The following is a 56,631-nucleotide window of genomic DNA, read 5'->3' on the forward strand; positions in this document are numbered from 1 at the left end:
GTAATGCGATAACCATACCAATACTTGCTGTTTGCGTGTTCATGATATATTTTTAGAACTAATAAACTTGCTAATAAATTTAGAACCCGGATTCATTCTCATTCACCTTCAATGCCGCTTTCCTGCCGAACTTGTAGAACAAGGCCGGGGTTAAGAAAAGCGAAATAATAGTCGACGAAACCAAACCACCAAAGATAACAACTGCAAGCGGGTGGAGCATCTCCTTGCCCGGCTCGCCACCGCCGACGATGAGCGGTATCAGTGCGAGCGCCGTCACCAAGGACGTCATAAGCACCGGTACAACACGATCGAGCGTGGCCCTTACTATTGTCTCCGGAGTAAACGGTAATCCCTCTTTCTGCACCAGTGTAAGCGCTCTGCCGATAAGCATGATGCCATTTCGGGACACAATACCAGCAAGCGAGATAAAGCCGACCATATGGGCCAGATTGACCGACCCGCCCGTGAGCCAAATACCAGCCATTCCGCCGATAAGCACAGTCGGAATGTTGGTCATAACGAGCAAGGTAATCGGCACCGAGCGAAAGGCATGGAATAGTACGCCGAAGATCATAATGACCCCCAGTACGAACACTATCGCAAGTCTCTCTGAACTTTCCTTCTGACTTTTATAATTACCTTCGAAGGAAAGTGTGACGCCGAGCGGAAGCTTCTTGGACTCCACTGCCGACTTCGCTGCACCGACGGCACCCACCACATCGCTCCCCTGATAATTAGCCGAGACGATAAGCACGCGCTTACCAGCCTCGTGGTCTAGACTATTACGGCCACCCTCAATCCTTATGTCGCCGATATCACCGACGGACTCGACACCCATAAACGGGAGCGAGAGGTCGCGGAGAGACGCCATTGCGCCCTTAGACTCCGGGTCGAAATAGGCAACGACATTTACCGATGCGGGGCCGAGGCGGACTTGGCCGAGCTTATCGCCCATGAGACCCATCTCGAGATCGTTCGCTACTTTACCGGATGAGAGACCATAATCAGCGAGCCGATTGCGATCGACATAAATGCGGAACTCCGGCACAACTGCGTTCTGTTGGATACGTGCGTTGGAGATACCTTTCTGCTTCTTGAGCTCCGACACGACTCGATTGGCCGCTTGCTCCATAAGAGCTGGATCATCACCGAATACTTTAACTACGATAGGCGCGCGGACACCGGAGAGAAGCATTTCCACACGGTGTGTAATCGGCTGACCAAGACTGAAGTCCGCTCCGGCAAGCCTATCGAGCACGGCTTGGATTTGCCGGAATATTCGTTCATGCTCGCCCTCGTAGCCGGGCTTAATGGCTATCTGCACCTCGCTCGTGTTGGCACTGCCGCCGTGTGGATCGGCCGGCGCACGGCCGGCGATATTGCTTACCTGCCTGATACCTTTGATTTGCAATATTTTCGACTCAAGCCTCGTGACGTATTCATTGGTCGTAGAGAGCGCCGTGCCGGGCGGGAGATAGACCATCGCGACCATCGAACCCTCGTTGAATGGAGGGATACCCTCCTTACCTGCCAGCGCATACAGCCCGACCGTCAGCACAAGTGCAACGAGTGTAGCATTGCCGATGATTTTGACATTCGTGACGCACCAGTGTATCCACGGCGTTATCTTCGCTTTAATTTTCTGCACGATCTTCGTTTCTTGTTCATGACCCTTGAGCGATTTGTCGTTCAAGAGAAGTGCCGACAGAACCGGCGTTACTGTTAAGGAAACAGCCATCGAGGCAAAAAGCGAAACGAGATAGGCTGAACCAAGCGCAATAATCAATTTGCCTTCTATCCCCGGCAAAAAGAATATCGGTAGGAATACTACAGCAACAAGCACGGTTGCGTACACAATGGAATTACGCACCTCCTTTGATGCCGACAATACGATACTTTCTCGCAATTCCTTTTTGTCGCCCTTCATCCAATCGCGCAGACGATGGTAGATATTTTCGATGTCGACGATAGCATCGTCAACGAGTTCGCCCACCGCAACCGCAATACCGCCCAGAGTCATCACGTTCACGGATAGCCCGAACGATTTAAAGACGATTGCCGTCGCAAGGATCGAGAGCGGGATTGCTGTGAGCGTAATAAGCGTCGTGCGTACATTCATCAGAAAGATTATCAGAATAATGATAACGAGTATCGTACCATCGCGCAGGGCATCTTCTACATTCTGCAATCCGGCACGAATAAAGTTCTCTTGTCTGAAGAGATTGGGGTGTAATTCTATACCGGCCGGCAAGCTTGGCTTGAGCGAGGCGAATGTGGAATTAATGGCGTCCGTAACGGTAATTGTTTGCGCATCCGGCTGGCGAATAATGCGAAGTATCACGCCCGCTTTGCCATCGATAGCACCGCTCCCGCGGATAGGGCTTGCCCCTTCGACAATCGAAGCGATGTCGCCGAGACGCACCGCGGCTCCATTCATACCGCTCTTGCCGATTGCGATTTCTTGCAAATCGGCAACGACTGACGGTGCGGTCAGAATTCTGATAGCGTATTCTTTTTCATCCTCAATAATCACACCGCCGCTTCGATTGACGAGCATCGTCGACACGTTATCGCGAATTGCATCGAACATAAGGCCGTAGCGACGCATGCGTTCGGCGTTTACATTGATTTGCCATTCGCGCACTTCTCCGCCCATCACCAATACGTTCGCGACTCCGGGCGTTTTGAGTAGTGCCGGCCTTATTGTCCAATCGGCCAAGGTACGGAGTTCCATCGGAGATATTTTCTCATCCGGCGAACTCACACCTACCCACATTATTTCTCCTAGGAGCGATGTCGATGGTCCAAGTGTCGGCTTCACGTTAACCGGTAGAAGTGCTTGCGCCAAGCGCTCTTGTACCACCTGCCTGTTGCGTAGAGTGTCGCTCCCCCACGCAAACTCGATGTTTACCGTGGCTTGCGAATATGAGGCGTTACCCGTCAGGCGCTCCACGCCTGGCGTACCGGTAAGCACGGATTCTATCGGATTCAGGATACTGCGCTCCACTTCTTCTGCCGCCATCCCCGTACTCTCGGCGAATATCGTTACCGTCGGCTTATTGATATCGGGCAAAATATCAACCTTCATCGTGGCAATGCTGTAGACACCGGCAAGCGTCATCGTTCCGGCCAGCACGAGTACGGTTATCTTATTGTTGAGCGACCAGGAAATAATTTTATTGAACATAATTTTGAGTTTTAAGGTTCAACCTTTACCAGTTACATTCCTGGCATATTGTCATGCTCGCCCGACTTCGGCTGAGCAGTCTCACCTTCAGCGCTCGGCATACCGGCCGGCGCAATTTCTTCAAGCAACATATCCTCGCGTATCTCCGGTGTTGGCTTCAATATATATCGGTCGCCTATCGCGAGTCCGTCATACACCTCAATCTGTGCACCGAGCGTGCGGCCGATTGTTATTTTCCTCGCGAATATTCTGCCAGCTTCAGAAACAGCCCAGACTTGTGGCTCACCGGTGGAATTCCACCAAACGGATGATGCTTTTATTATAATTCCGGTCGAATTATCCGGTGCAATAATTCTGACAGAGGCGTCTATCGGCCAAGCTATTTGCTCTGTAAATGAAGCGTCAGCCATATACATTCCACCGGAGTCAAGTGATGCGCCGACACCCGTGACTCGGACTTCCTTAACGTCTCGCGAGAATCCCGGGCGTACAACCTTCAACACCTCGCCGACTTTTGGCGTACGAATATTGCCCGGAATTCTGAATCGCACGAACGGTTGCGTTGATCCATTCGCCGACGTGATGCGCGCAATAGGCATACCCGGTCCGACGAACTCGCCGGCATTCTTATCGATGGTGGAAACAGTGCCCGACAAAGGCGCCTTTATATAGAGTCCGCCGCGAGAACCATTTTCAACAGCCGCATATGAAGCCTCTGCCGCCTTAGCCTCGGCCTCCGACATCGCTAGCATTTTTTCATTCTCGGCAATTTTCTCTTCGATCATTTTACGATCATTTACCAACATCCGCTTCTGTTCAAGGTTCATATTTTCGTATTCGGTTGCTTGCATACTGACGTCTGCCTCTGCGTCTTTGTATTTCGCTACCATAGCAAGAAACTCTGCTTGATCTTCTTTCATCATTGGGCGAATATCTTCGACACCTTCGCCAAAGACGCTGCTGTGTGCCATGCGCACGGCCGATGCCAGATACTGCGTGGCCTCATCGAGAGGAAGCGACTGCGTGTCTTTTAGTGCGGTGATTAACCGAAAAAGATTGGTGTCTGCTGTATTCCGTGTCTCTTGGTCGAGCATGCCGTACGCAGCGTAAATACTGCCCCCACGATAGAGTGATGCAATGTGCGTATTGGTAATCGTGTTTACGTGCTCACTAACCATCTGATCGAGAAACGAGCGAATTTCACCACGCATCGCTCGCACGGTATCCTTCGCCAGTTCTATCGAGTTATTTCCGGAGAGTAACGTATTTGAATCTACCCTCGATCGTTCGAGTGACGCAAGTTGCGTTTTGAGCTGTGCATTATTTTTCTCGACAAATTGCTTTGTCGTCTCCAACTGTGCACGCTTTTCTGTCAACATTTTCGCTTCTGTCGCAAGCATCGCCACGAGCTCCGGCATCGCCGGGGGTTCCGAGAGCTTGGCAATCGGCTGGCCGGCATACACACTGTCTCCAATTTTTACCATCCACGAGACAATACTCCCATCGCGCGTCGGCTGTACCGGCACGGTTCCTAGGGACAATATTGTCCCTGACCAAGAATTCTGCGAAGAATTACCGCCCACGCCGGCATCATCGCCGACTGTGGCCACGATAGATTCGAAAGAAGGGGCGTCAGCCACGGTAGAATCCGCCTCCGCAACAGAAGCGCTCATATTACTGCCAACTTTAGCCAATCCTATTCCGACAATACCGGCACCGAGAAACGTGATGACAATCCAAAAACCGATAAATTTTATTTTCATACATACTAGCTAGCTGATAAAAGCGTCTAGTATTGTATGTGGGGCGTTATCTTGGAATTGATTATTCCGTCGCTGAATAATATAGAATACAAAAGTTGGAGCTCGGAAATTTTCTTAGATTGCCAACGTCTTATCTTGTGCGCGAGCAGAACGGTAAATCCTGCGGATAATTTGCGTATTGCTAAATAAAAAATATTTACAGCAACGAAGAATAAAAATATTTGAGTAGCATTAAAAAAAATACCGCGCCAAGCGTCCAGATGAGCGAACAGGCTTATTGGACATTCCGGGTTAACTGCGCCTATCGGGCATTCAGTGGACATCGTTGCGTTATCATTATGAAGCATAAAGAAGAATCCGAAAACGCCAAAGGCGACAAGCGCGCTTATTGCTAAAATAGCTATAATTCTCCTGCTTAATTCCGACATGTTGTCATTATACCACATTTGCAGATATTTTGTTAGCGCATCCCGCGTTCGTAGTTATATCCGCCCTCCGTTTTCGTAAATATGTTATCGCTATACTCGTAGACAAGCGGGGCGGCAAATGGCAGGTCTAGCAATGGGATTTTCTCATCGCTTATATTGTCGAGATGTTTTATCAGCGCTCGCATCGTATTGCCGTGGCTTACAACGAGTATCGTCTGACCGCGCTTAAGCCTAGGCAGTATTGAACTTGTAAAATACTCCATTACTCTTGTGTGCACATCCCTAAGGCTCTCGCCTTTTGGCGGAGTGGCTTCATAACCTCGACGCCAGTCTCGCACCTGCTCTACACCATACATTTTCTCCGCCTCGTTTTTATTAATGCCTTGCAGGGCGCCATAGGCTCGCTCGTTCAATGCGCGATTTGTATATATCGGTAGCAATTGCTTCTTATTCATCGCGAGCGGGCCGGTACGCACCATGCTGTACCAAGGATTCTTACCATGCTCGAATATTCCAAGCTTCCTTTGGCACGATAAGATTATAAGTAAAGTCTCGTGCGCTCTCTCGAGATGAGAGCTGAACGCAGAGTCGAATTCGAATTTTTTGCAAATCTCGGCAACTTCCTGCCCCTCTCTTATTCCATCGGCAGTTAAGGGTACATCAAGCCAACCTGTAAAGACGTTGAGTTTATTAAATGACGACTCGCCGTGTCTGACGAGCACTAACGTTCCTTTTTTACTCATGCTTTTATTGTATCATAGTCGTCAAGCTTTACGGAGAGGACGCGCGAGATTGCATCGTTGCCTAAGGTTATACCATACAGAATGCCGGCATGAGCCATCGTCTCGCGATTATGCGTGATAATGATGAGCTGAGTCTGTGAAGAGAGCGCTTCAAGCATATCGCCATATTTTTTGGAATTAGACTCGTCGAGCGCGGCGTCTGTCTCGTCTAATACTAAAAATGGCGGCGGATTTACCTGCGTAACAGCGAACAAGAGTGCTATCGAGACCAATGTTCTTTCGCCACCGGACAAGAGATCCAACGAGCGAATTTTCTTGCGTGGGAGAGAGACGTCTATCTCGAGACCGAGCTCGGGTTTATCAGGTATTACAGGGGCTAATTCTTGTGTAAGTTCATCCGCAACTTTTACTCGTTTGATTTTTTCCGCAACTTTGAGTGAAGCCGTTCCTCCGCCGAAAAGTAATTCAAAATACTTCGCGAACTCTGCATTTATTTTCTCTATCCCGGACTCGAATTGTGTCTCAAGCTTTTTCTCCAGCTCTGTCTTGACCTGCTCCAATGCTAACCGACTTTTCTCCAGATCTGCGACTTCTGTCATTAAGAATGTATCGCGCTCTTTGGTCGCGTCGTACTCCTTGAGTACATCGGTGTTGACTCCGCCAAATTCCTCGATACGCGCTCGCATACGCTCAATCTTACGCCAGAGTGTCTCGAGCTCGTCTTTGGACTTTAGTGTTATCCCACCCTCTCCTTCGGGGAGGGTCAGGGAGGGGCTAAGCAAGTTCTTTTGTATCACATACGATATATCAGACAATGCCTGCTTCAGATTCTTCTCGCGTTCATCCACTTGCGCCACAAGTAAAGTCAGACTGTCAATACGCGCAGTCAAACGCTCCAGCGTTATCTCCTCCTCGTGCGAACGCTTCTCGGCCTCGATTGACTCCTGCGCCAGTAAATCTCGTGACACGCGCAGGCGGGCAGTTTGCTCACGCATTACCTTCTCCTTCGTCTCACGTTCGGCAATCTCGTGCCGTTGCATCTCGAGGTCGAAGGTGAGGGCTGATATCTCGTTGCCAAGTTCTTGCCGACGCGTCTCGTTCTCATCTCCCGCATTTGCATCGTCGCCCCTATGATATAAACCTTGAATATCTTTTATAAGCTCGCGAACCTTAGCCTTCAAAAAATTAATGTCAGCCAAACTCTCAAGCTCATGCACCAGTGCGCTCGCGCGATGTACGAGTGACGAGAGATGTGTTTCTGATATTTTAACAAAACTCTCGCTAGTGCTGTTCGCCGGTGAGGCGAGCGTCGTCAGTGTTCGCTGCTTTTCTCCCAAAGCACCCTCCATCTTGCCAACTTCACGCGATAATTCTAGCCGTTCATAGGTAATCTTACTGATTTCCGCCTCTGACTCTCTGATATTTTTATCAAGCTCTTGGGTAGCGCGATTCTCGGCGTGCTTGCCTTGTTGTGCACGCTCGCGGCGCGTCACATCGAGCTTGTCGCGCTCAAGTTTATATCGCTCCAGTTCTATCACATGCGCCTGCCGTTCTTCATCCAGCCGGCCAAAGGTGTGAGTAAAGTAGTCGCGCGCCAACGCCTCAAGCTCGATACGCACCGCTTCGGTTTTGCGAATTTGCTCTACTTGTTTCTCTAAATATTTAAGATGAGGTGCCAATTCTTTTCGCAGGAGTTCGACCTGCTTCAAGTTCTCTTCTGTCTTCGCCAGCTTTCTCTCACTCTCGTCTTTCTTATATTCTATTAAAGACAAGCCGAGTGCGTCATCGATCATCTCGCGTCGCTCTGTGCTCGAGGCATAGAGAAGTCTATCCGCCTCGCCTTGGCTGATAATATGATGCTGTGAGGTGCCGAGGCCGGCGCCCGCAAGTAGTTCTACAATATCTTTTAATCTAACTTTAGAATTGTTTAAATAGTATTCATTAACGCCGTCACGATACACATGCCGTGATATAGTAACTTCATCGAAGTCTATGTTAAGAAATCTGGAGACGTTATTTAACGTGACAGCGACAGACGCATGCTGTAAACGTTGTGCAGTTTGTGAGCCATGAAAGATAAAATCCTCGCCTTTCTTGGCGCGCATGCCTTTAGCTGATTGATCGCCCAAGACCCATCTGAATGCCTCCACAACATTACTCTTGCCGGAGCCATTAGGCCCCACCACGGCCGTAACCGGTGAGCTGAATTCGAATTTGGTCTTCTTGGCAAAAGATTTAAAACCGGCTATCTCTAGCGACTTGAGGTACATAGACATATAATATCATAGCGAAGGTTTTACAGTAGTGGACAATGTGCTATATTCACAATATATGAAAAAGAAAACAGGGGGCAAGATCAGAGTTGGGGTGCTGTTCGGCGGGAAGTCGGCAGAGCATGAGGTTTCTTTACAGTCGGCGCAAAATATCATTAAGGCTTTAGACAGGACGAAGTATGACGTGGTGCCTATTGGCATTGACAAGCATGGCAAGTGGCTTTTGCACGACCCGTTGAACTACCTTCTAAATGCAGCCGATCCTAAGTTAATCAAACTGAACTCCTCAAGTAGAAGTGTAGCACTTGCTCCAGAAAGCGCCGGGAAGATTACTGCGCTTTCTACACAGGAGCCGATGGGTAGTATCGATGTGGTGTTCCCTGTCTTGCACGGACCATTTGGTGAGGACGGCAGTATTCAGGGCTTACTTAAAGTTGCCAACGTGCCATTCGTCGGCGCAGGCGTGCTCGGTTCGGCCGTCGGGATGGACAAGGATGTGATGAAGCGATTACTCCGCGACGCCGGCATACCGATTGGTAAATTTATCACCGTGGCCGGTTATGAAAAAATTACATTTGCGCAAGCTAAGAAGAAATTAGGTACCCCACTATTCATAAAGCCGGCCAACATGGGCTCATCGGTTGGCGTGAGCAAGGTAAAGAATGAGAAAGAATTTAAATCAGCGCTAGCAGAAGCATTTAAATACGATACAAAAGTTTTGATAGAAGAGATGATAGTAGGCAGAGAGATAGAATGTTCCGTCCTCGGCAATGAGCATCCGATGGCATCGGTGCCGGGCGAAGTCATCCCGCATCAAGACTTCTACTCCTATGATGCGAAGTATATTGACCCGGACGGAGCGGGCTTAGAAGTGCCGGCAAAATTGCCAAAAAATATTGTAAAGAAAGTGCAAGACGTAGCGATAAAGACATTCAAGGCACTGAACTGTGAGGGACTCGGTAGAGTTGATATGTTCCTCAAGAAGAACGGTCAGATTTTCGTGAATGAAATCAACACTATCCCTGGCTTTACCAAAATCAGCATGTACCCCAAGCTGTGGGAAGCCTCCGGCATGCCGCAACCAAAACTACTTGATAATCTCATCAAATTGGGAATCGAACGCTTCGAACGAGATCAGAAATTGCAGACAGAGAAGTAGATTCGATAAGTTGAAGTTCGCAACGAATTGTGTTAGTTATGTACACGGAAGTGCTGAAAGGAGTTCTATGAAAATAAAGGTTCTTGGTTATGGGCCTGCGGACCTGCTTGAGCAAATCTTAAAGCAGGAATGGTCACCGTGTAATGATGGTGGTCAAAATTTCACGTCCATCACTGTCAAGAGCGGAGAGCTCAAGGCCTGCTTCTCAGTGCCTCGAGGCAAGGAGGAATTCATTCACACTGCTCTGTTCTTGGTACGCGTGGGACGCAAGAGAGGCGTGTCCGTTCGTAACGCATTCGTCACGCTTACATTCTTCGACTTGCTGTGCAAGAGCGGGAGAAGGGCTCTCTTGCTCAATGGCAACCGCCTAGTGGAGAGACCTTCTGGGAAGAAACCTGTGCGCTACTGCGCCACCTTTACCTTCGAAAACACGTAGCTCCTGCCAAGCTGCCGGAAAGTTGCTGTAACCGCACTTCCCGGCAGCTTTTCGTTTTATAAGCTAGCACACAAGACTACCTTGTGTGCTACCAGCCAAGTTTATCGAGGGCGCTTCGCGCGGCGTCTTGCTCCGCTTCTTGTTTGGACGGGCCTTTGCCTTTTGTAATCAGATCCGGGCCAAGGAAGACGCCTACGGTAAAGACTTTGTCATGGTCGGGACCTTCTTCGCCCACCACTTCGTAGCGCGGGGTGACACTGCGTTTTTCTTGTGACACTTCTTGCAGAGCACTCTTTGCGTCACGCCACAACTTCTTTTTTACTATCTCATCGGTTTTTGGAATTAAAGTACGGGCGATAAAGTCCTTGGCTACAGCATAACCTTGATCAAGATATATAGCGCCAATGATTGCCTCATAGGCGTTGGCCAATATCGACTGGCGTGCGCGTCCGGTATCTTTGGCTTCACCCTTAGACATTAGCAAGAACTTCTGAACGTCGAGCGATGACGAAATCTGAGAAATACTCACTGTATTCACCAACGCCGCTCTATATGCTGTGAGCTCGCCCTCCCACACTTTGGGGTATTTGTGATAGAGATATTCCGTCACCACTAATTCTAAAACTGCATCGCCAAGAAATTCAAGCCGTTCATTGTGCGAAAGCTGGAAGCTGGGATTCTCATTTAAATATGACCGATGCGTCAAAGCCTGCTGGATATATTCTCTATTTTGGAACTGTACGCCGATGGTCTTTTCGAATTTTTCTAGCATAAAATTATTTTGTCTTAGAAGGCGAGGCCTTGAGCATCTAGAAGGCCTCGCCTTCTAATTCCTAGTCATTATTTCGCGACAAGTGTTATGGCTTTAGTAATTATTGGTATTAAATCGTCATAAATTTTAAGGTGTACGACTTCATGCACCTCAAACCATCTTGCATCGTCAAGGCCGGTGGAATTGTGGATTAACTCATCGCGCAAAGGCGCCTTGAGCAAGAAATATACTACTTGTCGGCGCACCTTCCCTGAGTGCTCGTCATTCGCTATGTATTCGTTGTGCCCTAAGTCGGCCTCAACCACCGTGTGTAAACCCAACTCTTCTTCTATCTTTCTCACGACAGCGTCTTTGTCATTCTCTCCCGAATCGATATGACCTTTCGACAGCGTCCAGAATCCGAAAATATCATGCACGAGAGCTAAATAAATTTCTCCATCTTCTACTGTATATACAACTCCTCCCGCTATTTTCTCTACGTTCATTTTTTCGAGATCGGCAGGAGAATAATCTTGGATTTTATTGCGTGATTTTTTCTCCTTCTTCTTCGGCTTCTCGTTCTTGCCCGGCTCGCCCATCTCTTTATATACCGTGCCGAGCACGCCGTTCACAAATCTGCCAGACGATTCCCCGCCGAACGTCTTCGCCAGTTCTATCGATTCATTAATGGCAACTTTGGCTGGCACCTCGCCCTTCTCCGAAAATAAAAGCTCGTATAAGCCGATACGCAGGATGTTGCGATCAACCATCGAGATTTTATCCAATGGCCATTCCGGCGCGGCCTTCACAATAAGCTGGTCAAGCGCACTGCGTTTACTGGCAACGCCTTGTGCGAGAACGTCAACAAATTCCCTGTCGGTCAGACCGGGTCCGAATTCTTCTATATTTTTCTCGAGGATATGCGGGAGGTTAGCCAAGGGCTGACTGCGGAAGTCGAGCTCAAAGAGTGATTGTAAAACGATACTTCTTGAAAGGTGCCTATTGGCCATGTCGAAATTTATTGTACCCCAGAATTCAAAAAGGTTCAAGCAAAACAAGAGGTTCGACCTTTTAGATGCTCAAGGTCGAACCTCTAAACGTGAGTGGAAAAACTATGACTGCTTTGCCGCGTCTGCTTTTCTCTTCTTTTTGTCTTCAGCCTTCTTGGTCTTCTTCATGACATCGATGATTTCACGGCCATTATAACTGCCGCAGGTCATGCAGAGCGTGTGTGAGCGGACAGGAGCTTTGCACTTAGGGCAAACGCTCTTAGGCGTCTCGGTCAGCGCGTGATGGGATCGTCTATTGTCGCGGTGTGCCCGCGTATGTCGCATGTGTACTACCATTTCAGTATTATTTATTGTTTATTTCTTGTTGGGCAAATAATACCCTATTTTAACCAAAAACGCAAATTTTCTTTATTCATAATAATGAGCTACACTGCATACACCATGCGACCCTTCGTTCACCTCCACACACACTCTCACTATTCCCTGCTCGATGGGTTATCAAAAACAGAGGAACTCATTAGGCTCGCGAAGCAGTATGAGATGCCGGCATTGGCGGTGACTGACCACGGCAACATGTACGGCGCCATCGAGTTCTATCAATATTGCAAAAAAAAAGATATCAAACCTATCTTCGGCTTCGAGGCTTACGTTGCCAATCGTACAAGATTCGACAAACAACCGGGTATCGATAATAAAAGATATCACCTCACACTGCTTGCAGAAAATTTCACCGGTTACAAGAATCTGATGAAGCTCGTCACCAAGTCTTCGCTCGAAGGCTATTATTACAAGCCTCGCGTTGACAAAGAATTGCTAAAAGAATGTGCTGAAGGACTAATTTGTTTGTCCGGTTGCCTTGGTAGCGAGCTAGGGCGAGCAGTCCAATCCGGCGACGAAGCGGAAGCTTATCGCGTCATAGACGAGTATCAAAATATCTTCGGTAAAGATAATTATTATCTCGAGATAATGGCGCACGACAGTATTGCCGATGTAAAAACGATGCGCGAGTTTATCATAAGAGCATCGAAGAAGACGGGTATCCCGCTTGTCGCTACGCAAGACTCTCATTACCTACACAAAGACGACAAACACGCGCACGAGACATTACTCGCCATCAACACCGACGGCACGACGACCGACGCCAACCGCTACAGCTTCGGCGAAATGGACGGCTCCTTTATTAACGGCGATGAAGCCTATGAACTTTTTAAGGACACACCGGAGGCCTGCGATAATACTTTAAAAATAGCGGAGCGTTGCAACGTTGAGCTGACTCTGGGTAAATTTATCTTCCCCAACTTCCCTCTCCCTGAAGGGAAAAGTGCCGACGACTTCTTGCGCGAGAAAACATTCGCCGGTATCGAGCGCCGCGGGCTTACTGGTAAACCGGAAGTAGTCGAGCGCTTGGAGTATGAGCTTGGGATAATTAAGATGAAAGGTTATGCCGCCTATTTCCACGTCGTGGAGGACCTGATACGATTCGCCACCGAACGTAATATCTACAGCAACATTCGTGGTTCGGTTGCAGGTTCGATGACTACATATTTACTCGGCATTACGAAGATCGACCCGCTGGTTTATAAAATCCCGTTCGAACGATTCCTTAATCCTGAACGTCCGTCGGCGCCAGATATTGATATGGACTTCGCCGATAATCGGCGCGAAGAAGTGCTTGAATATACTAAAGAAAAGTATGGGCATGACTATGTGGCGCAAGTAGGCACGTTCGGCACGATGCTCGCGCGAGGCTCTGTACGTGATGTGGCACGGGCACTCGGTCATCCATATATATTGGGCGACAGCATTTCCAAGCTCATCCCGCTTGGCTCTCAAGGCTTCCCTATGACTATTGAACACGCCTTCGAGGTAGAGCCGGAGCTCCAGAAAATGTACGACGCTGATCCGAAAGTAAAAGATATTATAGATATCGCGAAGAAGCTAGAGGGGTGCGTGCGCCACGTCTCGGTGCATGCGGCCGGTGTCGTCATCGCGCCCAATCCGCTCATCGAGTACGCCCCGCTCCAGCTTGACCCCAAGGGTGGTAAAATTATTACGCAGTACGATATGTATACCGTGGGTGAAGATGGCGTTGGACTGACGAAATTTGACTTTTTGGGAATCAGAAATCTCTCAATTCTTGCCGACGCCGTTCGCATAGTAAAAGCCGTACGCAACGAAGACATAGATATAGAAGCAATACCCTTGGATGATAAGAAAACATTTCAGATGCTCGCGCGCGGAGAGACGATGGGGCTCTTCCAACTGAACGGCCAAGGCATGACTAAATTCTTGAAAGATTTGAAGGCGACCAGCATTCACGACATCAACGCCATGGTGGCTCTCTATCGCCCGGGCCCGATCCAATTCATTCCGGAATATATTAAGCGCAAGCATAATCCCGAACTTGTCTCATACCTTGACCCGGCGCTTGAGAAAATCCTGAAGCAGACGTACGGCATCTTGGTCTATCAAGACGACCTCTTGATGATGGCGCACGATCTCGCTGGTTACAGCTGGGGTGAGGTTGATAAATTCCGCAAGGCTGTCGGCAAGAAGATCCCGGCAGAGATGGAAGCGCAAAAAGAGAAGTTTATAAAGGGTTGTGTTGCTGTGTCTAAATGGCCGCAGAAGAAGGCGGAGGAAATTTGGGCGTGGATAGAGCCCTTTGCCGCGTATGGCTTTAACAAGGCTCACAGCGCTTCGTATGGCCGAGTAGCCTATCAGACATCATATATGAAGGCCAACTTCCCTGCCGAATATATGACCGCGGTACTCACGGCGGAGTCGGGCGATGTGGACGAAGTGGCTGCCGTCATCGATGAATGCAAGCGGATGAAGATACCGGTCTTGCCACCGTCTATTAACGAGAGTCTCGGCGACTTCGCTGTCGTCAAGAAAGCATCCGGTGATGAAATCAGGTTCGGATTATACACGATAAAAAATCTGGGTACCGAAATTGCGAACTCTATTATAGAGAACAGAACGGAGCATGGGTTTTTTAAGTCTCTTGCCGATTTCTTCGACCGCGTGAGACACAAAAATTTGAATAAGAAGTCGCTCGAGGCGCTTATTAAGTCCGGTGCCATGGACGAGCTTGGTGAGCGCGGGGCTATGATCTTTAATCTCGACGACGCTCTGCAATATAATAAAGAAGCGGCAAGTACGGCACACCAGTCGTCCTTATTCGGTCTGTTGGATGAACCGCATGTGGCCGCGGCACTGACGCTTAAGCTTGCGCCACCGGCGACGCTTATGGAGAAGCTAGCGTGGGAGAAGGAATTATTAGGCCTCTATATCTCCGGCCATCCGTTAGAAAAACATCGCGAAAAATTTGAGAAGTCCGGAATTACAATCACAAGCATAAAGGCGCAGACCGACGGCGCGGTCGTGGCCTTCGGCGGGCTCATAGAAGAGCTCAAGGCGATATTTACAAAGAAGGGCGACCACATGGCGTTCATGAAAGTGTCGGACTTTACCAACCAAATCGAGGTTGTCGTCTTCCCCAAAGTGCTTGAAGAATTCAAAGCAATAGCCATACCCGAAAAATGTGTGGCCATCCGTGGCCGCCTCTCATTCCGCAACGGTGAACCGAGCATAATTGCGAGCGCGTTCAAGAGCCTTGACGAATAATAAATACTATTGTAGCTTGTCGAAAGAAGCGGGAAGAGTGAGTTGTCATGGCAAATCTATTCGGAGCCGTGTCGATGATTCTACTGGGAATTTCCGGTTTCGCTGCTGGAGTTTCGGTCATGGACCATGCTGGTGGTGCTGAATTTATCAACGCAATCAGCAGCCGTGCATGGTTCTGGGAGGTGATAACGCTAACGTTTTTCATCATGGGCGCGTTCCTGCATGTAATCGCCCTCAACGAGATGTTGAAACCTCGTGGGCGATAGCTCTTTTCATAGCTGCCGGAGGAAGTTGTCTTAACACCGCTTCCAAGGGCAGCTTTCTTCGTTTATATTAATACTTAGAGAGCTGAACTCTCTAAAATAGGGGTTTTTGCAGATTGCATTTGCTTGATGCGCAAGTTGTGTGTCTTGAAATCTTTTCCACTTCCTAAACCTTCAGTTCAGAGCTAAAATAACTGAATGAAAACCGAGGACCTGGCAGTCATGATAAAAAAGCAATTCGACGTTATGGGTATGCAACTCAGAAATATTGATTATGGGATAGAAAAACTTGAGGTCAAGAACGACAACCTCGAGAACCAATTGACACAGGTTCGAGCCGATCTAACGAAAGTAAAACAGGATGTTGAGTTCATCCGTGAAAACAATGTGTTTAAAATCGAACACGAGGACTTACGGTCGCGCGTAGGAAAGATTGAATCGAAACTCAAGCTTCGTTTGAAGGTTTAGCTCGCTGAATCTCCCACCCCAAAAAGTTTAGGGACTATTTCAGCTTGACGAATAACATATTTTATATTAATTTCATTGTTAATGATGTAGGGATAGGAGGTGAACATGATCTGTGTAGTGAAGGTGAATTATCCCAAATGCAAGAAGTGTGGCTGTGATACAGAGCGCACCGGAGGATGGCGAGGCGATGTTGGTCTCGATTACCTTCGATGTACAAAGTGCGGCCACAAACAAACTAGCCGGGTTTATACCTGGCGATGACCGTGTTGCAGCACCAAGCTGCCGGAGGAAGTTGTCTTAACACCGCTTCCAAGGGCAGCTTTCTTCGTTAGACCTTATTATTAGCCAAGTTATCAACACCGAGTGTTGATATTTCGTGATATACTCTCAAGTATGAGAGTTATTGAAATTTGCGAGGATGAGTACTACCATGTTTTGAATCGAGGAATTAATAAGCAAAAAATCTTTCTTGATGATCGAGACCGTGCTCGGTTTTTATTTCTTATCTTGTTTTTGCAGTCTCCTGCCCTGGTAAATAATATGAGTGATTTCGCCGCGAGATTTACAGATCTTATTCTTGCTGATGAATACAACATACTTGCGGTGAAAGAACTAGATGAACTTTGGAATAAAATGAAGGAGTCGAGGTGTGTGGAGCTCCTGGCGTTTGCACTTATGGGGAACCACTTTCATATCGCCGTTCATGCACTCAAGGATTCAGGAATAGCAACCTATTTGCAACGAGTGCAGAACGCGTATACAAAATACTTTAATATAAAACACGATCGGACGGGACATTTATTCCAGGGACCATACAAAGTCGTACACCAACCAGACGACGAACGTCTCATGATGCTTACTGCGTATATCCACCATAACCCGAATGAGGTTTTAGATAGTAGAGCTGAAGTTGAAGCATTCAAATGGTCTAGCTACCAGGATTACCACAACAATAATCGCTGGGGCGAGTTATTAAAGCCAGAAATAGTACTCGAACAATTTTCCAATCCCGCGGAATACCTAGAATTCGTTAACGATGGCAACGTAAAATCAACACCGAGTGTTGATAAATAGAGCTTGCAAAGGGCTATGTCGGTGCTAGACTTTATACAGCCCTGCTCTTTTCGAACGATGAGAGCATGATTGTAGGAGGTCAGCTTGAGCCAGATGTTCGAATATCACGAGGTCATCGAGACTCTTGCCCGACAAAGCCGGAAGATCTCGAAAGAAATTCCGTTGGAGGACCAACGGGCTGTGCTCTCGGCAATTTCTAGGTTCGAGACCGTTCATGGCCGTGGTGCAGTGCTCGACGTTATCTGTGCCGCATCGCGAGCCGGCAAGTTGCACGAATGCCTGAAAGCGCTCGACGCAGTGACAGACTCACCCTCGTTGCTAAACGATGTTTGTCGGCAACTGGGACTCGTTCGATGATTATCTTGGCAGGTTAAGGGGGAGCCTGTCGAAAGTACAAATCCCCCAACCCACAAAGAACGCGTCCATGTGACGTGTTTTTTGTTTCTATTTGTCTATATATAGATATCTGCTATTATGGTGTGACACTAATTTAAATACTATGGAACCAGAAAAATTGCAGAACATTCGCCATACGCTTGCTCACCTTATGGCACAGGCTGTTAAGGAGCTCTATCCGAACGCACAACTTACGCTTGGCCCGGCTATTGATACGGGGTTTTATTATGACATTGACTTTGGTGCCGACAAATTATCGGACGCTGATCTACCGAAAATAGAGAAACTGATGCGCAAGAACCTCCAGAATTGGAAAGAATTCACTCATCAAGAAGTAGACGAGGCGGGTGCAGAAAAAGCTTTTGCCGGTAATCAGTACAAACTTGAACTGGTTAAAGAAATTTCTGAACGCGGGGAGAAGATCACCCTATACACCTGCGGTAATTTTACAGACCTTTGCCGTGGCGGACACGCAGAAAATCCGTCCAAGGATATTGCACCGGACTCGTTCAAACTCGATCGTATTGCCGGGGCCTATTGGCGCGGAAGCGAGAAGAACCCTATGCTCACCAGAATCTACGGTCTGGCCTTCGAGTCAAAACCAGCGCTAGACATGCATCTCACAATGCTCGAAGAGGCCAAAAAACGCGACCATCGTAAACTCGGCAAAGAACTGGAACTGTTTATGATCGCCGACGAAGTCGGTCCAGGTTTACCGATGTTCTACCCGAAAGGCGCAATTTTACGCCGACTTATCGAGAACTACATTATTGAAGAACAAGAGGCAAGGGGCTACGTTCCCATCTGGATTCCACATATTACAAAGGGCAAGCTCTATGAAATTTCCGGCCATTTGTCGAAATACGATGCGATGTACAATCCAATGCACATTGACGACGACGACTATTACCTTAAGCCGATGAATTGCCCGCACTTCATGATGCTCTATAAGTCACTCCCGCATTCATACAAAGAACTCCCATTACGATACACTTGTACTACTACAAATTACCGCTATGAGAAGTCCGGCGAGCTCTCTGGCCTCACGCGCGTGCGAGCCCTCACACAAGACGACTGTCATGTGTTCTGTATGCCGGACCAGATTGAGAATGAAATTAAGCTGATGCTCGAGATGATCGGCAACGCATATCATGTCTTCAAAATTACCGACTTCTGGGTGCGCATTTCACTTAGAGATTCTAAGGATAAATCAAAGTACCTTGGCGACGACGATGTTTGGAATAAAGCGGAAGACGCCTTACGCAAGGTAGTGAAGGCATCCGGCTGGAAATATAAAGAAGCGGAGAATGAAGCGGCCTTCTATGGTCCCAAGCTTGACTTCATGATGAAGGATGCTATCGGCCGTGAGTGGCAAATCTCCACAATCCAACTCGACTTCAACCTGCCTAAGCGTTTCGAGCTGGAATATACCTCTAACACTGGCACAAAAGAACAACCCGTGGTGATTCACAGAGCAATCCTTGGCTCTACAGAGCGTTTTATGGGAGTACTCATAGAGCACCTAGCCGGTAACTTCCCCACTTGGCTCTCGCCGATACAGGTTGCCATATTGCCAATCTCCGATAAGCATTTGGAATATTCAAAAAAGGTCGCCGAGAGCCTCCGAGCTTCTGGTGTCCGTGTGGAGCTTAATGAAGATAACGATACTTTGGGCAAGAAGATACGCAATGCGAAAGGTACAAAAGTGCCTTACATGCTAGTCATCGGCGATGCGGAGGTTAACGACAAAACTATTACGGTAGAGCATCGTGACAAAGGTAAGGTCGGCGCACAATCCGTCGCCGAATTCATTGCGAATATTACTGACGAAATTAAAAATCGTAATTAAAAAACATGAACTCAATGACAAAGTGGATATTAGGGCTAGTTGTCGTTGTTGCAGTAGCACTTCTCGTTATGAAGGATAACGAGAAGACTGTATACGCGCCGGATGACACTTCAGCTATCCAGAGTGGAGTAAACGAACCGACAAGTATTAACAAAGAACCTGTCGTCCAGAATGCTCCGTCATATACTTCGATTGTTAAAATAAAAGAGGTAACAGGTCCGGCATCAGTAGCCACAGGTTTACAGACTAATTGGGTGATCAGTGCAGAAGCACCGGGTACAGAGACAACAACATACACGGCAAACTGGGCAGACGGCTCGCCCAAAGAGTCTCAAACGAGCAGTAATGTGTTTACCCATATCTACACCAAGCCAGGTCTGTACGTAATTACCTTCACGGCAAAGAGTACAAACAGCAAGCTCGTTCAGACGCTAAAGACGGTAAACGTCGTATCGGCCAACAAGTAACGTATGCAGAGTCCGGAACTTGCCAAACAGATCAAGACTTTCCTTGAGGGCGATGTTGAGTTTGACGACAAGACTCTAGATACTTATAGCAAGGATACGAGCCTATTTTCTGTACGTCCGCAGATTGTTGTCTTCCCCAAACATTCCAAAGATGTTTCTGCTCTAGTAGCTTTCGTGCTCGAACAAAACGCTAGAGGCGAGAAGCTTACTCTTACCGCGCGCTCCGGCGGGACGGATATGTCCGGCGGACCGCTTACGGAATCTATTGTGGTAATATTCGGACGTTATATGAACCAACTCATTTCACTTGGCGCCCTGGGTGCCAAGTGTGCTGTTGTAGAGCCGGGTATGTTCTACCGCGACTTCGAGACCGAGACGTTGAAGAACAATTTACTCCTCCCTTCCTATCCGGCCTCACGAGAGATCTGCATGATGGGCGGTGTCGTCAACAACAATTCCGGCGGAGAGAAGACCCTGCGCTACGGCAAAACCGCACGATATGTGTCTAAAATGAATATGATTCTCTCTGATGGAAACGAGTATGAGATAAAGAAACTTACAGAACATGAACTCTTCCTCAAGATGGTACAAGAAAACTTCGAAGGCAGGTTTTATAAACAGCTCTACGATTTAGTAAAGAATAATTACGATTTATTGCAGGCTCGCAAACCGCAGGTATCGAAAAATTCTTCCGGCTACGCACTCTGGGACGTGTATGATCCGCAAGCCAAAACCTTCGACCTCACCCAGCTCTTCGTCGGCGCACAAGGCACGCTCGGCCTTATGACCAAGGCCGAGATCCAGCTTATCCACCCCAAACCTTATAAACGTATGCTTGTTATATTTATGAAGAGCACCGATATATTGGGCGACTTGGTGCAAGATGTGCTCAAGTTCTCGCCAGAGAGCTTCGAGTCATACGACGACAACACGATGAAGGTGGCTATCAAATTCTTCCCCGCCCTGCTCAAACGCTTGAAGGGCAGTCTGGGCTCGCTTATCATGAGCTTCTTGCCCGAAGTGGGCATGGTGCTGACAGGAGGCTTCCCCAAGCTCGTCCTGCTTGCCGAATTTACGGCCGACAGTGTTGAAGAGGCATTAGCGCAAGCAGAAAAGTGCCGAGCTGCAATCAAAGAAAAGTACAATCTAAAGATGCGCGTGACGCAAAGTGATATAGAAACAGAAGAGTATTGGGTCGTGCGCCGAGAGAGCTTTAACCTCTTGCGCAATAACGTCCACGGCATGCACACGGCGCCGTTTATCGACGACGTTGTGGTTAATCCGCAATATTTGCCGGAGTTCTTGCCTAAGCTGAATAAAATCTTCGAGCCGTACAAGATTATCTATACCGTGGCCGGGCACGTGGGTGATGGCAACTTCCACATCATCCCGCTAATGGACTTGACCGATCCACATACCAAGGAAATAATAAAGGAGCTGGGGCCAAAAGTGTATGATCTGGTAATCTCCTATAACGGCTCAATAACAGGCGAACATAATGATGGCATTGTCCGCACGCCGTATATAGAGAAGGAATTCGGCAGTGAAGTTTATAAACTTTTTGTCCAAACAAAGAAAATTTTAGACCCGCTTAATATCTTTAACCCCGGTAAAAAAGTCGGCGGCACAATAGCTTACGAAGAAGCGCATTTGCTTACGAAGAATAATTAAGAGATTTATACATAAACACTGAGACCCACCGGGTCCCAGTGGGTCTTATCCTCGAGTCTAGCAGGCGGTCTTACGCCGAGAACACGGCGAGGCCGATGGCCAGGCGCAACTGCTCGAACAGAACCGAAACGTCGTCCTGATTGATTCCTTCGGAAAACGTCCGAAGGTAAACGTAGTCCGACTCCATGCCCACGTACATTTCTCCTCGGTAGTTCGGTGGTGTCGTGACCTCGGTTGGCATTTTCGAGAGCTTGTGCTCTTGAGTTTCCGCCTCCGCTTGCTCCAGCGCGCCCGAGAAGTCGGCGAGCGTAGTGGCTACGCGTGTCCCACCGATGATGATGTCGAGGTTAGGGTTCTCGGCATCGCGTGAGTTATGGTACGCGTAGACAATCACAGATTGATTGTTTGCGTGTCTTGCAGGTATGACAAACCTGCGGGCTTGGGCGTACTTCAGCTTTGCCTTGGCCATGCTTGTTCCTCCTCTAGTCCACGTTCGGACAAGAATTTTCTGCCTGTTTCCGTTACCGCAATAAGGCTATCACTATTAAAACTTTTCCGCAATTTATTCTCTCTTCAATGTTTATGGCCGTCTAGTTTAGACAATACTTACATGAAGCTTGCCACCCACAGCATGTGCGATTTCATTCAGATAGGAAAGTGTCGGGTTTTCTGAACCGGATTCGAGACGCGCGATTGCTGACTGATGCGTACCCAAACGAGAGGCCAATTCGGCCTGAGTAAGCTTCTTTTGAATACGCTTTCTGATAATTGCCTCTATTAATTCAAATTGAGGGCCCAATGCATCGTAGGCTTTTTTTACTTCTTTATTTCGAAGCGTCTTTTTCTTAAATTGTGCGAAAGTATTCATAACCTATATGTTATATCAGTCTCCTTAAATTTGCAAGTGCCTTATAGAGTTCGCGTTTTGGCAACTTCCGACCTTTCTTTGTATACACATGCAGTATCCAAGCTCTACCCTTATGGAATGTGTAAAACAACCTGAGATTTTTCTTCCCAAAAATTCTGAGTTCGAACAGTCCGTTAAGTATTGGCTTGCTATGAGGCATTCCCAACAAATGACCGAAGGTTTCTAGAAGCGTCAGTGTTCTATCAACTTTAGCAATAGTATCGGGATCTAACGCCTCAATATACCGATTAATATATCGATCAAGAAATTGAATATCCATAATTAGGATGTACTTGGATTATCAACTCTTTGTAATCTACTGTTTAGCATCTCGTAAAATTCTAGCGGCATAATCTTTTTCAAGAAATATCTATCATGCGAGACGACGATGAGCGTGCCGGCATAATCCTGCAGGATGGTTTCCAGCACTTCAAGCGCTTCGATGTCCAGATGATTGGTCGGTTCATCAAGTATTAAAGTGTTGATAGAGCGTAACGAGAAAATTATCATGAGCAACCTCGCCCGCCCGCCCGGGCTCAATGTGGCGATAGTCTTATCCGCCTGCTCGCGCTCGAGCCCGGCATGCACCAAGGCGCGGTACGCATCGGTTACATTCAGCGTAAATGTTTCTTGCAGATAGGCAAGCACCGTCTCTTCGCGCGGTAAGGACTCATGCTCTTGCAACAGGTTCGCGAGCTTAACACCGGCTCCAATTACAACACTCCCTGATGTTGGCGCCAGTTCACCGGTGAGAAGTTTTATCAGTGTAGATTTACCACTACCATTCGCGCCGACTATTGCAATGCGGCTCTTGGCGGGAATAAAAAGTGAGAATGGCCCGATCTTAAAACCTTGAGAATACTTGTATGCAACATCAGAAATGACAATATCATTTGACCCACCCTTCTTCGCGACAGTCAGGGGCACTTTGAACGGTTGTTCGAATATCGGCTTCTCGATTTTTTCTATTCTGTCTATTCTTTTTTCTAACGCCTTGGCAGTCTTCGCACTGCGAATTGCCTGGTCGCGATAGAATCCCTGCAAGATTTTATCTTTGTCAGAAACTTTGTGCTTACCGCCTCGCAAGGCGTCTTCTTTTTTATCTTTTACATTCTGTACGAGGCGCGAAATTTCTTCTTGTTGTAAACGATAGGCCGTCTGCACGCGTGCTCGCTCCGCCTCTTTACGCGCTAGATATTCACTATACGTCCCGCGAGTAGCAGAGAGCGTGTGGGTGTTGGCGTCGAGCTCGAAGACCGCCGTCGCTACTCTGTCCAGGAACATACGGTCGTGCGAGACGATGAGGCAAGCGGCTTTGGTGTTAATGAGAAGTTCTTCGAGCCAAGCCAATGATGCCAGGTCGAGATTATTCGTCGGCTCATCCAGGAGCAACAGCTCCGGCTCTTTTGCCAGGGCGTCCATGAGTAGTTTCTTGGTCTTCTGACCACTGCTTAGGCCGGCGTCGTGCAAACTGGTATCTTGCATCACGTAAGCAATATTCTTCCCTGCCGACAAATGAACCTTGCCGGAGTCTGCTTCTTCCAACCCAGCCAATATTTTTAGCAACGTCGATTTACCGGACCCGTTATGGCCGACCAACGCGACCTTCTCCCCTGCTTCGATGGTGAAGGAGATGTCGTCCAATATTGTGCGCGTACCGAAGCTTTTGTGAAGTTTGGTGACTTTAAGCATTCAACTATTGTGCAGAAGGTGCGGAGGTAGTAGGTGTACTTGTGGCCTCTGAAGTCTTATTGAAAGCCTTCAATCCCTTCATGATGGTCTCAATATCTTTGCGGGCGTCGTGGAGATCGCTCGTGCCGACTTTAATATCTGCTCGGGCAGATTTGAGGGCGGCTTGATTCGCCTTAGCTACAGCCTTATCCCCATTGTCCGGCACTAGCGGTGCAACGTAATTAATAGCAGCTGATGCCTGGATGCTGGCGTCTGCGAGCTTAGCATTCAGATCAGTAAGTGCCGTCTGCAGAGCCGTCACATCCTTGCCCGCCGTTTGAGCTTCATTGATGCGCGTTTGGAGCTTGCCGGAGAGTGTGGTCATCATACCGACGAGAGTCGCAATGCGGTCTGCGGCGGCGATGAGATGCCCGCGCGGGATTATAAGGGCATATACGCGATATGAACCGAGAATCGACTTCTCGTCTTCGCGGGCTGTGGCTAATTCGGTATCGGCGTCTATCTTGGCTTTGAGCGCAGTGAGCTCACCGACATTATTTTGCACATCGGCGGCGATACTCGTCTTCTGGTCCGCACTCACGTTCTTCATTTCCTGGACACGAGCCATTAGCGTATTCAAATCAGCGATGCGTGCATCAATCTGCTTGTCCGAGCGGGCAATAACAGTCTCGAGCTGGGTTGCGGCGAGAGCCGGCGTCGCAGAACCAAGCAAGACAACCGTACCGAGTGCCAATGCGATTTTAGCGGTTATATTATATTTCATCATAGAAGTTTTATGTTTATTTGTTAATGAAGATTACTGCGTCGCGCTGGCTTTGTCTGCGTTGGCGGCGTCGGCAGTGAGGCCATTAAGCTCTGCGTCAATAATTGCGGCATCATTTGCCAAACCTGTATCTGTTGTATCTATTACAACCGTAGGTGTGGTTGTTGCCTGCTCTTCCGTTGTCTGTGCGACCGGAGTAGAAGAACTGCTCATCATCCAGAAGAACCAAAAGATAACCAATACCACAATGATACTTATGATCGCTTTTATTGTGCTAGACATACAATATATAGTTAAATAAATAAAGTCTTAAAATTTCTTTAAGCTCCAATATTGAGTATACACCCGTCGCTTGTATTGTCTAGTTTATAAATAACTATTTACAGATTACCAATCGTATGTTATTATGACAAGCAGATGGCGGATGTGTTCCGTCGAAAGGAAGGTGGATGATGGTCGACAACGACCGTCAGGCAGCATTAGAGGAGATGGAAGCCGCGCTTCAGGAGAAGCGCGTGCTGTACACACTCGGAGACTCGGAAGGCAAGGTCCTCGAGTCGATTCGAGAGCGGCACGAGGTCCACTGCTGGTTGGGCCGTGAGCCGTTCAGCTCGACCGAGACCTGTGAGTCACTCACGAGAAGCAACACGCCCGAGGCCGAGTTCCGTGTTCACGACATCATGGTCGCGAAGGACCGTCTGGGTGTGGAGCTCCTCATCGCCGAGGGATCGATCAGAGTTACGGGTTACACCGAGGGCAAGAACATCCTCGGAAACATGACCGGATTCAGGTCGGTCAGGGCCCGGCTCTACATCCCCCGGGGGGCGCCTGTCCCCACCCCTGCATTTTTTGTTCTTGGGGAGCTCGTGCACGAGTAGCACAGCTCTCCCTACTGCCCCGGTCCGCATTGTGCGACCGGGGCTGGTTTTTTTAAATTATTCCTAATGTCCGAGGCGAGACCTCGGACAATTATACTTTGGCCATGGCTTTTGCGAGCAAATATTTCGGGACAAAAAAATTGAGTACCGGCACGAAAATGAAAAGGCTGATTCGCGCTGGAACGCCTGCTCGTTTTGAGAGCCCGGCCCAGGTCAGACCAATCATAACAACATTCAGACCGGGGACTAGATATGTCACATACCACCACCATGGTCGCTCGGCAATAGTAATAGGGTAAAAAATATTCAAAAGCGGAACACACGCCATCCACGATCGAGGAACCTTGAAATGTTCGGCAAGTTCATACAAGCAAAAGGAATAATAAAAGTAGAGAGCTACGCAGAGGATTCCGCCCGGACCCGCAAAAAGATTTTTCGCAAAATCACCCAGGCCGGCAACAATACCGATCACTGGCTTCGCGAGCATGAGAGCGCCGAGTATGATGAGAAGAATGACTGGTGTCGGATAATCCTTTTTTACCATAACGCTTTGTGCGGGCGAAACAGGCATTGTTTCGGCAGACGATGATTTTACCGCAGGTACAGGCGCGGAAGGAGTGCCGGCTCCCGTCTCCCATAACACTTTGTATACTTTGATCTCATGTGGAATACCTTTCAAATGGCGATAGCCGATCTCTGCACTTGGTATCTCGTTCTTATTCATCGAGAGGTAGACTGCTTCGGTGAAGTAGATTTCATTCGCATCGGCGAGCCCTTCTACCCGTGCCGCGATATTGACCGGCTGACCGAAAACATCATTCTCGCGTACCGAAACCTCACCGGAGTTGATAGCCACTCGCACCTCAAGCGCTTCGTTCGAGGCCTTTGCGTTGTGGCCCCTCAGCCTGCGCTGGATCGCCATACCGCACAAAACAGCATTGGTAGGACTCTCAAAGGTCACCAAGAAAGCATCGCCGATGGTTTTAATTACCGTCCCCCGGAACTTAAGAAAAATTGGACGGATAAGGCGATCATGCAGATCAAGAAGTTCCTCCAGCTCGTTGCGTGTCTGCCGCGAAGAACGGTCTGTGTATCCCTTGATGTCAGTAAACATTATGGTGAGGTGCCGTGTTTCCATAGGTTACAACATATTAACACGTTTCAATCTTTTAGACATCCGGTGTTGCTAAAATTGAGCCTGTAAAGAGTATGGGATGGAATATACTTGCCATGTTTTTGTAAACAAAAAAGAGGTTCGACCTTTTGGATGCCTAAGGTCGAACCTCTGGATTCTGTCTACTAAGTAACAGCTCTGCTACTTCAACGCCTCGGCGTCGGTCTTGGACATGAATTTGAACATGTTGCCACCGCACTTCTCGCACTTGCCTTTGGCAGAGTATCGTCCGTTCTTTTCAGACACTTGCGGGTCTTTCATTATTTGCATCGTCGGCTTGTTGTTCGCATCGCGATCCTTCATGCACAAAGCTTTGAGTTCCATATTATTACTTTTACTTAATATTTAATTAATCCGGATAGTATACACTATTTCTCTTAATTATACACGTAATCCAACTATTTTCGATTATTGTGCCTTTGTACATTTATTTATTTAAATACGTAATCGTTAATTGCAGTATCGTCGCGAACGAAACCCACAAGAGATACGGAATGTTGGCGTATATTATCCATGCATAGGTGGGAGCGCCAGTCTCTATGTGGAGCTTGAGGCCGAAGGAGTAAATAGCGAAGAGCGCCCAGATGAGCGTGCCGAGGACGAGGAGAATATCAAACGCCGCGAATAGATTATTCTTCAGCCCGAATTGAATCGGCGTAAAAGCGAAGTTGAAGATTAGATTAAGCGCGAATGGCAGAGCCACAATCCACGGAATCTGCTTGGTGAATGTTTTGTAAAATACAGTGCCGAAAGAAACGGCTATCAACACATACAGCACTGTCCAAACGGGGCCGAAGAGCCAGCTCGGCGGCGACCACCAAGGCTTCACAAGTTGCGAGTACCAATTGTAAGCGTTGTTCATAATATAATGCCTCCAGTATAACACAACGGCTCAAATGGCAGGAAATGAGCCGATTAGCGGAGGTTTAACCTCCGCCAGCACAGAGATATTGTATCACAATCACCAAATATCTATCTGATCCCCGTGTCGCAGGAGAGGTTGAGTTCGCTCATTACTTTTGACATGACTATGACATCTTGAGGTGCACAGCGTGGGAGCATTTGACCGCCTGCGGCTTGGACAGTATAGGTGCCCGGTGCGAGGGTGGCGGTGTAGTGGCCTAGCGCGTCGGTCGGGGCGCTCACGGTCGCGGTCGCACTTCCTTTTTTAAATATCTGCACCGTCGTCTGATACGGCTTGTCGGCACATTGCGGGTCTGGCGGGTCACGCATCACCGGGCAAGTCGGCCCGAGCGTAACGGTGCCCTGTATGCCGGATGTTATTGGTGCCGGTGCGGGCGGGCACTTGGTAAATTCACAGTTGGGGCCGGTGCGGGCGACGTACGAGCCGTCGGGGCATAGCTTGGCCTCCATCGTGCAGGCTACAGGGCCGGGTGGCACCGTCGTGCTGGCTGCTGCAAGAAATATCGGCACCTCGATCGCGTCATCATTCGCAGGCAGGCCGGATGGGTTATCTTTCTTCAAGATGAGCGTCGCTTTATTGCTATACGCCTTCGGATCTGCGGTGAAAGTAAGCTTAGCCTCGAATGGCACGTAGGCCGTGGTCATCCATTCCCCTTTTGCTTGGGCAGAGCCTTGTGCAATAATTTTACCATCCCAATCAACGAGCACAACATGGAAGCTCGCTTCGAAGTACCAAGTCCCCGGCGCCTCACCCGTGACAGAGAGCGGGCTCGAGACGGTAGCGCCGGCCAGAGGCGCGCTCACCCGCGGTTTGTTCGCAACATTGGTTGTAGGCGTCTGCGCTGGTTGAGCGAACTTGAACAGAGCAAAAGTAATCACAAGCACGACAACGATGTATAATATTTTTTTCATATAGTTCATGTTATTTTCATTCATTATACTCCACAACCATTCACTATCCTATTAACCCCTCTACAACCTTTCCGACTTGACATATTAACGATAACATTTTTGTATCACCAAATGGACGGGCACGTCATTTTATTGTAGAGTGAATGTGATTTTTGTAGGCTCAACACCGAAAGGAGGTTCAATTTGAGCAGAAATGATTCTGTCGGCGACGAAGAGGATGAGCGGAAGAGCTACGTCGAGGAGCTGATCGACGGCGACGAGCTCGAAGGCGCCGCACTTGGCGTCGCCAAGAAATACGTCGCCGACGGGCGAGACAGCCTTTCCGACAAGCAGTTGTTTGTCCTAGAGAAGTATGTTCTAGGCAAACAGAAGGACTGCGGACGCTGTGGGACACCAATCCCCTGGAGCGAGAGGTATGCACTCTCGACCCAGGAACACCCCTGGTGCTCCTGGTGTCTACAAGTCACCTCGCACGACGACTAGTCACACGACGAGGTGACCACGGCAACGGGGCAGGCCGGTAATTCTGCCCCTAACTACAAAAAACACTATTCTGGATTATGAATAGTGTTTTTTGTTTTCAAGCTCAATTTTTCCTTGCGGGATAATTTTTTAATTTCCGCTTCGCGCTTAGATGCCGATGACCTATCCGGATGCTTTTCATTATACACCATCTTACTCGCTCCGTGAGCGCGCGTGTATTGCCCACCGATTCCCTTCTTGTGCTCATTAAGACGCCGCGCAAGGTCGGTCGTGATGCCGGTGTAGATAGACTTGTCGGCGCACTGGAGTAGGTAGACGAAGTACATAATTCAATTTTCCGATCAAGGCTGGGGGATTAGGACTCGAACCTAAATACTCAGGACCAAAACCTGATGTCCTACCATTAGACGATCCCCCATTGATTCTCACAAATACCTTCTGTCCACCCCGCGATTCTTCTCACTAAATGTGAGCTACTTTTTGGGCAGACTCTGAGTACGCCAACGTACTCCTCGCCAACATTCCTTCTCTTCGTTTTTGGATTACCTTTTTTGTAGTATATGTGAGTGATACTACCGACGGGCAACTTGAGTCTATTACACCAGAAATTTAGTATTTTTTCAAGGTCGTCGCGCTTCGCATTATGTAAATAAAGTTCATACTTTATCTCATTGTTATCAAGTCTTAGAATAAATTTAAGGAATAAAATAAAAACCTTGACCATTCGCCAGTCTGAATTACTAAACTTTAGTCCCGAACCAGCCGAATATTCCTTCTCCTTTGAGCCTTCCGCCCAATAGAGACAGGTTCCAATGATCAATAAGTCTCGGTCGCTCAGCTTACCAATTTCTGTTCGCGCCAATTCAATTATTTCTGTCTGAATTCTTACTCGCTTGGCTTTACGCGCTGCAGCCCCTCGCCTTTGACCAGCCCTTCTTTTCTCGGTAAAAATCTGCTTTTGGCGTTTCGATAAACCAACATCAACAAACCATTCCGTGAGTGTCGATTTAGCAACGGGAATTACTTTCCGTATCTCCGAATAACTTTTTCCTTGTCGTCTAAGCGCCACCGCCCGTTCGTGTATCGTACTATCAATCATAGCACTAATACTAACATACTATGTACGATTATTCGTGGGAATAACTACTCCCCTGCGATCTTGGCCAGGGCAATTTCGAATAAGAGTTCCGGCACGGCGGATGTCGTCATTTCGTCGTAGGTTTTCAAGAGTTCGCGGAGGAGGTCGGAGAAGGTCCCGGTAAATTTAACTTTCTGGAGTTCGGCGATACGCGCGAGTTCTTCCTTCGACATTTCCGCTTCGAAAAATTTCTTCAGTTCCGGCGAGAGCTTCATCAACATCACAATGCGTAGTGTGCGCAGAATGAATTTAAGGAGCAGCCGCGTATCCATATTCTCCGCTTCGCTGGACTTGAGTAGGGCAACGCCTGCCGAAACATTCTTCTCCAAAATCGACTTAGCCAGATCGAAGACGAGCGTGATCTTGGGTGAGCCCGATGTCGCTTCGACGTCTTCTGATTTTATCTTCTTGCCTTTTACAGACGCTATAACTTTCTGCAACACACCGTGCGCGTCGCGGAACGAGCCCTCGGCCAGAGTTGCAAGCACGCCGGCGGCATCCTTATCCAATTCATAACCTTCCTTCTTTGCCACATCGATGAGCATCTTCTTCGTCAGCTCCTCGGTCGGCTTCTTGAAGGCGAATGTCTGGCAACGCGAGATGACAGTGTCGAGAAGTTTATGAGCCTCAGTCGTGGCGAGGATGAAGATAACATGCGCGGGCGGCTCCTCGAGCGTCTTGAGCAAAGCGTTGAAGGCGTCCTTTGTGAGCATATGCACCTCGTCTATAATATAGACTTTATATTTAGACTCGAATGGCAACACGCGCACCGCGTCGCGAATGGTGCGCACCTCATCGATGCCGCGATTCGACGCCGCGTCTATTTCATACAAATCATTTTCACTCGTCCCAAGCGCTTTCGCGAAAATCCGCGCCACACTCGTCTTACCAATACCGCGTGAGCCGGAGAAGAGATAGGCGTGCGCGACACTATTCTTCTCGATCGCATTTTGCAAAACAGATGTAACATGCTCCTGCCCCAGCACCTCATCAAACAAAGCCGGTCGGTATTTGCGATACAAAACAAAATGAGATTCGTGGGACATAATTAGTGAATTCCTGCGCCGTTTGCAACTTCCTTATCCGGGATAAGGAGGACGGGTACATCTGCGACGTCGGCGGCGAGGATCATGCCTTGAGACTCGAGGCCGGCTAGCATACGCGGCTCGAGGTTAATTATAAATGTCACTTGCTTCCCTACTAAAGCCTCTGGCGCGTAACCTTTAGCAATGCCGGAAATTATCTGCCTTTTGAAGTCGCCGAAATCTACTAAGAGCTTTAGTAGTTTCTTGGAGTCAGGCACGAGCTCGGCGCTCTCTATCCTGCCTATGCGCAGGTCGAGTTTGGTAAAGTCGTCGTAGGAAATCTGCGGTTTCAAGTCCATAAAGTTTAAAAGTTGAAAGTTGAAAGTTAATTCAAATTATTAAAAAGCTTCAACTTTTCTTCCACGACTTTCTGCACTGCTTGTTGAGCGGGCTTAAGCATTTTGTACGGCGCGACTTCGTCGGCGTTCTCTTGGAGCGAGATCTTGAGCGCTTGGCACCACGCCACGCGGAGTTCGGTCGAAATATGAACAAGGGCAATGCCCGCCTCGATGCCTTTCACAAAGTTCTGGGTTGTGAGGCCGGAGCCGCCGTGCAAGACGAGCGATATCTCCAGAGCGGCTTTGATTTCTTTGATACGTTCGATATTTAAATTGGGATCATGCCCTGTCGCAAGCATGCCGTGGATACTGCCAACAGCCGGTGCGAGCATTGCGATGCCGGTCTCCTTCGCAAATTCGAAGGCGTGCTCCGCGGTCGTCATATCGGCACCGGTCACCGCCGCGCCCTTTGGTAATTCCTTAAGCACCTTGGACGACTGGCCGATGTAGCCGAGTTCACCCTCGACAAGCGTATGGCTACCGTTAAGCTTCGCGTACTCAACCACCTTCTTCGTCAGCGTCACATTCTCTTCCCACGACAGCTTGGCGCCGTCGATAACAACAGAATCATAACCAAGGTCGATGACTTCCTTCGCTCGGTCCAGAGAATAAGTGTGATCGGCGTTCAGGAAAATTTCTCGCTCCGGATTATCTTTTTTAATCTGATTCACAAGCGCCCGCACTGCTGATGCACCCATGAAATCCCGCTCGCCTTCTGAAGCGCCGATAATGACCGGCACCTTAAGCGCTTTGGCCCCATTGACGACAGCCCAGACCATGTCGAGCGTCGAGACGTTGAAGTGGCCGACTGCTTTATGATTTTTCTCCGCGTTCTGCACGCATTGTAATAGACTCTGCATAACTTGATTGTAACATATCTTAACAGAATGTAGAATATGGAATGTGGAAGATAGAACAACTCAAAATTACGACTTCATCGCCGTCGGCGATCTGGTGACGGATGCATTCATAAGACTTAAAGACGCCGAGGTGCATTGCAAGATTGACAAGGCCGCCTGTGAACTGTGCGTCCGCTTCGGCGATAAGGTGCCGTACGAATCGGTGACGGTCTGTAATGCCGTCGGCAACAGCCCGAACGCGGCAGTCTGCGCCGCACGACTTGGGCTGAACTCCGCACTCGTAAGCGAGCTCGGCGACGATCGCATCGCCAGCGAATCGTTATCTTATTTAAAATCGGAAAATGTCGCTCACGACTTTATCACCAAACATCGCGAGTATAAATCCAACTATCACTACGTCCTATGGTACGAGGCCGACCGCACTATTTTAATCAAGCACGAAACATATCCGCGCGTCTGGCCGGACATTGGCTCGCCCAAGTGGTTATATTTGTCATCCTTGGGTGCCGACACTATGGCGTACCAGCAAGAGATCGCTCGCTATCTGATGAATCATCCGGAAATTAAAGTCGCCTTCCAACCGGGGACATTCCAACTTCGCACTGGCATACGAGACCTTGCGCGCATTTATGAACGGGCAGAAATTTTCTTCTGCAACACTGACGAGGCGCGACTGTTATTAGACACTAATGAGAAGAGCGGCGCCAATCTCGCCGAGATGATGACTCATCATGGGCCGAAGATGGCGGTCATTACCGATGGCCCGGCCGGGGCGTATCTCTACGATGGCCATCTCAAGTGGTTCATGCCGCCCCATCCGGACCCGAAGCCGCCGTATGACCGCACCGGCGCCGGCGACGCCTTCACCTCCACTATCACCGCCTGCATGAGCATGGGAATGGACGTGCACGACGCAATGCTCTGGGCACCGATCAACTCAATGTCAGTGGTACAAAAAATCGGCGCCCAAGCCGGCTTGCTGACAAAAGAAGAAATTAAACTCTGGCTTGATAAAGCCCCGGCGGATTACAAGCTGCAGCGAATTTAAGACTACTTATCGTCTCCAATATAAACGAAACGGGGCCCTTTGTAATCGGGCTTATCTACATTTTCTAGAAACATCGCAAGCGGGCGTACCCATATCGAACCTTTGTTCGGTTCCTCGAGATGTTCGTAAACGACGAATTCTTCTAAACTTTCACTATGTTTCGCAATATCTTTTACGAAATATTTACCACCCTTGAAGTGTTTGTACAAACCTTTTTTAACTTCTGTCATAATTAAATTTACTTTTTATCTACTAAGCTCCTAACCGCTTGTTTTATGCTGTGCACGCCTAAACCATAGAATTCGATAAGCTCCGTCGGTTTGCCAGATTGGCCGAATTTGTCGTCGACGCCCACTATGCGCATAGGGACAGGATATAACTCTACCAGTAATTCTGCAACTGCCGAGCCCATACCGCCGGCCTTCTGGTGTTCCTCTACAGTCACTATTCTACCGGCATGTTTTGCCGCGCTGATTATCGTCTCTCTATCTATCGGCTTGATGGTGTGTAGGTTAATAACCGTCGCCTCAATTCCCTCTTTACTTAGCTCTTCCGCCGCCATAAGCGCATTATAGACTAGGCTGCCCGTCGCAATGATTGCCACATGGGATGTGACACGCGCGCGTAGAACGTTGGCCTTGCCGAGGGTGAACGGTGTCTCTGCAGTTGTAATTATCGGTGTCTTCTCGCGGGCGAGGCGAATGTACGTTGGTCCGACGAACTTGGCCACTGCGAGTGTCGCCTTCTCGGCCTCGATAGAATCACAGGGTGAGATGACCGTCATCCGCGGTAATGCGCGCATCATGGCGATATCCTCCAAGGCCTGGTGCGAGCCGCCGTCGGGGCCGACGGACACTCCTGCGTGCGAGCCGACAATCTTCACATTCACGTTGTTATAGCAAATAGTGGTGCGGATCTGCTCCCAATTCCTGCCCGGCGAGAAGGTGGCGTAGGACGAGGTGAATGGTATCTTCCCCGCAGCGGCCATGCCCGCTGCCACTGTCACGAGATTTTGTTCCGCCACACCGACTTCAATAAATCTATTCGGAAAAGCTTTTTTAAAATCTTCCATCTTAGTCGACTCGGTCAGGTCAGCACAAAACCCGACGACGCGTTCATCCAATTGCCCAGCCTTCAAAAGCCCACGGCCGAAGCCCGCCCGTATTGGCTCTTGCTCAACGTCTGATTGAAATAGTTTAGGATTTAATTTCATGTATTTCCCAACTCCTAACTCCTAGCTCCCAACTCCTTTAATGCCACCTCGGCCTCCTCGGTGGTCGGCGGTTTGCCGTGCCATTCGAATTTATTTTCCATAAAGCTGACGCCTTTGCCCGGGATGGTGTGCGCTATTATAACAGTCGGCTTGCCCTTATATGCCTTCGCCTCTTCGACAGCATTGATAATTTCTTTAAAATCATGGCCGTCGATATCGAGTACGTGCCAGTTGAAGGCCTCCCACTTGGCGCGCATCGGCTCGAGTGGCATGATGTCCTCGGTGTTGCCGTCTATCTGGATATGATTACGATCAACGATTGCAATAATGTTATCCAGCTTCTCTTTCCCGCCCATCATGATAGCCTCCCAGGTATTACCCTCGTCATGTTCACCGTCGCTCATCATGCAAAAAATGTAGTGAGAATTCGAGTGAGGAGCCTCGAGGGGGTGAGGGGCATTCCCGGAGACGACCTGCAGCCCCGAACCCACTGCGAGCTCCGAAAGAGTAATTCTCTCTGCCAGTGCCATGCCGACTGCCTGTGCCAAACCGCAACCTAATGGCCCGGAACTGGTCTCGAGCATTGGTAGGAAGTCGCGATGCGGATGACCCTGGAGCCTGCTGCCGAATTTACGTAAAGTTAGGAGTTCTTCAACTGGGAAATATTTCGCATGCGCCATCGTCGCGTAGAGCACCGGACAGATGTGGCCGTTAGAGAGAATAAGTCTGTCACGCTCGGGCCAAGCCGGATAAAATGGGTCGTGCTTCAGGATGTGGAAATAGAGCGCAGTAAAAATGTCCGCCATGCCCAGGGGCCCGGCGGAGTGACCCGAGCCGGCCTCAACAAGCATTTCAATAATAGAAATGCGAATATCGTTCGCCTGCTTCTTGAGGCCTGTGAGCTTTTCTTCTGTTATCGGTTCTCGCATGCTTTAGAGCGCGAGGAATTTTTTATACTCTGCCGACGAGTCCGCACTTTTTGACAGTGCCGATCCGACACAGAGCTGTGAAGCGCCGCACAAGACTAAGTCGTGCGCGTTGCTCAAATTGACCCCGCCGTCAATAGATAGTATAGCATCGGGGAAGGATTCTTTGCATGAGGATATCTTTTTGAATATGTCTGTATTGAACGGAGCGCCTTGTTTACCAAGCTTTTCTATCGCCATAAGCTGGAAATTAGTAACGTCCGGATAGATATCCTCCAAGATACTTATCGGCGTTTCGAAGTTCAGTGCCACGACCGGTGTGCTGTTATGCACCAAAATTTTCTCTGCCAGTGAGACTGCGTGGTCACAGGCTTCATGGTGAAATATTACTCGCTCCGGTTTACAGGGTAGCCATCGCTCTGCCTCTGCCTCAGGGTCGGCAACCATCAAGTGTACTTCGAACTTTTGGTTATCCAGAAATTCTTGCGGCAATTCGCTCGGCATATTCCACTTCCCGCCTTTTGCGAATACGCCGTCAGAGATATCTATATGCAAGCGCACGCCCATGCCTTCATATGCTTCCTGTATCGTCAATACGTCGGCCAGACTGTTCGGGACGACGGTCGGGAAAATTTGTATTTTATTTTGCACTGTAGTCATCTATTTCTTTTATTCTCTTCTCGTGTCTGCCCTTCTCGAAGGCAGTGTCGAGCCAGAGGTCGATTGCCGCATGCGCTTCATCCTCGCTCACGAAGCCTGCACCAAGAGATAGAATGTTCGAGTCATTATGCTTACGAGAAAGTGCAACAATCTCCATCGGGCCACCGTAGAACACAGCGGCGCGTACGTGTGGAAAGCGATTGGCAAGCATCGCCTCGCCCTGGCCGGATTTGCCGATAATTATCCCGCGTGAGGATTCTGCATCCTCCGACACCGCCTTAGCCACCGGCGCAACAAAGTTCGGATAGTCGTCCTTGGCATCATAGGCCATAGCGCCCATGTCTTCTATCACATAGCCCTTATCTTTAAGCGCGGTTTTTATTTTCTCCTTAAGCTCATAACCCGCATGATCCGCACCGAGAATTAATTTCATAATTCGTTAGCTTTTTATTTTATTCATGAATAATTCCTTGAGTACGCCCGGGTTGGCACTGCCTTTGCTCGCCTTCATTCCTTGACCTATCAAGAATTGCAGTGACGCTTCTTTACCGGCTTTATATTCCTCGAAGACTTTAATATTCGCGGCAATGACTTCATCAACGATCTTTTCCAGGGCACCGGCATCGCTCTTCTGGACTACCCCCAGAGATTCTGCGAGCGCTTTGGGGTCGCCGCCTTTCTCGAAGAGTTGTGCCAGTACATCCTTCGCTCCGCGAGACGACAGTTCGCCGGCTTGGAGCATTTTAACAAGAGTTGCAAATTCAGAAGCCTTCATCGGCATACTCATTATATATGAGTCGAGGTCGGATACTTCTCCTCCAGCTTTTAGCTTAATCAAAGAAATCAGATCAGAGCTCAAGTAATTTGCGGCAAGTTTGGCAAAAGGACTATCTTGCGCATCGGCGGCGAGCACCTCTTCGAAGAATTTACCTAAAGCGACATTCTGCACAAAGACCTCTGTAACAAAATCCGGGAAGCCGAACTTCTCATGCAGTCTTTCACGCTTCTCCCAAGGCAATTCCGGCAACGTCTCTCTTAAATTCTTAAATTCCTCAATTCTGTTTAGATAAAGTTTTGGCAGATCGGGCTCTGGAAAATAACGATAATCGTGCGAGTCCTCTTTCTTGCGCTGGCTATAGGTCTCTTGTTTGGCGTCATTCCAGCCACGCGTCTCCTGCACCACTTGCCCGCCGTCGTCGATTAAGGCACTTTGCCTTTTTACTTCATATTCTACCGCGCGCTCGACAGAGCGAAATGAATTTAAATTTTTTACTTCAACTTTTGTACCGAATTTGTTTGGATCTTTACTGACAGAAATATTCGCCTCGACGCGCATTTGCCCCTTTTCCATGTTCGCTTCCGACGCGCCGAGATACCGAAGCAGAAGCTGAAGCTCGCGCGCGAAGTCGGCCGCATCCTTGGCGCTGTGCACCACAGGCTCGGTCACCAGCTCCATTAGGGGCACCGAAGAACGATTGAAATCTATAATACTGTCTTCGCCCTTACCGGAGTGTTGCGAACGCGCGGTGTCCTCCTCTAGATGAATGCGTGTGAGCTCAACGCCGTGCAATGTCCCGCCGGAAACTATCGGATACTTATACTGGCTTATTTGGTAGCCCTTCGGTAAGTCCGGATAGAAATAATTCTTGCGATCAAACTCGGTAAAGTCGGCAATGTTCCCACCCACGGCGTTACCGATGCGAATCATTTGCCTCACCGCTTCTTTATTAATGACAGGCAAGGCGCCCGGCTGGGCCGTACAGACGGGGCAGACGTTTACGTTCGGGCGTTTCTCGTTCGGGTCGTTCTTGCACCCACAAAACATCTTGGATTTGGTCGCCAGCTCAGCGTGTATCTCTATTCCTATCGTGGTTATATAATCTGACATGAGGTTATCGTACCATTTGGATTCCAAAGGTTCAACCTTCCTGCCCGCCGGCAGGCGCGGTTGGGTGCTTAAGGTTGAACCTTAAAACTCGTATGGTCAACACGGCGAACTTCCTCCTCCAAGTCTATATCGAACTTCTCTTTAACTCGTTTCTTTAATTCGGTAACGAGTGTCACCAAGTCCGAATATTCAGCTGTACCGTCATTAATAAGGACGTTGGCGTGGAAGTCGGATACATAGACACCGCCGACACGATAACCTTTGGAACCGACTGTTTCGAGCAGGTAACCGACAGGCACTTTGCAGGCAATAAATTTCGTCTCATCAAGTTTTGTCAGAATATTCTGTGGCAAAGAATCGGCGAGGATGTTCTTGAAATAACTCCCGGGCGTCTTCATATCCCACTTGAACTTTGCACGCTTGAACAGAATTTCATCAGAAATTTTCTTGAGTTGTTTTGGATCGCCTTGATTTAATTTGAATTCGATTTCAAGTACCAACCATTGTCGCTCTTTGAATACGGAGTGGCGGTATCTGAAAGCGCAAGCATCCTTCGTTATCCAACGCACTTTCCTGCCATCGTATATTTTAACTCTCGTTATGTATTCGGAGATTTCTATCCCAAAAGCGCCTGCATTGCCGACAACTGCACCTCCAAGCGTACCGGGGATACCCGAAAGCTGCTCGAGTCCTACGTACCCTTTTTTTATCAATGCTTGAACGAATGCCCAGAGTTGCACGCTAGCGTCTGCGCGGACAACGTTGTGCCCGTATGTCACGCGTCCGGTCAAACGCACTGCCTCGCGTATCTTGATAAGCACGATATTAAGCAACCCGTCTGCGAATGCCAAGTTGCTCCCGCCGGCCACGATGTAGTACGGCAATTTCTTCTGCTTCGCAACACGCACCGCCTCAAGAAGCTCGCGCCAATTGTGCACCTCGATAGAATACGCCACAATGCCGCCGATCTGGAATCTGGTATACGGCTTAACCGAAACGTTTTTTCTGACTTTCACTCGCCCAGTGTACCAAAATAAAAACATCCCGCAAACCGCAGGATGTTTTTATTGAGAAATATGGCTTGATTATTTCTTTACTGCCACAAGCTTCATAACAACCTCCTGACCGCCTGTCGCGTTCGCGGATGTTGCAGGAAGGTCTGTTGTAGCGTCGAACTTGCCATCACCGTTATCCAAGTGGAGCATAGCGATTACGTTCTGACCGTCCTTGGTTGATGCGGTAAGTGAGATCTGGACTTCCGCGCCCGAACCGGCCGGCAAGAGCCCGGATGAGCCGAGAATTGCGCCTGGTGTCTGTTCTGCCGTTACTGCGTGAACCTCAATGAATCCCGGAGCGCTCAATGTGTACGAGGCAACCGTTACCGACTTACCAACCTTCTGCTCCGCCATATCAATTGCGTTTGCGGGAACTGACGCCTCGGGCGTAGTCGTCGCTGTTGCCTGCTCGCCTGTTGCCGGCTGTTCGGTTACAGGAGCAGAACTCTTACCGGTCGCCAGAGCGTAAACTCCCCAGATAACGAGAAGTACAACGATAACCCAAATTACTTGCTTCATGATTATTTTAGTTAGCTATAAATACTAATAATGTCTCGTAGGGGTTCAGTATATCACGTCATTTTTAAAAATCAAAAGCATGCGGAATTACTATTTTATGTGAGCTTTTCTATTTCTTTTTACCTTTTACCTTATCTACGAGCCACGAGCTGGACTGCACCTTACCGCCCTGGCCGATACTGAAGATCATTTTGCAACCAATCTCCTCGCAGACCGGAACCTCCGGAATGTTGCCCTTGGTCCTATCCCCGCCGTTCGCGAAGACGTGTGGCTTGTGGCGGATAAGCTCGGCGCAGACACTGCGATCGGTTACGTTCCTCGGATGCTTGGTGAGTACTACTTTGTCGACAACCTTGAGTGATTTTATGATTTCCTTTCGTTCCTTTTGTGGCATGAAGACGTAGCCCTTCTTGTGGCGCAACCAGTTATCGTTATTAAGAATGACGAGTAGTTTGTCACCGTGCTTCTTGGCTTCCTCGAACATTCTCACGTGCCCGATGTGTAAAGGGTCAAATCCTCCGCTCACCGCAACTATTATTTCATCCTTCTTCTTCGCAACCTTAATCTGCTTTCGCATAATGGCTCACCAATGTAGTAATAACCGAATAGAGCAAGGTGCCGAGGAATGCGGCCAAGAAGTTCTCGACGGCAAAACCTTTAATAAACGTGGCGACGAACCAGAAGAGCAGAGCATTTATTATGAGCGTAAACAGTCCCAAAGTCAGGATGTTGATAGGCAGGGTCAGAAGTACCAAGAGCGGCTTAATTGTCACGTTAATAATACCGAAGACCACAACGAGGACAAGCGCGGTCATAAAGCCGGAGACCGTTACTCCGGGCACAAGATACCCGACCAGAAGCAACGCGAGTGCGTTCAGAACCCAACGAAGAATGATTGATGTCATAAAAAATTTATAATTTTACTGCAACGAGCGTGCGCGGCCTACCGAAGCGCGACGAGTCTTCGGCCGATTTAATTTTCATAAACGCTTTTAGCAGGACATCCAGATTCTCCGGCCAGTCTAAAAATAATTTCGTAAATTCCGGCAGTTCGAAGTAGGGCTTGAATCCGTCGGTCGCAAGGAAAACCATGTCACGCCCTACAAGTTCGCACTTATCAGAAATAAGATATTTCTCAGACTCTTCCGCCCCGTTCGCCAGCTGATAGCCGAAAGGATGCGCGGCTTGAAATGCTTTCTCCCCCTGCGCATTATAATGATAGAAGTCTACGGCGCCGATAGTTGTGAAGCTGCATACTTTGTCCGCAAGCACCATGAACCCTGCCGAGATGCCGGTATTAGGCATCGCCGGAGCGGCAGTCACGATCTGGCCGAGTGCGCTGTTCGCCGATCGGAAGATATCAAGCTTGGCCGAATGCTTCTCGTTGAAGGTGGCAAACTCTGCGTCACCCGCATGGACGACCTCGTCGCAAAAAAGCTCTGCCTCTTTACCCGTAGCGACACAATATATAGGGTGCGTCTTCGAGGCCAAAGCAAACTCCCGTGTCGCCGGCGCCCCATCCCCCGGAATGGATATAGAATATGTTTTCATATGGTAAGTGTATCTTAAAATGTAAAATATTAAAAACTATTTTCTACCCCGCACCAAGGGCAATACCAATTTTGTTTGTCTGCTGGTGCGTCTCCGACAGTCCACCACTTGTCGCATTTGTGACACCTAAAATGATGCAAATTTTCTATTGACCTTGTCATTGTTCAAAAATCAAACTGTTCGAGATGAATTAATGCTGTACGCAAGGCTTGTTTGGTGTACTCTTTGCGGTCCATTCTACCTTTCGTCAAAATACCGATAGCGCCTTCGGCTGAACCGATCTGCATATTCTTTGTCATTCCTGCTTTGTTAATCGCTTGGCTCATATCGAGACCTTCTTCGAGCATCATCTTAGTCACAGACACATCCGGAAATTCCCAAGCCGAAGAGAGACCTATATGAAATTCTTTGCCGTCGTATATTGCAACGACACAGACATCCATGTGCCCACCCTTGGTATACGGAACCTTCATTAGACCAGACTCGATGCCGATACTGTAGTCACATTCACTAAAGCAATTTTTTGCGCGATTGGTTGCGCCTCGAACAGTTTCCTCGAGTGATTTCGGTTGCGCAGAAACATCAGAGGTACTTTCTGCTGAGACGACCTTGGCACCCGCAAGATGTGGATAATCACGCAATATCTCGATAACAGCATCAACTTTTGCCTTATTCTTTGAGCCAATTTTAAAAATGATTCTATTGCCCATATTATTTAAAAATCTTAATATTTAAAAATTTAATATGCCAGATTACTTATCATCGTAATACATTTTAAATAATTCAGGCGACATGGTTCTCATTTGTTCTTTAAGAAACACCTCGTCTTGGTCGGGAGCGGATTTGAATTGAGAACCGCGAACGGTGTTACCCTTAACTTTTTCTGTGAAGCTGTGAATGAGGCGTGAGCAATCGAGCGCCAGTCCATTTAAATATGTAAATGTTTCAATATTTAAATAACCCACATCCAGTCCAACATATAACTGCGCGCGCACTTCTCCGGCAGAACCTTTGGCGATGAATAAATAATTTAGAAATTCCTGCCGCGTTCCTCGCTCAAAGCCCTCGGCAATATTGCTCATCACTGATACCGAAGCGCGTTGGATTTGATCGGTGAAGCCGTAATCTTTGCAGGATTTGAGTGCAGTATACACCCCCTTCGTCAGTTCACGAGCTTTCTGCCAGCATATCAAGTCCTCGAATCGTTGAATCGTAGCCATGAGTATTTAAAAATTTGAATATTGAAATATTTAAATAGAATACTTCTGCAAAAAATAATCCAATACTTCTTTGACCTTTCCATTTGTGAATTCATATCTGTCTATATTCCTTAAATCCAGCCAAACATATTCTTGATGCTCATTACTTAACTTAACTTCAGGAACACTTTCTACCTCGCACAGGAATGTCACAATGTACGTCTTGCCACTGCTGCTCGTATTTGCGTTTAGGATTTTTACTACAATAAATTTTTCAATACCGGTTTCTTCCTTTACTTCCCTTTGTAGACCCTCAAGCCATGTTTCGCCTTCCTCCAACCGGCCTCCAGGTAGCATCCATTTTCCCACATTTTTTAGAATAAGAATACCTCCTTCGCTATTTCGAATAACAGCATTCTGATTTACTTCAAAGAGTTTATGCTCCATGGCATTTTTTGAATTTTTTGCCACTACCGCAATAGCATGGATCGTTGCGGCCTAGCTCGGTGCCGTCTTTGTTCAGGTGCTTACTTTCTGGTGCGGAAATTGCGGGCTTGGATGCGCCGGTGATTTCATTTGCCGATTCGTGAACTTCTTCCAGTTTCTCTTGCTCGACTCTAATCTCGCCTGCACCTAGGCCAGGGATGATCTTAACCACCTCTCCGCGCCATGACTCCTCAAGCTCGCGGAAGAGGCGCAAACCTTCGCGCTTGTACTCAACAAGCGGGTCGCGCTGGCCGTACGCGCGCAATCGCACCGATGAACGCATATAGTCCATTGTCTCCAAGTGGTCTACCCAGAGCATGTCTATTGTCTGCAAAATAACTTGGCGCATGACGTTATAGAATCCTTCTTCGCTAATTTTCGCGACCTTTTCATCTATAACTTTCTGAATTTCTTCATCACCGAGCGTAATGTCTGCCACGATATCTTTCATCTCGTCCAACGTAGCGAAGAGCACCTTCTGACGGCGGTCGTAAATAACCTTGCGATGATGATTCATCACGTCATCATACTCGAGCAAATGTTTACGCGCGTCGAAGTTAAGCCCCTCGATCTTGGCCTGCGCCGCCTCGATGTTGCGCGACACCATGCTGAACTCAATAGGCTCGTCCTCCGGTATGCCGAGCTTGTTCATCATCTTCTTGGTAAAGTCCGGGGCGAAGATACGCATGAGCGAATCCTCGAGCGAGAGGTAGAACTGTGTCTCACCTGGGTCGCCTTGGCGGCCGGAGCGTCCGCGGAGCTGATTGTCAATACGGCGCGCATCGTGGCGTTCGGTGCCGAGCACATACAACCCGCCGGCTGATTTTACTTTCTCATACTCCTCTTCATTCTTCGGCATGCCGCCAAGCATGATGTCGACTCCACGACCTGCCATGTTGGTCGCAATAACGACGCTCCCTGGCCTGCCCGCTTGCGCAATGATCTCACCTTCTTTTTCGTGATTCTTCGCATTCAAAAGTTCGTGCTTAATGCCCTCTTTGGTCAAGAATGCAGAGAGTAATTCGTTCTTCTCGATAGATACAGTACCAACCAAGACTGGTTGCCCCTTTTCATGCAATTCTTTAATCTTCGCCGCGACCGCTTTGTATTTACCCATCTCGGACTGGAAAACGAGGTCATTATGGTCTTTGCGCTTCGCCTCTCTGTTTGTCGGCACCGGTATCACATCAAGCCCGTACACTTTATAGAATTCTTCTTTTGACGTAAGCGCCGTACCAGTCATACCCGCGAGCTTTTCATACTGGCGGAAATAATTTTGATACGTGATACTTGCAAATGTGCGCGACTCTTGCTGGACCTTCACGCCCTCTTTCGCTTCTATCGCCTGGTGTAAACCTTCTGACCATCTGCGCCCCGGCTGTAATCTGCCTGTTGATTCATCTACTATAATCACTTCGCCGTCTTTGACTACATATTCTCTGTCTACTATATATAGAGCCTTTGCACGCACGGCAGTCTCCAGGTGATGCACATATTTGATACCTCCCTCGGTGTACATATTGTCGATGCCGAGCGCCTTCTCCGCTTTTGTAATGCCTGCATCTGTCACTTGTATCGCTTTTAACTTCTCATCTACTGTATAATCTTCTACTTCCGTAAGTGTTTGGGCAATGCCGGCAAACTTCTGATACAAAGCTTCTGAATCAGCATACGGCGCAGAGATAATGAGAGGCGTGCGCGATTCGTCTATTAATATAGAGTCAACTTCATCAACGACCGCAAAATAATGTTTACGCTGGGCGACCCGCGGAGCGTCATAGACCAAGTGATCGCGGAGATAATCAAAACCGAACTCGCTGTTGGTGCCGTAGGTGATGTCTGCTTCATACGCTTCTTTGCGTGTCACTGGGCGAAGAAATTCATAGACCACCTTGAACGAACCGACCTCGTCGCGCAGGTCATCTTTCTCTTGATGCGTCGGGTCGTATATAAATGAGGAGTCGTGATTAACACAAGCGATAGTGAGTCCGAGCGCGGCATAGATTTGCCCCATCCAGACTGCATCGCGGCGAGCAAGATAATCATTGACTGTAACAAGATGCACGCCACGGCCAGTCAGAGCGTTCAGACACACCGGTAACGTTGCAACGAGCGTCTTGCCTTCTCCGGTTCTCATTTCGGCAATCTTGCCTTGATGTAGGGCAATACCACCGATAAGTTGAACATCAAAGTGGCGCTGTTTGAGCGTCCGCTTGCTCGCTTCGCGCACCAGTGCGAAAGCTTCCGGCAAAAGTTCATCGAGCGTAGCGCCGTCTCCCAATCTTTTCTTCAGCTCTACTGTTTTATCTTTAAGCTGTTCGTCGGTAAATTTCTCGACATCCTTTTCGAGCTCGTTTATCTTATTAACAAGCGGCTGAATGCTCTTTAGATATTTGTCGTGCTCACTGCCGAATATTTTTGTGATGATGTTCATAAGGACTCATGATACCCCACTCCATGACTTTTGTGAAGTTATCCACAAATATTTACAAAAGTCATTGTAACTACTTTTGTATGTGAGATAATTGATTGTAGAAAAGTAATAATTTTATCTCGAACATTTTTTACAAATAAAAAATCGAGAAGGTCGAAATTATTACGAAAAGTTAAAAAAGAAAAAACATGGCAGCCAAAAAGAAAGCAAAGAAGTCGGCAAAGAAAGGCGCAAAGAAGTCGAAGAAGCGATAACTTCGCCTCTTAGATTCCTGATCTAAGATCTTAGGAAAAATTCCCTATCTACGAGAAGGGAATTTTTTCTTTGTGGATTCCAGAGGTTGAACCTTTTGGATGCTTAAGGTTCAACCTCTTCCAATCTGATTATTCCAAACAAAAAAGACCACTGGAAATAGTGATCTGCTTTGTTTCCGAGCGGACTCTCCTGCATGCAGGCGTCCGCTCGATATTGTTACCGTCTAGTGTGACGGGTGTCAGCTTCTGTTGTTGAGTGCGAAGTTGAGCCAGCTCCGCGTGTCGTATGTCAGTCTCTCGTCGCTCGCAAGCTCGGCGACCTTCTCTCGCACTGCCTTGCCGTGCGGCGAGTCGCCGAGCGGACTGCCAATGCGTGCCGATGAAGCCAGCTCGCGCAAGGCATCCAAGAGAATCGTACGGTCTTGGTAGTGACTTATGGAAATCTTGGCTTCATCGCAATACAGACGGTACAGGTTACCGATGTTGACGCCGTACCTTTTCAGAACGAAGCCAAGCTTCCAGAAGTTATCAAGCGCTCGAGCGCCATCGAGCACTCCGAGATCGATGGCGATCGAGTCTCCGGAGTAGATCTTGATGGTGGCCACAGCTGGCGACCATGAGCAGACCTCGTGCCACGACGATGCCACCCCATTCTCTTCAAGAAGGGATGTGCCACTCCGGAAGAAACCGCCTACACGGTAGGTGAAGTGGGTGATCATTACGAAGCCCACTTCCTTGCCGAGCGCAAGCGGCCATCTCGGATGCGGCTCCTTGTACAGCGGATCCAGTGCATACGGATGCATGTGCATCTCGTAGCACTGGTGCGGACGCACGGCTTGGTCGTACCCATGCGAGCACTGCCCGGGCAGGGCTCGCGATAGATAGAAGGCCATTTTGTGGCCAACTATCCCATACCTTAACAGGCTCCAGCAACACCCGTACGCGAACGTCGCGAGAGCACCGCAGAAGATCAGCCACCCGCAATCGAAAATTCTGCGGAAGAGTCCGGTCGTGGCGTCTTGCGGTAGGAGGCCGGGGAACCGCAGTTCGTAGCGCCAGAACACAATGGATAGCGCGAGCGCCACGAGGCCGGCCACCCAGATTCGCCACGAATTCTTGCTGACGTTCTCCCATTGCCTCCTTCTCAACTTCATCGCCTCGGCACACTCCTCGTGTGAGCTGTTCTCGCAGGTGTGAATGATTATCGGCTTATCCTCTTCTTTGAGGAGCTTATTCTCCGACATGTCAACAACCTTCCTTCTCCCAATGAGCCCTTGCGTCTCATCAGTGAAGCTGCCCACACGAGCCTCTTCCGACATGGAAGTACCTCGCTAGTGCAGAACTAGGCGTGATACTACATTATAATAAGAGCCTTGTCGATTCCAGAGGTTGAACCTTTTGGATGCTTAAGGTTCAACCTCTTCCAATCTTTATTTCACTATATTCTGCGGAGTGTCTTTCAGAAAAGCTGAAATATTTTGGATTGTTGTTTCGAGTATGCGCTCTATCGCCTCTTCTGTATTGAAGGCGTTGTGAGGCGTGATGACTACGTTCGGCATTGCGAGCATTTGGCGTTCTTCTTCATTCATCACGCTTTCGTCCTCCATCACGTCGAGTCCGGCGCCGGCTATTTTATTATTCTTGAGAGCTTGGAACATTGCACCGGTATCAACAACCGCACCGCGGCTTGTATTAATAATGTATGTGCTCGGCTTCATTATTGTAAATGCATGAGCATTTAGTAGATGATGCGTCTCTTTCATGTACGGCACATGGACGGTGATAATGTCGCTCTCGGCCAAAACCTCATCGAACGTGCGGTAGGTGAACCCGAGCTGGCTCTGGAGCTCCTGCTTCTGGAAGACATCATAAGCGATTACATTCATCTCGAAACCCTTCGCGATTTTAATAGAATGTATGCCGATGCGCCCGGTACCAAGCACGCCCAGTGTCTTACCCTTAAGGTCGAAGCCGGTGAGCCCATCTGTCGAGAAATTTTTTGTCGCTCGCACTCGTTCAACCGCCTCAATCATCTTGCGCGACAGAATAAGCAAAAGTGCGAATGCCTGTTCGGCCACGGTATTCTCGCCATATGACGGCACATTGCACACTACAATATTTCTTTTTTTGCACTCATCCAAATCTATATTGTCATATCCAGTCGAACGCGCGACGATAAGCTTAAGATTCGGGAATTTTTCTATAACTTCTTTGTTAACAGTACAACCGACAAAGACAGAGATTATATCTGCGCTTGTATCTGCCGGTATGTGCTCTATATTGAGTGACTCATTATATAATGACGCCTCATCGTTAGGATACGATTTCTGCGTGCTCGCCTCCAGATAACCCCGCTCGCTCTCCTTGACCCCAAAGAATGATATTTTCATGCGCAGAGTATAGCACTATTCTGCCAAAATATTTATCCACATTGCAGTTGCTTATTATTACTGTAGGATTATTTATGAAGTTTGACCTTAAGGAGGTAAAAGCTTCATGGCTCAAAGTTCGAAGCCTCCACCGCGTGTGGAGTTCGAGAACGAAAACGCAGTTAGAGAAGCGTTTCCCCTACTACGCAGGGCCACGAATCTGAAGGCTGCGCTCGGCGTGCTCGGGTTCGGGCTGGAGACCGTAAATGGCGGACGATTCGTCGTCACCCAGTACGGGCAACAACCCCATGCCGGTCGTGACATCGACAAGCGACCGAGATCCAGGTCACCGCAGGCACCACAGGACGAGTAACCTCCTTACCCACAGACCCCCGTGCGTCGTCGCGGGGGTCTGTCAATTTCGTTGGAAAAATTGTATAATTACGGGCATGAAAAAATACATCTTTATAATCATTGGTATCGTTATTATAGGCCTAATTACCGCCAAACTGACCGTCTGGAGGTCGAGTGGCACGACAGGCAGTGGCGATATTAAAGTTGCGCGGATGGACCTGGCGCAGGAGGTTGCCGTTACGGGGAGGGTAAAGACTTCTAAAGATATCTCGCTGGCATTTACAAAAGCCGGAAGAATTACATCAGTGTATGTCGATGTCGGTGCTCATGTCGCGCCGGGCGACACCATCGCCACGCTCGACCAGACAGATATATTGGCGCAGATAAGCCAGGCAGAAGCAAGTGTCCAAACAGAAGAGTCCGAGCTCGAGGATCTGGTGAATGGCACAAGGCCCGAGGAGATAGCCGTACAAGAAGCAACCGTTGCTAGTGCGCAAGCGGCTGTTGAGGACGCGACAAGCAACCTCCGAGACAAAATGAACAGTGCCTTTACAACAGCAGACGATGCGGTTCATACTAAGGCCGACCAAATGATATCGAATGCATACAGTAATAATCCGCAAATCGCCTTCATGACCGATAACCAGACCGCTTCGAACGTTGCCAATTTGAGGAGCGGCCTCGAGCTGGCCTTCTCCGCATGGGGCGCGTCGCTTCCAAAGATTTCTGATTCTAACGAGGTTCTGATCTCTAAAACCGAGACAGAGAAGACCAACTTATCCCAGATCGCACTATTCTTGGACAAACTTGCGTTAGCGCTAAATCAGGTGACACAGTCCGGCAGTGTCAATACAACCACGCTTTCTGGATGGAGAACTGATGTGAGCACTGCGCGAACGAATATCCAGACTGCTATTAACAACTTATCGGTCGCAGAGGAGAAGCTCCGCACGGCATCTTCCACTCTTTCTGTCGCCAGAGACACGCTTACGCTCGACAAGTCGGCAACACCGGCTAGCCAGATTTCTGCACAGAAGAGCACGGTGTTACAGGCTAAGGGTAAGGTCGCACAATTAAGGTCATCTCTTGCCGATACCATAATGCGTTCGCCGGTAGCGGGTGTTGTCTCCACTGTCGATGCCAAGGTTGGCGAAATCGCCTCTGCCAATAGCGCCCTTGTCCGTGTGGTAAGTACAAATGCGTATGACATAGAGTCCAATATTCCGGAGACCGATATCGGTTCTGTCACTACGCTCAATCCGGTGATCATCTCTTTGGACGCTTTCCCCGGCGAAAGCTTCAGTGGCAAAGTGGTTCTTATAGATCCGGCAGAGACGATAGTCGACGGCGTCGTTAACTTTAAAACGACGTTGCGCTTCGACAAATCTGACCCAAGAGTTAAAAGCGGTATGACGGCGAACCTACGCATTCAGACATTAACGAAGAAGCAGGTTCTGGCACTCCCCCAATATTCGATACTGGAAAACGATAAGGGTAAGTTTGTCCGTATCCGCGATAATACGCAAAAAATCGGCTACCGTGAGATACCTGTACAGACAGGCATTCGCAACCCTGACGGCTTCGTCGAGATAATGAGCGGTGTTAACGAAGGTGACTCGGTGCTGAACATCGGTATCAAACAATAGCAAAATGATTGACCTTAAGAATGTTTCTAAGATCTATACTGATGGTGGCGAGACTATCGCGCTTGATTCCGTATCTTTTAAAATAGAGAAGGGCGAGTTCGTCTCTATTATGGGCCCATCCGGTTCCGGTAAATCCACCCTTCTCCATATCTTGAGCTTCATGGATACGCCGACGTCCGGCGTGTATACCTTCGACGGCAAGAATGTAAATGACCTGAATCAGACCGACTTCGCCCACCTCCGCAATGCGCGCATGGGCTTCGTCTTCCAGGCGTTCAATCTTCTCGGGCGTCAGACCGTCTATCAGAACGTGGAGCTCCCTCTAATGTATAACGACATTCCGAGGGCCGAACGCAAGAAACGGATAGAAAAGGCTATTCATGAGGTCGGGCTCGACGACAAAACCAACGCAGAAGCCGCCACATTATCGGGCGGGCAGAAACAACGCGTCGCCATCGCCCGCGCCTTGGTCTGCGAGCCGGACATCATCTTCGCCGACGAGCCGACCGGCAACCTCGACTCCAAGTCCGGCGCGCAAGTCATGAGCATCCTGGCAGGGCTTAACAAAGCCGGGCATACTGTCATACTTGTCACGCACGAGAAGTCGACAGCGTCTTTTGCCAATCGCCTTATTCAAGTTAAAGATGGCCGTATTGAATCGGATACGCGCATCCAAAGTATTCAGGAAATGAACGAGCTCATTAAATAACTTAACACAAGGCAGTCTTCTGGGGCTCACAGAAAACTGCCTTGTGTGGCAAAAATAAAATGAAGACTGTTGACTCAATAAAAACTTCTGTCCGCGGACTGCGTAACGCCAAGACTAGAACAGCTCTCACGATGCTCGGTATCATAATCGGCATCGCTTCTGTCATCGTGCTTATGTCTATCGGCGCGTCGGCACAAGATCTTATTTTGTCACAAGTAAAGAGTATCGGCTCCAATCTCGTCTTCGTTATCCCCGGCTCAACCAAGGGTTCCAGATTCCAATCCCCTCCTTCGGTGCAGGGCATTATAATTAAGACATTGGTAAAAGAAGATCTGGACGCGTTTCTCCGCGAGCCGTCTATTCTATCGGCCACGGCCGAAGTCCGCGGACAAGCTAAGGCTGTCTTCGAGAACAACGACACTACGGCAACCTTCAGCGGTACGACGGAGACTTATTTTTCCGTCCGCGAATTTAAGGTTGAGCGCGGCCAACCATTTTATCAAGAAGATGTAGTCGGCCTTAACCATGTAGCCGTCCTCGGCACAAAGATGGCAACGACACTCTTCGGCGACAAGGATCCGATCGGCAAAAACTTCCGTTTTAAAAATCTCTCGCTTCGCGTAGTTGGCATACTGGAAAAGAAGGGTATGGGCCCGGGCGGAGTGGATCAAGACAACCTTGTTCTCATCCCGATAACTGTCGCCCAGAAACAACTTCTGGGTATCGATTATTACAACTTCGTTACGGTCCAAGCCAATCCGGAATATAATCTTGAATTCGTTAAGTCGCGCATGATATCTGTCCTGCGCCAGAACCATCGCATTACCGACCCAGACAAAGATGACTTTACCATCCAGACGCTAGACGACGCCGTGGCGATTCTCGGCACCATCACCGGTGTTATGACGCTCTTCCTCACGGCCATTGCGATGATCTCGCTCCTCGTCGGCGGTATCGGCATTATGAACATCATGCTCGTCTCGGTGATAGAAAGAACCAAAGAGATTGGCTTGCGCAAAGCGGTAGGCGCCACGCGCACGGATATTATTCGTCAGTTCCTAGTCGAAGCTATCATCCTTACGCTTCTCGGAGGCATTATCGGTATCGCGCTCGGAGCGCTTGTCGTCATTGCGCTTTATTATATTCTTGTCACATTCTCAACCACCGGCTGGACGTTCAATCTCCCGCCGTCGGCCATTATACTCGCCTTCGCCGTCTCATCTCTCACCGGTGTCGTCTTTGGCATCTATCCTGCCTATAAAGCTTCGCAGAAGTCCCCGATAGAAGCGCTCCGCTACGAATAGCTAATTCAGTTTCTCCGGGGCCATATGCACGATGCCGTGGTGGACCGCGGCCGTATATAAATCCAGAAGCAGTTGATGTTCTTCTGTGTCCAGGTCCTGTCCATTGATAGCTTTTGCAACCGCGTTCTGCAGATAAACACGCTCGAATTGTTTGTCGGTTATACCTTTGGCAATAAGGTCGTCGAGCTCGCCGTTTGTAACGGACTCTAGAAAGCCTACGTGAGTCGGGCTCGCGTTTGCGGTCGCGGTCACTTTATACTGCTTGAGGAGTCTATCAAAGCGTCCCTCAATCTGAATATCTTCGTTGCTTTCGTTTTCAATTTCTTCTTGTGTATGTGTCATATCTGAATATCATATCATAAATTCTAAAGGCCGGCACTTGCGTCCGGCCTCTGTAACACTTCAGAGCGTTTGCGGGTTAACCCGCTTGGAGCTCGTACTGTCATCAAACACCTGCATGCTGGCCTTGCATGCCCCGCATTCCAGCAGGTGCAGAGAGACATGCCTCCGCTCGAGCTTCTTCAAGTCCGGCGTCTCCTTGCCACGCCAGACTGCGATCAGGTGATCTGCTCGAGGATGCCCAGGGAGCAGGGGCTTGGACAGATCAAAGTAAACTTGCACACTTGGCCTCCTTGTTACCAAAAACACGAAAGTTTTAAAGCTCTGAAATCTAAATCATCATTAAGTATCCAGAACTTTAGCGTATTGTCAATATACGCTTTTTTAAGTATACTGTCTCGACGTATCGGGGCCCGTAGTTCATCTGGTAGAACGCCTCATTTGCAATGAGGAGGTAAGCGGTTCGAGTCCGCTCGGGTCCAAAAATTTATTTCCAGAGAAGCACCAGGCTCATTACGAGCATCGAGACGAGGCAGTAACCGACATTGATGCCGTAGAGTTTCCATGACTTGCCTTCCCAGCTTACTTCACTAGTGCCAATAGCGGCTACGAAGCCGAGCCAAAGCATGAAGGTGAACTGGATTGCGCCGGATGCGTCCGTTAAATTCGCAAGTTGTAAGAGTTGCGCTAATACGTAAGCCTCAACGAATGCCGAGACGATAGCGATGCCCCACGCTTTGCCCATTCTTTTCTTCATTTCTGCCTTGTGGCTATCATCGAAGCCCATGAGCACCATCCACTGCTTGCCAAATAAAGGCCCGTACCAAATCGCCATCACGACACTGCTCGCAACGACAGCGAGCACAACACTCCAGAGATTCACAGCAAAATTCATAATTTTAAAATTACTTTATAATTCTATATATTAGCACCTGCGTATAAACATTTCTAGACTCCAATTATCGCCATGTCGATGACGTGCTTCAGGAACGCGGGATAGCTCGAGCCTATGGCTTCGAGCGCTTTAGGAAACAGTGCTTCGTGATGGAGCGCTGGTTGGCTGTTCGTTTCCAATACATAGATACCCCGCGGAGAAATAATAAAATCTGTTTCTGAATAATGCTTGAGGCCCAATGTCTCATGGATACGGACAGCCATATCTTGAATCGCTTTTTTCTCAATCGTAGAAAGTTGGCGTGTCGAGATGGGAATTAAAGAGTAATGCTTCTGTCCACGGAAGTTGTCGATGACTCCGCAGGTCACTTCCTGACCTCTGATGAATTCTTCGACGAGGACTTGATTACCGTGTTTGCGCGCTTCGCGGATTGCCTCTGGCAAGTCTTTCGTTTGCTTCACTATAGTCATACCCTTAGACGATCCGGCAGAAATAGGCTTGACCACCCACGACGGCGCAATCTTGCGGAAAATTTCCAAGGAGAGATTCTCGTCCCAATTTCCCTCTCCTTCGGAGAGGGTTAGGGTGAGGCCGTGTGGTGTTTTAATCCCCATTTTTTTGAAGCGCTCCTTCGCCAAGAACTTATTCATCGCAAGCGCCGAGGCTAGCGGGCCAGAGCCGGTATATGGTATAGAAAAGCTATCCAAGAGCTGTTGCACTTTCCCATCCTCACCATACTGCCCGTGGGTCGCATTAAATATTACATCGACTCTTCCGTGCAATTTCGCCGGTGTCGTCTCGACTCCGTCTATGTGCCAACCACCGGATTTGGTCAGGAGAATATCGCGCGCATCATACGCTTCCGGCAATTCTTGTAATATTCGCTGACCGGTCTTGAGCGAGATATCATATTCGCTCGACGGTCCACCGCGAAGTACGCCAACATTAATCTTTTGCATATCAAGATTATACTATACTTGGTATAATAAAAATATGCAGAAATTAACAGGCTCAGAGATTCCAAGCGTATTGCGCGAAATTCCGCAACCGCCGAAGGAACTCTGGCTCGATGGTGAATTACCGAACTTCGATGACTATATATATCTGGCCGTCGTTGGCTCTCGCAAATTCACCAACTATGGCCGCGAGTGCTGTGAGAAATTAATCATGGGTCTCGCCGGCAAACCTGTTTGCATTGTCTCCGGTCTCGCGATCGGCATTGATACGCTCGCACACAAGACCGCCTTGTGCGCCGGCTTACCGACCGTTGCCGTCTTGCCATCTGGCGTTGATCGTAAGTCGTTATACCCGAGGCAAAACGTAAAACTCGCCGACGAGATTGTAAAATCCGGTGGTGCACTATTGTCAGAGAATACTCCGGGCTTTAAAGCCGCACTCTATTCCTTCCCGCAACGCAACCGCATAATGGCCGGCTTGTCTAAAGCTGTCTTAATAATAGAAGCGGGTGACAGGTCCGGGACCCTTGTGACCGCCCGCATGGCGCTCGATTATAACCGCACTGTGCTCGTCGTCCCGGGCTCGATATTTAATCAAAGCTCAATCGGTGCCAATCGGCTCCTCAAACAAGGCGCTTCACCTGTCTGTTCGTCGGAAGATATTTTGATAGAGTTAGGGCTCGAATCAGAATCGGGTCAAGCGTTATTGGATTTATCTTCTCTTTCAGAACTTGAGAAAAAAGTATACGAAATACTGATAGAACCATTGCCAAGAGATGATCTCTTGCGCGAACTTAATTTAGAAATTTCCGAAGCAAATTCGTTATTAACAATGATGGAAATTAAGGGGCTGATAAAAGAATCTCTTGGCGAAATGCGGATTTCGTAGTCGCCTCTTCGGCGACCCGCCGGTGAGGCGGGTATTTTGAAAAATAGTTTTTCTGATGTATGCTAGAATATTGATATGAAACTATTAATTGTAGAATCCCCTTCCAAAGCGAAGACGATATCCAAATATCTGCACGGCGAATATACCGTCAAGGCTTCTGTCGGGCACGTGCGCGATTTGCCCAAGAGCAACAAAGACGCCATCGATATTGAGGGCGGTTTTATTCCTAATTATGAAATTACACCGGGCAAGGAGGCTGTGGTAAGCGAGCTCAAGTCGCTAGCCAGGAAGGCCGATGAAGTGATACTGGCGACCGACCCCGACCGTGAAGGCGAGGCTATCGCTTGGCATATCGCGGAACTTATTGGGGGCGGTAAGGAGAGACCTTCCCGACTAAAAATGAAGCGGGTGGCATTCCACGAGATTACCGAGCGTGCGGTAAACGAAGCCATGGCGCATCCGCGCGATATCGACCAAAATTTGCGCAAGGCGCAAGAGGCAAGGCGCGTGCTTGATAGGCTAGTGGGTTATGATTTGTCTGGATTAATTTGGAAGAAGGTTCGTTACGGTCTCTCGGCCGGGCGCGTCCAATCGCCGGCGCTTCGAATACTCTGCGAGCGAGAACGCGAAATAAAAGCTTTCATCCCAAAAGACTTTTGGGTTATCTCTGCCCTTACCAACACGCCAGCCAAGAAAGAGCTGTCGCTCGCCTATTCAGAAAAGCCGGAAGCTCAAGATATTACCGACGATATACTAGCCAAGGCTAAAAAAGGCGTCTGGCAAGTGAGTGAAGTAAAGAAAGAGAAGGCCAACAAGAAACCGCGCGCACCTTTCACCACCTCGACCATCCAGCAAGCGGCCAGCTCCCAGCTCGGCTTCAATCCCGGGCGCACCATGCGTGCCGCCCAGAAGCTCTATGAGAACGGTCTCATCACCTACATGCGTACAGACAGCACCAGCATCAGTCAGGATGCGCTACCACTTATACTCGAGACGGTGACGAAAAAGTTTGGCGCCGACTATGTCGAGCAGCGCGTGTTCACGACCAAGGTCAAGAACGCGCAAGAAGCGCATGAAGCAATCCGCCCAACTAATCCGAGTACGGAACGTGCCGGCACGAGCGACGACGAAAAACGTCTTTATTCTCTGATATGGTCGCGCACAATTGCATCACAAATGAAAGATGCGATTGTAAATAAAACCAAAGTTTCTGCT

61 protein-coding genes and 2 tRNA genes (2 of these 63 running past the window's edge) are annotated in these 56,631 nt (G+C 48.7%); 19 read left to right on the top strand and 44 right to left on the bottom strand.

Features of this window, described 5'->3' with window-relative positions:
• The 6 genes in view from WC764_00315 to WC764_00340 are tightly spaced (at most 36 nt apart) and all read right to left on the bottom strand, a layout consistent with a single transcriptional unit that may run on beyond the window.
• Nucleotides 1–43 carry the 5' end (the start) of a hypothetical protein gene (locus WC764_00315; GenBank protein MFA6006166.1) on the bottom strand. It extends 293 nt beyond the left edge of the window, so the window shows 43 of its 336 coding nt (coding positions 1–43); its start codon is at nt 41–43; its stop codon lies off the left edge, out of view.
• Between the two features lie 36 nt (nt 44–79).
• The gene (locus WC764_00320) at nt 80–3,187 is read right to left on the bottom strand and encodes an efflux RND transporter permease subunit (GenBank protein ID MFA6006167.1); all 3,108 of its coding nucleotides are present in this window, start codon (nt 3,185–3,187) and stop codon (nt 80–82) included.
• A gap of 32 nt (nt 3,188–3,219) precedes the next feature.
• A complete protein-coding gene (locus WC764_00325) occupies nt 3,220–4,950 on the bottom strand; it encodes a hypothetical protein (GenBank protein MFA6006168.1) in 1,731 nt (576 codons plus the stop codon).
• Between the two features lie 26 nt (nt 4,951–4,976).
• Complete coding sequence (locus tag WC764_00330; GenBank protein MFA6006169.1) at nt 4,977–5,378, bottom strand: hypothetical protein; 402 nt, start codon at nt 5,376–5,378, stop codon at nt 4,977–4,979.
• A 32-nt stretch (nt 5,379–5,410) separates the two neighbouring features.
• On the bottom strand, nt 5,411–6,121 hold the full coding sequence (locus WC764_00335) for a 2,3-diphosphoglycerate-dependent phosphoglycerate mutase (GenBank protein MFA6006170.1): 711 nt from the start codon (nt 6,119–6,121) through the stop codon (nt 5,411–5,413).
• Nucleotides 6,118–8,397, bottom strand: coding sequence for an AAA family ATPase (locus WC764_00340; GenBank protein ID MFA6006171.1), 2,280 nt, complete (start codon nt 8,395–8,397; stop codon nt 6,118–6,120). Before WC764_00340 ends, WC764_00335 begins: the two co-directional genes overlap by 4 nt.
• 55 nt (nt 8,398–8,452) lie before the next feature.
• Here WC764_00340 and ddlA point away from each other — a divergent pair, with 55 nt between their 5' ends.
• On the top strand, nt 8,453–9,553 hold the full coding sequence (gene ddlA / locus WC764_00345; GenBank protein ID MFA6006172.1) for a D-alanine--D-alanine ligase: 1,101 nt from the start codon (nt 8,453–8,455) through the stop codon (nt 9,551–9,553).
• A 67-nt stretch (nt 9,554–9,620) separates the two neighbouring features.
• Nucleotides 9,621–9,989 carry a hypothetical protein gene (locus WC764_00350; protein ID MFA6006173.1) on the top strand — a complete coding sequence of 123 codons (369 nt, stop codon included), beginning with the start codon at nt 9,621–9,623 and terminating at the stop codon, nt 9,987–9,989.
• Between the two features lie 88 nt (nt 9,990–10,077).
• Here the strand turns inward: WC764_00350 and rnc are convergent, their stop codons facing one another.
• The 3 genes from rnc to rpmF form a co-directional block, all read right to left on the bottom strand.
• A complete protein-coding gene (gene rnc, locus WC764_00355; protein MFA6006174.1) occupies nt 10,078–10,761 on the bottom strand; it encodes a ribonuclease III in 684 nt (227 codons plus the stop codon).
• A 68-nt stretch (nt 10,762–10,829) separates the two neighbouring features.
• On the bottom strand, nt 10,830–11,750 hold the full coding sequence (nusB, locus tag WC764_00360; protein ID MFA6006175.1) for a transcription antitermination factor NusB: 921 nt from the start codon (nt 11,748–11,750) through the stop codon (nt 10,830–10,832).
• A gap of 102 nt (nt 11,751–11,852) precedes the next feature.
• Nucleotides 11,853–12,086: a 50S ribosomal protein L32 gene (gene rpmF / locus WC764_00365; GenBank protein MFA6006176.1), complete on the bottom strand. Its 234-nt coding sequence runs from the start codon at nt 12,084–12,086 to the stop codon at nt 11,853–11,855.
• Nucleotides 12,087–12,170: 84 nt separating this feature from the next.
• On the opposite strand from rpmF, the gene dnaE reads away from it, so the two are divergent.
• From dnaE to WC764_00405, 8 genes are all read left to right on the top strand, one after another.
• A complete protein-coding gene (gene dnaE / locus WC764_00370) occupies nt 12,171–15,380 on the top strand; it encodes a DNA polymerase III subunit alpha (GenBank protein ID MFA6006177.1) in 3,210 nt (1,069 codons plus the stop codon).
• A gap of 47 nt (nt 15,381–15,427) precedes the next feature.
• Nucleotides 15,428–15,646 carry a hypothetical protein gene (locus WC764_00375; protein MFA6006178.1) on the top strand — a complete coding sequence of 73 codons (219 nt, stop codon included), beginning with the start codon at nt 15,428–15,430 and terminating at the stop codon, nt 15,644–15,646.
• A 195-nt stretch (nt 15,647–15,841) separates the two neighbouring features.
• Nucleotides 15,842–16,111, top strand: coding sequence for a hypothetical protein (locus WC764_00380; protein ID MFA6006179.1), 270 nt, complete (start codon nt 15,842–15,844; stop codon nt 16,109–16,111).
• Between the two features lie 540 nt (nt 16,112–16,651).
• Complete coding sequence (locus tag WC764_00385; protein MFA6006180.1) at nt 16,652–17,185, top strand: transposase; 534 nt, start codon at nt 16,652–16,654, stop codon at nt 17,183–17,185.
• An 84-nt stretch (nt 17,186–17,269) separates the two neighbouring features.
• Complete coding sequence (locus WC764_00390) at nt 17,270–17,542, top strand: hypothetical protein (protein MFA6006181.1); 273 nt, start codon at nt 17,270–17,272, stop codon at nt 17,540–17,542.
• Nucleotides 17,543–17,684: 142 nt separating this feature from the next.
• Nucleotides 17,685–19,430: a threonine--tRNA ligase gene (thrS, locus tag WC764_00395; protein MFA6006182.1), complete on the top strand. Its 1,746-nt coding sequence runs from the start codon at nt 17,685–17,687 to the stop codon at nt 19,428–19,430.
• Nucleotides 19,431–19,435: 5 nt separating this feature from the next.
• A complete protein-coding gene (locus WC764_00400; GenBank protein MFA6006183.1) occupies nt 19,436–19,897 on the top strand; it encodes a PKD domain-containing protein in 462 nt (153 codons plus the stop codon).
• Nucleotides 19,898–19,900: 3 nt separating this feature from the next.
• The gene (locus WC764_00405; GenBank protein ID MFA6006184.1) at nt 19,901–21,568 is read left to right on the top strand and encodes an FAD-binding oxidoreductase; all 1,668 of its coding nucleotides are present in this window, start codon (nt 19,901–19,903) and stop codon (nt 21,566–21,568) included.
• 70 nt (nt 21,569–21,638) lie between these two features.
• Here WC764_00405 and WC764_00410 read toward each other — a convergent pair whose 3' ends face one another.
• The 5 genes from WC764_00410 to WC764_00430 form a co-directional block, all read right to left on the bottom strand.
• Nucleotides 21,639–21,962: a hypothetical protein gene (locus tag WC764_00410; GenBank protein MFA6006185.1), complete on the bottom strand. Its 324-nt coding sequence runs from the start codon at nt 21,960–21,962 to the stop codon at nt 21,639–21,641.
• A gap of 201 nt (nt 21,963–22,163) precedes the next feature.
• On the bottom strand, nt 22,164–22,436 hold the full coding sequence (locus WC764_00415) for a helix-turn-helix domain-containing protein (protein ID MFA6006186.1): 273 nt from the start codon (nt 22,434–22,436) through the stop codon (nt 22,164–22,166).
• 321 nt (nt 22,437–22,757) lie between these two features.
• A complete protein-coding gene (locus WC764_00420) occupies nt 22,758–24,167 on the bottom strand; it encodes an ABC-F family ATP-binding cassette domain-containing protein (GenBank protein MFA6006187.1) in 1,410 nt (469 codons plus the stop codon).
• A gap of 4 nt (nt 24,168–24,171) precedes the next feature.
• On the bottom strand, nt 24,172–24,930 hold the full coding sequence (locus WC764_00425) for a hypothetical protein (protein MFA6006188.1): 759 nt from the start codon (nt 24,928–24,930) through the stop codon (nt 24,172–24,174).
• A 33-nt stretch (nt 24,931–24,963) separates the two neighbouring features.
• Nucleotides 24,964–25,212 carry a hypothetical protein gene (locus tag WC764_00430; GenBank protein MFA6006189.1) on the bottom strand — a complete coding sequence of 83 codons (249 nt, stop codon included), beginning with the start codon at nt 25,210–25,212 and terminating at the stop codon, nt 24,964–24,966.
• A gap of 167 nt (nt 25,213–25,379) precedes the next feature.
• Between WC764_00430 and WC764_00435 the strand changes: the two genes are divergently transcribed.
• Nucleotides 25,380–25,808 (top strand): hypothetical protein, encoded by a 429-nt coding sequence (locus tag WC764_00435; GenBank protein MFA6006190.1) that lies wholly within the window; start codon nt 25,380–25,382, stop codon nt 25,806–25,808.
• 91 nt (nt 25,809–25,899) lie between these two features.
• Here WC764_00435 and WC764_00440 read toward each other — a convergent pair whose 3' ends face one another.
• The 4 genes from WC764_00440 to WC764_00455 all read right to left on the bottom strand — a co-directional run bounded on the left by WC764_00440 (nt 25,900) and on the right by WC764_00455 (nt 28,818).
• Entirely contained in the window at nt 25,900–26,946 is a 1,047-nt protein-coding gene (locus tag WC764_00440) for an adenylate/guanylate cyclase domain-containing protein (GenBank protein MFA6006191.1), read from the bottom strand.
• 177 nt (nt 26,947–27,123) lie between these two features.
• A complete protein-coding gene (locus WC764_00445; GenBank protein MFA6006192.1) occupies nt 27,124–27,306 on the bottom strand; it encodes a DUF5679 domain-containing protein in 183 nt (60 codons plus the stop codon).
• A gap of 103 nt (nt 27,307–27,409) precedes the next feature.
• A complete protein-coding gene (locus WC764_00450) occupies nt 27,410–27,844 on the bottom strand; it encodes a TspO/MBR family protein (protein MFA6006193.1) in 435 nt (144 codons plus the stop codon).
• 110 nt (nt 27,845–27,954) lie between these two features.
• Nucleotides 27,955–28,818, bottom strand: coding sequence for a Gmad2 immunoglobulin-like domain-containing protein (locus tag WC764_00455; GenBank protein MFA6006194.1), 864 nt, complete (start codon nt 28,816–28,818; stop codon nt 27,955–27,957).
• 183 nt (nt 28,819–29,001) lie between these two features.
• Here WC764_00455 and WC764_00460 point away from each other — a divergent pair, with 183 nt between their 5' ends.
• Nucleotides 29,002–29,301 (top strand): hypothetical protein, encoded by a 300-nt coding sequence (locus tag WC764_00460; protein ID MFA6006195.1) that lies wholly within the window; start codon nt 29,002–29,004, stop codon nt 29,299–29,301.
• Between the two features lie 65 nt (nt 29,302–29,366).
• On the opposite strand, the gene WC764_00465 is transcribed toward WC764_00460, so the two are convergent.
• From WC764_00465 to WC764_00490, 6 genes are all read right to left on the bottom strand, one after another.
• Nucleotides 29,367–29,627 carry a GIY-YIG nuclease family protein gene (locus tag WC764_00465; protein ID MFA6006196.1) on the bottom strand — a complete coding sequence of 87 codons (261 nt, stop codon included), beginning with the start codon at nt 29,625–29,627 and terminating at the stop codon, nt 29,367–29,369.
• Nucleotides 29,628–29,648: 21 nt separating this feature from the next.
• Nucleotides 29,649–29,719: transfer RNA gene (locus WC764_00470), tRNA-Gln, on the bottom strand.
• A complete protein-coding gene (locus WC764_00475; protein MFA6006197.1) occupies nt 29,705–30,400 on the bottom strand; it encodes a hypothetical protein in 696 nt (231 codons plus the stop codon). Before WC764_00475 ends, WC764_00470 begins: the two co-directional genes overlap by 15 nt.
• Before the next feature lie 44 nt (nt 30,401–30,444).
• Nucleotides 30,445–31,485: a DNA polymerase III subunit gamma/tau gene (gene dnaX / locus WC764_00480; protein MFA6006198.1), complete on the bottom strand. Its 1,041-nt coding sequence runs from the start codon at nt 31,483–31,485 to the stop codon at nt 30,445–30,447.
• A 2-nt stretch (nt 31,486–31,487) separates the two neighbouring features.
• Nucleotides 31,488–31,823 (bottom strand): methionine--tRNA ligase subunit beta, encoded by a 336-nt coding sequence (gene metG / locus WC764_00485; protein ID MFA6006199.1) that lies wholly within the window; start codon nt 31,821–31,823, stop codon nt 31,488–31,490.
• 26 nt (nt 31,824–31,849) lie between these two features.
• Entirely contained in the window at nt 31,850–32,722 is an 873-nt protein-coding gene (locus WC764_00490) for a class II fructose-bisphosphate aldolase (protein ID MFA6006200.1), read from the bottom strand.
• A 43-nt stretch (nt 32,723–32,765) separates the two neighbouring features.
• On the opposite strand from WC764_00490, the gene WC764_00495 reads away from it, so the two are divergent.
• On the top strand, nt 32,766–33,770 hold the full coding sequence (locus WC764_00495) for a carbohydrate kinase family protein (protein ID MFA6006201.1): 1,005 nt from the start codon (nt 32,766–32,768) through the stop codon (nt 33,768–33,770).
• Between the two features lie 2 nt (nt 33,771–33,772).
• Here WC764_00495 and WC764_00500 read toward each other — a convergent pair whose 3' ends face one another.
• The 17 genes from WC764_00500 to WC764_00580 all read right to left on the bottom strand — a co-directional run bounded on the left by WC764_00500 (nt 33,773) and on the right by WC764_00580 (nt 48,345).
• The gene (locus tag WC764_00500; GenBank protein MFA6006202.1) at nt 33,773–34,000 is read right to left on the bottom strand and encodes a DUF1653 domain-containing protein; all 228 of its coding nucleotides are present in this window, start codon (nt 33,998–34,000) and stop codon (nt 33,773–33,775) included.
• An 8-nt stretch (nt 34,001–34,008) separates the two neighbouring features.
• Nucleotides 34,009–34,983 (bottom strand): transketolase family protein, encoded by a 975-nt coding sequence (locus WC764_00505; GenBank protein MFA6006203.1) that lies wholly within the window; start codon nt 34,981–34,983, stop codon nt 34,009–34,011.
• Between the two features lie 14 nt (nt 34,984–34,997).
• The gene (locus WC764_00510; protein MFA6006204.1) at nt 34,998–35,912 is read right to left on the bottom strand and encodes a transketolase; all 915 of its coding nucleotides are present in this window, start codon (nt 35,910–35,912) and stop codon (nt 34,998–35,000) included.
• A 3-nt stretch (nt 35,913–35,915) separates the two neighbouring features.
• Entirely contained in the window at nt 35,916–36,569 is a 654-nt protein-coding gene (locus WC764_00515) for a hypothetical protein (protein MFA6006205.1), read from the bottom strand.
• Nucleotides 36,550–37,002 (bottom strand): RpiB/LacA/LacB family sugar-phosphate isomerase, encoded by a 453-nt coding sequence (locus WC764_00520; GenBank protein ID MFA6006206.1) that lies wholly within the window; start codon nt 37,000–37,002, stop codon nt 36,550–36,552. Before WC764_00520 ends, WC764_00515 begins: the two co-directional genes overlap by 20 nt.
• A 6-nt stretch (nt 37,003–37,008) precedes the next feature.
• Nucleotides 37,009–38,457 carry an Asp-tRNA(Asn)/Glu-tRNA(Gln) amidotransferase subunit GatB gene (gene gatB / locus WC764_00525; protein ID MFA6006207.1) on the bottom strand — a complete coding sequence of 483 codons (1,449 nt, stop codon included), beginning with the start codon at nt 38,455–38,457 and terminating at the stop codon, nt 37,009–37,011.
• A gap of 68 nt (nt 38,458–38,525) precedes the next feature.
• On the bottom strand, nt 38,526–39,473 hold the full coding sequence (gene murB, locus WC764_00530) for a UDP-N-acetylmuramate dehydrogenase (protein ID MFA6006208.1): 948 nt from the start codon (nt 39,471–39,473) through the stop codon (nt 38,526–38,528).
• Nucleotides 39,474–39,542: 69 nt separating this feature from the next.
• On the bottom strand, nt 39,543–40,031 hold the full coding sequence (locus tag WC764_00535; GenBank protein MFA6006209.1) for a hypothetical protein: 489 nt from the start codon (nt 40,029–40,031) through the stop codon (nt 39,543–39,545).
• Between the two features lie 109 nt (nt 40,032–40,140).
• Nucleotides 40,141–40,608 carry an adenylyltransferase/cytidyltransferase family protein gene (locus tag WC764_00540; GenBank protein ID MFA6006210.1) on the bottom strand — a complete coding sequence of 156 codons (468 nt, stop codon included), beginning with the start codon at nt 40,606–40,608 and terminating at the stop codon, nt 40,141–40,143.
• Nucleotides 40,592–40,936, bottom strand: coding sequence for a phage holin family protein (locus tag WC764_00545; GenBank protein ID MFA6006211.1), 345 nt, complete (start codon nt 40,934–40,936; stop codon nt 40,592–40,594). The genes WC764_00540 and WC764_00545 overlap by 17 nt, the downstream gene beginning before the upstream one ends.
• Nucleotides 40,937–40,943: 7 nt before the next feature.
• Nucleotides 40,944–41,582, bottom strand: coding sequence for a hypothetical protein (locus WC764_00550; GenBank protein MFA6006212.1), 639 nt, complete (start codon nt 41,580–41,582; stop codon nt 40,944–40,946).
• 164 nt (nt 41,583–41,746) lie between these two features.
• Complete coding sequence (locus WC764_00555; GenBank protein ID MFA6006213.1) at nt 41,747–42,292, bottom strand: inosine/xanthosine triphosphatase; 546 nt, start codon at nt 42,290–42,292, stop codon at nt 41,747–41,749.
• 42 nt (nt 42,293–42,334) lie between these two features.
• Nucleotides 42,335–42,802: a four helix bundle protein gene (locus WC764_00560; protein MFA6006214.1), complete on the bottom strand. Its 468-nt coding sequence runs from the start codon at nt 42,800–42,802 to the stop codon at nt 42,335–42,337.
• A 30-nt stretch (nt 42,803–42,832) separates the two neighbouring features.
• Nucleotides 42,833–43,228, bottom strand: a complete 396-nt coding sequence (locus tag WC764_00565) for an NUDIX domain-containing protein (protein ID MFA6006215.1) — start codon at nt 43,226–43,228, stop codon at nt 42,833–42,835.
• Nucleotides 43,218–45,701 (bottom strand): preprotein translocase subunit SecA, encoded by a 2,484-nt coding sequence (gene secA / locus WC764_00570; protein MFA6006216.1) that lies wholly within the window; start codon nt 45,699–45,701, stop codon nt 43,218–43,220. The genes WC764_00565 and secA overlap by 11 nt, the downstream gene beginning before the upstream one ends.
• A gap of 493 nt (nt 45,702–46,194) precedes the next feature.
• On the bottom strand, nt 46,195–47,274 hold the full coding sequence (locus WC764_00575) for a hypothetical protein (protein ID MFA6006217.1): 1,080 nt from the start codon (nt 47,272–47,274) through the stop codon (nt 46,195–46,197).
• Nucleotides 47,275–47,385: 111 nt separating this feature from the next.
• On the bottom strand, nt 47,386–48,345 hold the full coding sequence (locus WC764_00580; protein ID MFA6006218.1) for an NAD(P)-dependent oxidoreductase: 960 nt from the start codon (nt 48,343–48,345) through the stop codon (nt 47,386–47,388).
• A gap of 428 nt (nt 48,346–48,773) precedes the next feature.
• Between WC764_00580 and WC764_00585 the strand changes: the two genes are divergently transcribed.
• The 3 genes from WC764_00585 to WC764_00595 are packed head-to-tail and all read left to right on the top strand — an operon-like array spanning nt 48,774 to nt 52,337.
• The gene (locus WC764_00585; protein ID MFA6006219.1) at nt 48,774–50,324 is read left to right on the top strand and encodes an efflux RND transporter periplasmic adaptor subunit; all 1,551 of its coding nucleotides are present in this window, start codon (nt 48,774–48,776) and stop codon (nt 50,322–50,324) included.
• A gap of 4 nt (nt 50,325–50,328) precedes the next feature.
• Nucleotides 50,329–51,033, top strand: a complete 705-nt coding sequence (locus WC764_00590; GenBank protein MFA6006220.1) for an ABC transporter ATP-binding protein — start codon at nt 50,329–50,331, stop codon at nt 51,031–51,033.
• A 59-nt stretch (nt 51,034–51,092) separates the two neighbouring features.
• Nucleotides 51,093–52,337: an ABC transporter permease gene (locus WC764_00595; protein ID MFA6006221.1), complete on the top strand. Its 1,245-nt coding sequence runs from the start codon at nt 51,093–51,095 to the stop codon at nt 52,335–52,337.
• Here the strand turns inward: WC764_00595 and WC764_00600 are convergent, their stop codons facing one another.
• On the bottom strand, nt 52,338–52,679 hold the full coding sequence (locus WC764_00600) for a hypothetical protein (GenBank protein MFA6006222.1): 342 nt from the start codon (nt 52,677–52,679) through the stop codon (nt 52,338–52,340).
• A 406-nt stretch (nt 52,680–53,085) separates the two neighbouring features.
• Here WC764_00600 and WC764_00605 point away from each other — a divergent pair.
• A tRNA-Ala gene (locus WC764_00605) sits at nt 53,086–53,158 on the top strand.
• Nucleotides 53,159–53,163: 5 nt separating this feature from the next.
• On the opposite strand, the gene WC764_00610 is transcribed toward WC764_00605, so the two are convergent.
• Entirely contained in the window at nt 53,164–53,571 is a 408-nt protein-coding gene (locus tag WC764_00610; GenBank protein MFA6006223.1) for a DUF1761 domain-containing protein, read from the bottom strand.
• 53 nt (nt 53,572–53,624) lie between these two features.
• Entirely contained in the window at nt 53,625–54,530 is a 906-nt protein-coding gene (locus WC764_00615) for an ATP-grasp domain-containing protein (GenBank protein ID MFA6006224.1), read from the bottom strand.
• 34 nt (nt 54,531–54,564) lie between these two features.
• On the opposite strand from WC764_00615, the gene dprA reads away from it, so the two are divergent.
• Both dprA and topA read left to right on the top strand, forming a co-directional pair.
• A complete protein-coding gene (gene dprA / locus WC764_00620; protein MFA6006225.1) occupies nt 54,565–55,416 on the top strand; it encodes a DNA-processing protein DprA in 852 nt (283 codons plus the stop codon).
• Nucleotides 55,417–55,491: 75 nt separating this feature from the next.
• A protein-coding gene (gene topA / locus WC764_00625; protein MFA6006226.1) for a type I DNA topoisomerase crosses the window boundary here: on the top strand, nt 55,492–56,631 show its 5' portion. 1,059 nt of this gene lie beyond the right edge of the window; 1,140 of the gene's 2,199 nt are visible here — the first part of the coding sequence; it begins with the start codon at nt 55,492–55,494; the stop codon falls past the right edge of the window.

The sequence above is a fragment of the Candidatus Paceibacterota bacterium genome (assembly GCA_041660505.1).
Taxonomy (GTDB): Bacteria; Patescibacteriota; Minisyncoccia; order Phycocordibacterales; family JACRKE01; genus JBAZWG01.

What these genes read in the sequence shown, in the direction of transcription:
- WC764_00375 (MFA6006178.1), top strand. Translation starts at nt 15,428, where the DNA reads ATGGCAAATCTATTCGGAGCCGTGTCGATGATTCTACTGGGAATTTCC.
- WC764_00580 (MFA6006218.1), bottom strand. Translation starts at nt 48,345, where the DNA reads ATGAAAATATCATTCTTTGGGGTCAAGGAGAGCGAGCGGGGTTATCTG.
- WC764_00590 (MFA6006220.1), top strand. Translation starts at nt 50,329, where the DNA reads ATGATTGACCTTAAGAATGTTTCTAAGATCTATACTGATGGTGGCGAG.
- WC764_00610 (MFA6006223.1), bottom strand. Translation starts at nt 53,571, where the DNA reads ATGAATTTTGCTGTGAATCTCTGGAGTGTTGTGCTCGCTGTCGTTGCG.
- WC764_00465 (MFA6006196.1), bottom strand. Translation starts at nt 29,627, where the DNA reads ATGTACTTCGTCTACCTACTCCAGTGCGCCGACAAGTCTATCTACACC.
- WC764_00415 (MFA6006186.1), bottom strand. Translation starts at nt 22,436, where the DNA reads ATGAATACTTTCGCACAATTTAAGAAAAAGACGCTTCGAAATAAAGAA.
- WC764_00330 (MFA6006169.1), bottom strand. Translation starts at nt 5,378, where the DNA reads ATGTCGGAATTAAGCAGGAGAATTATAGCTATTTTAGCAATAAGCGCG.
- WC764_00490 (MFA6006200.1), bottom strand. Translation starts at nt 32,722, where the DNA reads ATGCAGAGTCTATTACAATGCGTGCAGAACGCGGAGAAAAATCATAAA.
- thrS (MFA6006182.1), top strand. Translation starts at nt 17,685, where the DNA reads ATGGAACCAGAAAAATTGCAGAACATTCGCCATACGCTTGCTCACCTT.
- rnc (MFA6006174.1), bottom strand. Translation starts at nt 10,761, where the DNA reads ATGCTAGAAAAATTCGAAAAGACCATCGGCGTACAGTTCCAAAATAGA.
- rpmF (MFA6006176.1), bottom strand. Translation starts at nt 12,086, where the DNA reads ATGGTAGTACACATGCGACATACGCGGGCACACCGCGACAATAGACGA.
- metG (MFA6006199.1), bottom strand. Translation starts at nt 31,823, where the DNA reads ATGGACTTGAAACCGCAGATTTCCTACGACGACTTTACCAAACTCGAC.
- WC764_00475 (MFA6006197.1), bottom strand. Translation starts at nt 30,400, where the DNA reads ATGATTGATAGTACGATACACGAACGGGCGGTGGCGCTTAGACGACAA.
- WC764_00505 (MFA6006203.1), bottom strand. Translation starts at nt 34,983, where the DNA reads ATGAAATTAAATCCTAAACTATTTCAATCAGACGTTGAGCAAGAGCCA.
- WC764_00545 (MFA6006211.1), bottom strand. Translation starts at nt 40,936, where the DNA reads ATGACATCAATCATTCTTCGTTGGGTTCTGAACGCACTCGCGTTGCTT.
- WC764_00510 (MFA6006204.1), bottom strand. Translation starts at nt 35,912, where the DNA reads ATGCGAGAACCGATAACAGAAGAAAAGCTCACAGGCCTCAAGAAGCAG.
- WC764_00350 (MFA6006173.1), top strand. Translation starts at nt 9,621, where the DNA reads ATGAAAATAAAGGTTCTTGGTTATGGGCCTGCGGACCTGCTTGAGCAA.
- WC764_00535 (MFA6006209.1), bottom strand. Translation starts at nt 40,031, where the DNA reads ATGAAGCAAGTAATTTGGGTTATCGTTGTACTTCTCGTTATCTGGGGA.
- ddlA (MFA6006172.1), top strand. Translation starts at nt 8,453, where the DNA reads ATGAAAAAGAAAACAGGGGGCAAGATCAGAGTTGGGGTGCTGTTCGGC.
- WC764_00575 (MFA6006217.1), bottom strand. Translation starts at nt 47,274, where the DNA reads ATGTCGGAAGAGGCTCGTGTGGGCAGCTTCACTGATGAGACGCAAGGG.
- dprA (MFA6006225.1), top strand. Translation starts at nt 54,565, where the DNA reads ATGCAGAAATTAACAGGCTCAGAGATTCCAAGCGTATTGCGCGAAATT.
- WC764_00340 (MFA6006171.1), bottom strand. Translation starts at nt 8,397, where the DNA reads ATGTCTATGTACCTCAAGTCGCTAGAGATAGCCGGTTTTAAATCTTTT.
- nusB (MFA6006175.1), bottom strand. Translation starts at nt 11,750, where the DNA reads ATGGCCAATAGGCACCTTTCAAGAAGTATCGTTTTACAATCACTCTTT.
- WC764_00430 (MFA6006189.1), bottom strand. Translation starts at nt 25,212, where the DNA reads ATGTCTAGCACAATAAAAGCGATCATAAGTATCATTGTGGTATTGGTT.
- WC764_00555 (MFA6006213.1), bottom strand. Translation starts at nt 42,292, where the DNA reads ATGGGCAATAGAATCATTTTTAAAATTGGCTCAAAGAATAAGGCAAAA.
- WC764_00565 (MFA6006215.1), bottom strand. Translation starts at nt 43,228, where the DNA reads ATGGAGCATAAACTCTTTGAAGTAAATCAGAATGCTGTTATTCGAAAT.
- dnaX (MFA6006198.1), bottom strand. Translation starts at nt 31,485, where the DNA reads ATGTCCCACGAATCTCATTTTGTTTTGTATCGCAAATACCGACCGGCT.
- WC764_00435 (MFA6006190.1), top strand. Translation starts at nt 25,380, where the DNA reads ATGATGGTCGACAACGACCGTCAGGCAGCATTAGAGGAGATGGAAGCC.
- WC764_00595 (MFA6006221.1), top strand. Translation starts at nt 51,093, where the DNA reads ATGAAGACTGTTGACTCAATAAAAACTTCTGTCCGCGGACTGCGTAAC.
- WC764_00400 (MFA6006183.1), top strand. Translation starts at nt 19,436, where the DNA reads ATGAACTCAATGACAAAGTGGATATTAGGGCTAGTTGTCGTTGTTGCA.
- WC764_00615 (MFA6006224.1), bottom strand. Translation starts at nt 54,530, where the DNA reads ATGCAAAAGATTAATGTTGGCGTACTTCGCGGTGGACCGTCGAGCGAA.
- WC764_00385 (MFA6006180.1), top strand. Translation starts at nt 16,652, where the DNA reads ATGAGTGATTTCGCCGCGAGATTTACAGATCTTATTCTTGCTGATGAA.
- WC764_00420 (MFA6006187.1), bottom strand. Translation starts at nt 24,167, where the DNA reads ATGCTTAAAGTCACCAAACTTCACAAAAGCTTCGGTACGCGCACAATA.
- WC764_00455 (MFA6006194.1), bottom strand. Translation starts at nt 28,818, where the DNA reads ATGAAAAAAATATTATACATCGTTGTCGTGCTTGTGATTACTTTTGCT.
- WC764_00335 (MFA6006170.1), bottom strand. Translation starts at nt 6,121, where the DNA reads ATGAGTAAAAAAGGAACGTTAGTGCTCGTCAGACACGGCGAGTCGTCA.
- WC764_00445 (MFA6006192.1), bottom strand. Translation starts at nt 27,306, where the DNA reads ATGGAACTCAAAGCTTTGTGCATGAAGGATCGCGATGCGAACAACAAG.
- WC764_00450 (MFA6006193.1), bottom strand. Translation starts at nt 27,844, where the DNA reads ATGAACAACGCTTACAATTGGTACTCGCAACTTGTGAAGCCTTGGTGG.
- WC764_00520 (MFA6006206.1), bottom strand. Translation starts at nt 37,002, where the DNA reads ATGAAATTAATTCTCGGTGCGGATCATGCGGGTTATGAGCTTAAGGAG.
- WC764_00320 (MFA6006167.1), bottom strand. Translation starts at nt 3,187, where the DNA reads ATGTTCAATAAAATTATTTCCTGGTCGCTCAACAATAAGATAACCGTA.
- WC764_00585 (MFA6006219.1), top strand. Translation starts at nt 48,774, where the DNA reads ATGAAAAAATACATCTTTATAATCATTGGTATCGTTATTATAGGCCTA.
- WC764_00500 (MFA6006202.1), bottom strand. Translation starts at nt 34,000, where the DNA reads ATGACAGAAGTTAAAAAAGGTTTGTACAAACACTTCAAGGGTGGTAAA.
- WC764_00425 (MFA6006188.1), bottom strand. Translation starts at nt 24,930, where the DNA reads ATGAAATATAATATAACCGCTAAAATCGCATTGGCACTCGGTACGGTT.
- WC764_00405 (MFA6006184.1), top strand. Translation starts at nt 19,901, where the DNA reads ATGCAGAGTCCGGAACTTGCCAAACAGATCAAGACTTTCCTTGAGGGC.
- WC764_00600 (MFA6006222.1), bottom strand. Translation starts at nt 52,679, where the DNA reads ATGACACATACACAAGAAGAAATTGAAAACGAAAGCAACGAAGATATT.
- WC764_00540 (MFA6006210.1), bottom strand. Translation starts at nt 40,608, where the DNA reads ATGCGAAAGCAGATTAAGGTTGCGAAGAAGAAGGATGAAATAATAGTT.
- WC764_00325 (MFA6006168.1), bottom strand. Translation starts at nt 4,950, where the DNA reads ATGAAAATAAAATTTATCGGTTTTTGGATTGTCATCACGTTTCTCGGT.
- dnaE (MFA6006177.1), top strand. Translation starts at nt 12,171, where the DNA reads ATGAGCTACACTGCATACACCATGCGACCCTTCGTTCACCTCCACACA.
- WC764_00515 (MFA6006205.1), bottom strand. Translation starts at nt 36,569, where the DNA reads ATGACTACAGTGCAAAATAAAATACAAATTTTCCCGACCGTCGTCCCG.
- WC764_00440 (MFA6006191.1), bottom strand. Translation starts at nt 26,946, where the DNA reads ATGGAAACACGGCACCTCACCATAATGTTTACTGACATCAAGGGATAC.
- WC764_00380 (MFA6006179.1), top strand. Translation starts at nt 15,842, where the DNA reads ATGAAAACCGAGGACCTGGCAGTCATGATAAAAAAGCAATTCGACGTT.
- gatB (MFA6006207.1), bottom strand. Translation starts at nt 38,457, where the DNA reads ATGTCAGATTATATAACCACGATAGGAATAGAGATACACGCTGAGCTG.
- WC764_00550 (MFA6006212.1), bottom strand. Translation starts at nt 41,582, where the DNA reads ATGAAAACATATTCTATATCCATTCCGGGGGATGGGGCGCCGGCGACA.
- WC764_00560 (MFA6006214.1), bottom strand. Translation starts at nt 42,802, where the DNA reads ATGGCTACGATTCAACGATTCGAGGACTTGATATGCTGGCAGAAAGCT.
- secA (MFA6006216.1), bottom strand. Translation starts at nt 45,701, where the DNA reads ATGAACATCATCACAAAAATATTCGGCAGTGAGCACGACAAATATCTA.